The 56,424-nt window shown below is 60.5% G+C and carries 55 protein-coding genes and 1 tRNA gene (2 of these 56 cut by a window edge); 31 read left to right on the plus strand and 25 right to left on the minus strand.

Annotation, left to right across the window (positions count from 1 at the left end; all coding sequences use genetic code 11):
* The 5 genes from QA646_RS17990 to QA646_RS18010 form a co-directional block, all read left to right on the plus strand.
* On the plus strand, positions 1-480 hold the 3' end of the coding sequence (locus tag QA646_RS17990; RefSeq protein WP_283056731.1) for a CpaE family protein. 792 nt of this gene lie to the left of the window's left edge; 480 of the gene's 1,272 nt are visible here — the last part of the coding sequence; its start codon lies off the left edge, out of view; its stop codon occupies positions 478-480.
* Between the two features lie 182 nt (positions 481-662).
* Positions 663-2,144, plus strand: coding sequence for a CpaF family protein (locus tag QA646_RS17995; RefSeq protein ID WP_283056732.1), 1,482 nt, complete (start codon positions 663-665; stop codon positions 2,142-2,144).
* A gap of 10 nt (positions 2,145-2,154) precedes the next feature.
* Entirely contained in the window at positions 2,155-3,162 is a 1,008-nt protein-coding gene (locus QA646_RS18000) for a type II secretion system F family protein (RefSeq protein ID WP_283056733.1), read from the plus strand.
* A 20-nt stretch (positions 3,163-3,182) separates the two neighbouring features.
* Complete coding sequence (locus QA646_RS18005; protein ID WP_283056734.1) at positions 3,183-4,163, plus strand: type II secretion system F family protein; 981 nt, start codon at positions 3,183-3,185, stop codon at positions 4,161-4,163.
* Between the two features lie 123 nt (positions 4,164-4,286).
* Positions 4,287-4,931: a LysE family transporter gene (locus QA646_RS18010; RefSeq protein WP_283056735.1), complete on the plus strand. Its 645-nt coding sequence runs from the start codon at positions 4,287-4,289 to the stop codon at positions 4,929-4,931.
* Between the two features lie 4 nt (positions 4,932-4,935).
* Here the strand turns inward: QA646_RS18010 and QA646_RS18015 are convergent, their stop codons facing one another.
* On the minus strand, positions 4,936-5,763 hold the full coding sequence (locus tag QA646_RS18015) for a tetratricopeptide repeat protein (protein ID WP_283056736.1): 828 nt from the start codon (positions 5,761-5,763) through the stop codon (positions 4,936-4,938).
* A gap of 147 nt (positions 5,764-5,910) precedes the next feature.
* On the opposite strand from QA646_RS18015, the gene QA646_RS18020 reads away from it, so the two are divergent.
* The 4 genes from QA646_RS18020 (at position 5,911) to QA646_RS18035 (ending at position 9,077) form a co-directional block, all read left to right on the plus strand.
* A complete protein-coding gene (locus QA646_RS18020) occupies positions 5,911-7,302 on the plus strand; it encodes a M17 family metallopeptidase (RefSeq protein WP_283056737.1) in 1,392 nt (463 codons plus the stop codon).
* Between the two features lie 240 nt (positions 7,303-7,542).
* A complete protein-coding gene (locus QA646_RS18025; RefSeq protein WP_283056738.1) occupies positions 7,543-7,893 on the plus strand; it encodes a MarR family winged helix-turn-helix transcriptional regulator in 351 nt (116 codons plus the stop codon).
* A gap of 12 nt (positions 7,894-7,905) precedes the next feature.
* Positions 7,906-8,760: an NlpC/P60 family protein gene (locus tag QA646_RS18030; protein WP_283056739.1), complete on the plus strand. Its 855-nt coding sequence runs from the start codon at positions 7,906-7,908 to the stop codon at positions 8,758-8,760.
* A gap of 77 nt (positions 8,761-8,837) precedes the next feature.
* Positions 8,838-9,077 (plus strand): hypothetical protein, encoded by a 240-nt coding sequence (locus QA646_RS18035; RefSeq protein WP_283056740.1) that lies wholly within the window; start codon positions 8,838-8,840, stop codon positions 9,075-9,077.
* Between the two features lie 29 nt (positions 9,078-9,106).
* On the opposite strand, the gene QA646_RS18040 is transcribed toward QA646_RS18035, so the two are convergent.
* The 11 genes from QA646_RS18040 to QA646_RS18090 form a co-directional block, all read right to left on the minus strand.
* Positions 9,107-10,501, minus strand: coding sequence for an amidase (locus tag QA646_RS18040; protein WP_283056741.1), 1,395 nt, complete (start codon positions 10,499-10,501; stop codon positions 9,107-9,109).
* 22 nt (positions 10,502-10,523) lie between these two features.
* A complete protein-coding gene (locus tag QA646_RS18045) occupies positions 10,524-11,390 on the minus strand; it encodes an ABC transporter permease (RefSeq protein ID WP_283056742.1) in 867 nt (288 codons plus the stop codon).
* Positions 11,387-12,340 (minus strand): ABC transporter permease, encoded by a 954-nt coding sequence (locus tag QA646_RS18050; protein WP_283056743.1) that lies wholly within the window; start codon positions 12,338-12,340, stop codon positions 11,387-11,389. The genes QA646_RS18045 and QA646_RS18050 overlap by 4 nt, the downstream gene beginning before the upstream one ends.
* 90 nt (positions 12,341-12,430) lie before the next feature.
* The gene (locus QA646_RS18055; RefSeq protein WP_283056744.1) at positions 12,431-13,960 is read right to left on the minus strand and encodes an ABC transporter substrate-binding protein; all 1,530 of its coding nucleotides are present in this window, start codon (positions 13,958-13,960) and stop codon (positions 12,431-12,433) included.
* Between the two features lie 125 nt (positions 13,961-14,085).
* Positions 14,086-15,084, minus strand: coding sequence for a P1 family peptidase (locus QA646_RS18060; protein ID WP_283056745.1), 999 nt, complete (start codon positions 15,082-15,084; stop codon positions 14,086-14,088).
* Positions 15,085-15,398: 314 nt separating this feature from the next.
* Positions 15,399-15,593 (minus strand): hypothetical protein, encoded by a 195-nt coding sequence (locus tag QA646_RS18065; RefSeq protein WP_028754369.1) that lies wholly within the window; start codon positions 15,591-15,593, stop codon positions 15,399-15,401.
* A gap of 511 nt (positions 15,594-16,104) precedes the next feature.
* Positions 16,105-19,032 (minus strand): aminotransferase, encoded by a 2,928-nt coding sequence (locus tag QA646_RS18070; RefSeq protein WP_283056746.1) that lies wholly within the window; start codon positions 19,030-19,032, stop codon positions 16,105-16,107.
* Positions 19,033-19,185: 153 nt separating this feature from the next.
* Positions 19,186-19,746, minus strand: coding sequence for a hypothetical protein (locus QA646_RS18075; protein ID WP_283056747.1), 561 nt, complete (start codon positions 19,744-19,746; stop codon positions 19,186-19,188).
* A 267-nt stretch (positions 19,747-20,013) separates the two neighbouring features.
* Entirely contained in the window at positions 20,014-20,898 is an 885-nt protein-coding gene (gene purU, locus QA646_RS18080; RefSeq protein WP_283058909.1) for a formyltetrahydrofolate deformylase, read from the minus strand.
* A gap of 153 nt (positions 20,899-21,051) precedes the next feature.
* A complete protein-coding gene (locus tag QA646_RS18085; RefSeq protein ID WP_283056748.1) occupies positions 21,052-22,287 on the minus strand; it encodes a hypothetical protein in 1,236 nt (411 codons plus the stop codon).
* Between the two features lie 89 nt (positions 22,288-22,376).
* Positions 22,377-23,456 carry a glycoside hydrolase family 5 protein gene (locus tag QA646_RS18090; RefSeq protein WP_283056749.1) on the minus strand — a complete coding sequence of 360 codons (1,080 nt, stop codon included), beginning with the start codon at positions 23,454-23,456 and terminating at the stop codon, positions 22,377-22,379.
* A 211-nt stretch (positions 23,457-23,667) separates the two neighbouring features.
* Here QA646_RS18090 and QA646_RS18095 point away from each other — a divergent pair, with 211 nt between their 5' ends.
* On the plus strand, positions 23,668-25,347 hold the full coding sequence (locus QA646_RS18095; protein WP_283056750.1) for a GumC family protein: 1,680 nt from the start codon (positions 23,668-23,670) through the stop codon (positions 25,345-25,347).
* Between the two features lie 215 nt (positions 25,348-25,562).
* Positions 25,563-27,545, plus strand: coding sequence for a nucleoside-diphosphate sugar epimerase/dehydratase (locus tag QA646_RS18100; protein WP_283056751.1), 1,983 nt, complete (start codon positions 25,563-25,565; stop codon positions 27,543-27,545).
* An 81-nt stretch (positions 27,546-27,626) separates the two neighbouring features.
* Here the strand turns inward: QA646_RS18100 and QA646_RS18105 are convergent, their stop codons facing one another.
* Positions 27,627-28,466, minus strand: coding sequence for a glycosyltransferase family 25 protein (locus QA646_RS18105; protein ID WP_283056752.1), 840 nt, complete (start codon positions 28,464-28,466; stop codon positions 27,627-27,629).
* 286 nt (positions 28,467-28,752) lie between these two features.
* On the opposite strand from QA646_RS18105, the gene QA646_RS18110 reads away from it, so the two are divergent.
* The 6 genes from QA646_RS18110 to ugpC all read left to right on the plus strand — a co-directional run bounded on the left by QA646_RS18110 (position 28,753) and on the right by ugpC (position 34,669).
* Positions 28,753-29,085, plus strand: a complete 333-nt coding sequence (locus QA646_RS18110; protein WP_283056753.1) for a hypothetical protein — start codon at positions 28,753-28,755, stop codon at positions 29,083-29,085.
* Between the two features lie 190 nt (positions 29,086-29,275).
* Positions 29,276-30,433 (plus strand): Gfo/Idh/MocA family oxidoreductase, encoded by a 1,158-nt coding sequence (locus QA646_RS18115; RefSeq protein ID WP_283056754.1) that lies wholly within the window; start codon positions 29,276-29,278, stop codon positions 30,431-30,433.
* Between the two features lie 13 nt (positions 30,434-30,446).
* Positions 30,447-31,331: a sugar ABC transporter permease gene (locus QA646_RS18120; protein WP_283056755.1), complete on the plus strand. Its 885-nt coding sequence runs from the start codon at positions 30,447-30,449 to the stop codon at positions 31,329-31,331.
* On the plus strand, positions 31,328-32,185 hold the full coding sequence (locus QA646_RS18125; RefSeq protein WP_283056756.1) for a carbohydrate ABC transporter permease: 858 nt from the start codon (positions 31,328-31,330) through the stop codon (positions 32,183-32,185). The genes QA646_RS18120 and QA646_RS18125 overlap by 4 nt, the downstream gene beginning before the upstream one ends.
* 35 nt (positions 32,186-32,220) lie before the next feature.
* Positions 32,221-33,450: an ABC transporter substrate-binding protein gene (locus QA646_RS18130; protein WP_283056757.1), complete on the plus strand. Its 1,230-nt coding sequence runs from the start codon at positions 32,221-32,223 to the stop codon at positions 33,448-33,450.
* Between the two features lie 82 nt (positions 33,451-33,532).
* Entirely contained in the window at positions 33,533-34,669 is a 1,137-nt protein-coding gene (gene ugpC / locus QA646_RS18135) for a sn-glycerol-3-phosphate ABC transporter ATP-binding protein UgpC (protein ID WP_283056758.1), read from the plus strand.
* 204 nt (positions 34,670-34,873) lie between these two features.
* Here the strand turns inward: ugpC and QA646_RS18140 are convergent, their stop codons facing one another.
* The 3 genes from QA646_RS18140 to QA646_RS18150 are packed head-to-tail and all read right to left on the minus strand — an operon-like array spanning position 34,874 to position 37,951.
* On the minus strand, positions 34,874-35,977 hold the full coding sequence (locus QA646_RS18140; protein WP_283056759.1) for a D-TA family PLP-dependent enzyme: 1,104 nt from the start codon (positions 35,975-35,977) through the stop codon (positions 34,874-34,876).
* A 1-nt stretch (position 35,978) separates the two neighbouring features.
* The gene (locus tag QA646_RS18145) at positions 35,979-37,454 is read right to left on the minus strand and encodes a M81 family metallopeptidase (RefSeq protein WP_283056760.1); all 1,476 of its coding nucleotides are present in this window, start codon (positions 37,452-37,454) and stop codon (positions 35,979-35,981) included.
* A gap of 11 nt (positions 37,455-37,465) precedes the next feature.
* A complete protein-coding gene (locus QA646_RS18150) occupies positions 37,466-37,951 on the minus strand; it encodes a hypothetical protein (protein ID WP_283056761.1) in 486 nt (161 codons plus the stop codon).
* A 111-nt stretch (positions 37,952-38,062) separates the two neighbouring features.
* Between QA646_RS18150 and QA646_RS18155 the strand changes: the two genes are divergently transcribed.
* The 6 genes from QA646_RS18155 (at position 38,063) to QA646_RS18180 (ending at position 43,578) form a co-directional block, all read left to right on the plus strand.
* Positions 38,063-38,452, plus strand: a complete 390-nt coding sequence (locus QA646_RS18155; protein WP_283056762.1) for a RidA family protein — start codon at positions 38,063-38,065, stop codon at positions 38,450-38,452.
* 45 nt (positions 38,453-38,497) lie between these two features.
* Positions 38,498-39,361, plus strand: a complete 864-nt coding sequence (locus tag QA646_RS18160; protein ID WP_283056763.1) for a MurR/RpiR family transcriptional regulator — start codon at positions 38,498-38,500, stop codon at positions 39,359-39,361.
* Between the two features lie 29 nt (positions 39,362-39,390).
* Positions 39,391-40,167: an SDR family oxidoreductase gene (locus tag QA646_RS18165; RefSeq protein ID WP_283056764.1), complete on the plus strand. Its 777-nt coding sequence runs from the start codon at positions 39,391-39,393 to the stop codon at positions 40,165-40,167.
* Positions 40,168-40,194: 27 nt separating this feature from the next.
* Positions 40,195-42,114, plus strand: a complete 1,920-nt coding sequence (locus QA646_RS18170) for a beta-N-acetylhexosaminidase (protein WP_283056765.1) — start codon at positions 40,195-40,197, stop codon at positions 42,112-42,114.
* A gap of 147 nt (positions 42,115-42,261) precedes the next feature.
* Positions 42,262-42,573 (plus strand): hypothetical protein, encoded by a 312-nt coding sequence (locus tag QA646_RS18175; RefSeq protein WP_283056766.1) that lies wholly within the window; start codon positions 42,262-42,264, stop codon positions 42,571-42,573.
* A gap of 243 nt (positions 42,574-42,816) precedes the next feature.
* Positions 42,817-43,578, plus strand: coding sequence for a DUF5131 family protein (locus tag QA646_RS18180; protein WP_283056767.1), 762 nt, complete (start codon positions 42,817-42,819; stop codon positions 43,576-43,578).
* Here QA646_RS18180 and tcmP read toward each other — a convergent pair.
* From tcmP to QA646_RS18195, 3 genes are all read right to left on the minus strand, one after another.
* Positions 43,526-44,467: a three-Cys-motif partner protein TcmP gene (gene tcmP / locus QA646_RS18185; protein ID WP_283056768.1), complete on the minus strand. Its 942-nt coding sequence runs from the start codon at positions 44,465-44,467 to the stop codon at positions 43,526-43,528. The two genes, QA646_RS18180 and tcmP, sit on opposite strands and share 53 nt — an antisense overlap.
* A gap of 300 nt (positions 44,468-44,767) precedes the next feature.
* A tRNA-Leu gene (locus QA646_RS18190) sits at positions 44,768-44,852 on the minus strand.
* Positions 44,853-44,944: 92 nt separating this feature from the next.
* Positions 44,945-46,366 carry a phosphomannomutase gene (locus QA646_RS18195; protein ID WP_283058910.1) on the minus strand — a complete coding sequence of 474 codons (1,422 nt, stop codon included), beginning with the start codon at positions 46,364-46,366 and terminating at the stop codon, positions 44,945-44,947.
* 187 nt (positions 46,367-46,553) lie between these two features.
* On the opposite strand from QA646_RS18195, the gene QA646_RS18200 reads away from it, so the two are divergent.
* Positions 46,554-46,979 (plus strand): hypothetical protein, encoded by a 426-nt coding sequence (locus QA646_RS18200; protein WP_283056769.1) that lies wholly within the window; start codon positions 46,554-46,556, stop codon positions 46,977-46,979.
* Positions 46,980-47,138: 159 nt separating this feature from the next.
* A complete protein-coding gene (locus tag QA646_RS18205) occupies positions 47,139-47,276 on the plus strand; it encodes a hypothetical protein (RefSeq protein ID WP_283056770.1) in 138 nt (45 codons plus the stop codon).
* Between the two features lie 96 nt (positions 47,277-47,372).
* Here the strand turns inward: QA646_RS18205 and QA646_RS18210 are convergent, their stop codons facing one another.
* A complete protein-coding gene (locus QA646_RS18210) occupies positions 47,373-47,666 on the minus strand; it encodes a SelT/SelW/SelH family protein (protein WP_283056771.1) in 294 nt (97 codons plus the stop codon).
* Positions 47,667-47,787: 121 nt separating this feature from the next.
* Here QA646_RS18210 and QA646_RS18215 point away from each other — a divergent pair, with 121 nt between their 5' ends.
* Positions 47,788-48,516, plus strand: coding sequence for a type 1 glutamine amidotransferase (locus QA646_RS18215; RefSeq protein ID WP_283056772.1), 729 nt, complete (start codon positions 47,788-47,790; stop codon positions 48,514-48,516).
* Positions 48,517-48,601: 85 nt separating this feature from the next.
* Here QA646_RS18215 and QA646_RS18220 read toward each other — a convergent pair whose 3' ends face one another.
* Positions 48,602-49,387, minus strand: coding sequence for a DUF2066 domain-containing protein (locus QA646_RS18220; protein WP_283056773.1), 786 nt, complete (start codon positions 49,385-49,387; stop codon positions 48,602-48,604).
* A 143-nt stretch (positions 49,388-49,530) separates the two neighbouring features.
* Between QA646_RS18220 and QA646_RS18225 the strand changes: the two genes are divergently transcribed.
* A complete protein-coding gene (locus QA646_RS18225; protein WP_283056774.1) occupies positions 49,531-49,986 on the plus strand; it encodes a GFA family protein in 456 nt (151 codons plus the stop codon).
* A 22-nt stretch (positions 49,987-50,008) separates the two neighbouring features.
* On the opposite strand, the gene QA646_RS18230 is transcribed toward QA646_RS18225, so the two are convergent.
* Both QA646_RS18230 and lepA read right to left on the minus strand, forming a co-directional pair.
* Positions 50,009-50,239, minus strand: a complete 231-nt coding sequence (locus QA646_RS18230; RefSeq protein ID WP_283056775.1) for a type II toxin-antitoxin system CcdA family antitoxin — start codon at positions 50,237-50,239, stop codon at positions 50,009-50,011.
* A 59-nt stretch (positions 50,240-50,298) separates the two neighbouring features.
* Positions 50,299-52,122: a translation elongation factor 4 gene (lepA, locus tag QA646_RS18235; protein WP_283056776.1), complete on the minus strand. Its 1,824-nt coding sequence runs from the start codon at positions 52,120-52,122 to the stop codon at positions 50,299-50,301.
* Between the two features lie 162 nt (positions 52,123-52,284).
* Here lepA and QA646_RS18240 point away from each other — a divergent pair, with 162 nt between their 5' ends.
* Together QA646_RS18240 and QA646_RS18245 are read left to right on the plus strand one after the other, a co-directional pair.
* Entirely contained in the window at positions 52,285-52,854 is a 570-nt protein-coding gene (locus tag QA646_RS18240) for a helix-turn-helix transcriptional regulator (protein ID WP_283058911.1), read from the plus strand.
* A gap of 15 nt (positions 52,855-52,869) precedes the next feature.
* Positions 52,870-53,391, plus strand: coding sequence for a GNAT family N-acetyltransferase (locus QA646_RS18245; RefSeq protein WP_283056777.1), 522 nt, complete (start codon positions 52,870-52,872; stop codon positions 53,389-53,391).
* Positions 53,392-53,403: 12 nt separating this feature from the next.
* Here QA646_RS18245 and QA646_RS18250 read toward each other — a convergent pair whose 3' ends face one another.
* Positions 53,404-54,015: an HAD-IA family hydrolase gene (locus tag QA646_RS18250; RefSeq protein ID WP_283056778.1), complete on the minus strand. Its 612-nt coding sequence runs from the start codon at positions 54,013-54,015 to the stop codon at positions 53,404-53,406.
* Between the two features lie 152 nt (positions 54,016-54,167).
* On the opposite strand from QA646_RS18250, the gene QA646_RS18255 reads away from it, so the two are divergent.
* Both QA646_RS18255 and QA646_RS18260 read left to right on the plus strand, forming a co-directional pair.
* Complete coding sequence (locus tag QA646_RS18255; protein ID WP_283056779.1) at positions 54,168-55,193, plus strand: histone deacetylase family protein; 1,026 nt, start codon at positions 54,168-54,170, stop codon at positions 55,191-55,193.
* Positions 55,194-55,290: 97 nt separating this feature from the next.
* A complete protein-coding gene (locus QA646_RS18260; protein ID WP_283056780.1) occupies positions 55,291-56,205 on the plus strand; it encodes an EamA family transporter in 915 nt (304 codons plus the stop codon).
* 98 nt (positions 56,206-56,303) lie between these two features.
* Here the strand turns inward: QA646_RS18260 and QA646_RS18265 are convergent, their stop codons facing one another.
* Positions 56,304-56,424, minus strand: the end of a protein-coding gene (locus tag QA646_RS18265) for a CDP-diacylglycerol diphosphatase (protein WP_283056781.1). 647 nt of this gene lie beyond the right edge of the window; 121 of the gene's 768 nt are visible here — the last part of the coding sequence; its start codon lies off the right edge, out of view; its stop codon occupies positions 56,304-56,306.

Below are 56,424 nucleotides of genomic sequence, written 5' to 3' on the forward strand. Positions count from 1 at the left end.
GCCTTCCAGCCCGTGCTCGACGTCCTGCAGCGCAGCGCGCCGGTGAGCGTTCTCGACGTGCCGCATCTCTGGACGGAATGGACACGCTCCGTGCTTTCGGCTGTCGATGAAGTCGTGATTTGCGCGGTTCCCGACCTTGCCAATCTGCGCAACGCCAAGAACATGCTGGATGCGCTGCGCAAGCTTCGCCCCAACGACAAGGCGCCGCATCTCATCCTCAATCAGGTCGGCATGCCGAAGCGCCCGGAAATCGGTCCTTCGGAGTTCTGCGAGCCGCTGGAAGCCGATCCGATCGCCATCATTCCCTTCGATATCAATCTGTTCGGCAACGCCGCCAACAGCGGCCGGATGATTTCGGAGACCGACCCGAAATCACCGGTCGCCGAGACCTTCTCGCAGATATCGCACATCGTTACGGGGCGTGTTGCGCTGAAGAAGGCGAAGAAGGGCGGCCTGCTTGGCCTCCTGAAGCGAAAGTAATCGTTTGATGTCGCATGATCTCGTTCGAAGGCCGGTTCGTGTTTTTGAGATCATGCTCTTAGAGCGTTCCAGGAAAAGTGCGAAGCGGTTTTCCGTCCGGAATGTGTGAAAACAAAGGGATAGAGCGGGAAAGCGATTCCGTGGAACGCTGAACCGCTCTAGCGTAGAATTGGATCGACGGCATGTTTGGCAGACGCGGAAATGAAGGTCCTGCAAAGAGCGGCGGCGTAACGCCTCCGCCGTCGCCGCCTCGCGCGCCGTCCGCTGCCGCGCCTGCTGCATCGACCGTGCTGGTAGAGCCGGCGCGCGAGGGATCGCAGTCACGCCAGCATGTGGCGCCGCCGTCGATGCAGACGCCGACGCGCCGCCGGCCGGCGCGTACCGAAGAATATTACGATACCAAGTCGCAGGTCTTTTCCGCGCTGATCGATACGATCGACCTGTCGCAGCTTGCCAAGCTCGATGCCGAGGCTGCGCGCGAGGAAATCCGCGACATCGTCAATGACATCATCACCATCAAGAATTTCGCGATGTCGATTTCCGAGCAGGAAGAGCTGCTCGAGGATATCTGCAACGACGTGCTGGGTTACGGTCCGCTCGAACCGCTGCTCGCCCGCGACGATATCGCAGACATCATGGTCAACGGCGCCGGTCAGACCTTTATCGAAGTCGGCGGCAAGACGGTGGAATCGGAAATCCGCTTCCGCGACAATGCCCAGCTCCTGTCCATCTGCCAGCGCATCGTCAGCCAGGTCGGCCGCCGCGTCGATGAATCGAGCCCGATCTGCGACGCCCGCCTGCCGGACGGATCGCGCGTCAATGTCATCGCACCACCGCTGTCGATCGATGGCCCGGCGCTCACTATCCGCAAATTCAAGAAGGACAAGCTGACGCTCGACCAGCTCGTCCGCTTCGGCGCCATCACGCCGGAGGGCGCCACGCTGCTGCAGATCATCGGCCGCGTTCGTTGCAATGTCGTCATTTCCGGCGGTACCGGTTCGGGCAAGACGACGCTTTTGAACTGCCTTACCAACTACATCGATCGCGACGAGCGCGTCATCACCTGCGAAGACACGGCCGAACTGCAACTGCAGCAGCCGCATGTCGTCCGCCTTGAAACACGTCCCCCGAATATCGAAGGCGAGGGTGAGATCACGATGCGCGATCTTGTCAAGAACTGCCTGCGTATGCGTCCTGAGCGCATCATCGTCGGCGAAGTGCGCGGACCGGAGGTCTTCGACCTGTTGCAGGCGATGAACACCGGCCATGACGGTTCGATGGGAACGATCCATGCCAACACCCCGCGCGAGTGCCTGAGCCGTATGGAATCGATGATCGCCATGGGTGGTTTCAGCCTGCCGGCGAAGACGGTGCGCGAGATCATCTCGACCTCCGTCGACGTGGTCATCCAGGCTGCCCGCCTGCGCGACGGTTCGCGCCGCATCACCCAGATCACCGAGGTGATGGGCATGGAAGGCGATGTGATCATCACGCAGGACCTGATGCGCTACGAGATCGAAGGCGAAGATGCGGGCGGTCGCATTATCGGACGGCATGTGTCGACCGGCATTGGCAAGCCGAACTTCTGGGATCGCGCCCGCTATTACAACGAGGAAAAGCGCTTGGCCGCTGCCCTCGACGAAATGGAAAACAAGTCGAAATAGGACTTTCCCGATGTTCGGTGTCGATCCGGTGGTGCTTCTGATTATCGTGCTCGCAGCCGTTTCCGCGGCGGCTGTCTGTTACGGCATCCTCTATTCCCGGATCGAGGCGCAGAAGAAAACCGACGGTCGCGTCAACCGCATCAAATCGGCCGAGACCGACCGCGTGAAGGTCAAGGCCGCGCGCGACCGCGTGCAGGAAATGTCGAAGCGGCGCAAATCGGTGCAGGATTCGCTGAAGGATTTGGAAAAGCGCCAATTGGAAAACACCAAGAAGAAGCAGTCGCTGAAAGCACGCCTCGGGCAAGCCGGCCTCTCGGTGACGCCTGCGCGTTTCTATCTCTTCAGTGTCCTGTTCGGCGTTTTCGCCATGTTCATTCTCTTCCTGGTCGGCGCACCGCTCGCCGTCATCGCAGGCCTTCCCTTCGCCGCAGCCTTCGGCCTGCCGCGTTGGGTCATCGGTTTCCTTATCAAGCGCCGGCAGAACAAGTTCCTGGATGAATTCCCCAATGCGCTCGATCTCATCACCCGCTCGATCCGCTCGGGACTGCCGCTCAATGATGCCGTGCGGCTTGTAGCAAGCGAGGCGCGCGAGCCGGTGAGCTCCGAATTCCGCCGCGTCGTCGAAGCCCAACAGGTGGGCCTCAGCATGCCGGATGCCTGCGCGCGCATGAGGAACCATATGCCGTTGCAGGAGGTGAACTTTTTCTCGATCGTGATCGCCATCCAGGCGCAGGCCGGTGGCAACCTGTCCGAAGCGCTGGGCAACCTCGCGCGCGTGCTGCGAGAGCGCAAAAAGATGAAAGCGAAGGTCACCGCACTGTCGATGGAAGCAAAAGCCTCGGCGGTCATCATCGGCTCGCTGCCCTTCATCGTCGCGACGCTCGTCTATCTGACCTCGCCGCATTACATGATGATCCTTTTCACCGATCCGCGCGGTCATTTGATCCTGGGGGCCGCCGGCATCTGGATGTCTGTCGGCATCTACATCATGCGCAACATGGTCAATTTCGAGATTTAACCGGAAGGAGACGCCGAGCCATGTCCTCCGATTTCGCCACTAGATTGACTGACCCCGGCACGATTCTCGCTGTTTTCGTCGCGATTGCCGTCTTCGCCACCTTCTACACGATCGCCGTGCCCTTCATGGAGCGCGGCGATCTCAACAAGCGCATGAAGGCCGTTTCCACCGAGCGCGAACAAATCCGCGCCCGGGAACGCGCTCGCTTGAGCGCCGACGGCAGCAAGACCTCGCTGCGCAACCAGAACAACCACAGTGTCCGCCAGATCGTCGAGCGCTTCAATCTCCGCACGGCATTGGTCGATACCAATACGGTCAATCGGTTGCGGGCGGCTGGCCTGCGCTCGGAAAATGCGCTGAACATGTTCCTGGTGGCGCGTTTTCTGCTGCCGTTCCTGTTTCTGATGCTCGCCGCCATTTTCGTTTTCGTCCTTGGCTACTTCGCCGCCAAGCCGTTCGCGATCCGCCTTCTCGGTGTTATCGGCACTGCCTATCTCGGTTTTTATGCGCCGAATATCTATATTTCCAACCGCGTGACCAAACGGCAGAAATCCATCAAGCGTGCGTGGCCGGATGCGCTCGACCTGATGCTGATTTGCGTGGAATCCGGTATTTCCATCGAAGCCGGCATGCGCCGTGTCTCCGAGGAAATGGGGGAACAGTCGCCGCCCCTTGCCGAAGAAATGGTGTTGACCACGGCGGAACTCTCCTTCCTGCAGGATCGCCGCACCGCTTTCGACAATCTCGCCAGCCGCACGCAAATCGAAATCGTCAAATCGGTGACGCAGGCTCTGATCCAGGCCGAGCGCTATGGCACGCCCATTTCGCAGGCGCTGCGCGTGTTGGCGCAGGAAGGTCGCGACGAACGCATGAACGAAGCGGAAAAGAAGGCGGCCGCCCTGCCGCCGAAGCTGACCGTGCCGATGATCGTCTTCTTCCTGCCTGTCCTCATGGCCGTTATCCTTGGCCCGGCGGCTATCCAGGTGATGGATAAATTCTGATATCCATAACTTGCCGCCGGCGCGGGACGTGGCTAGTTTCCAATCCTGCGTCACGGGCAATGAGCGCATGGTTTCGGCGCGCGAGGAGGCGCCGAGCCGCGACGCCAGGTCGGGAGGATTTGCATGTCGTCCATAGCCATCTTTTTCAGCATCGTCGCAGCCGTTTTCATCGGGGCGGTCAGTCCTGGTCCGAGTTTCGTTCTCGTTTCCCGCATCGCCGTCTCCCGCTCGCGCAAGGCCGGCCTTGCCGCCGCCCTCGGCATGGGCGTGGGCAGCGTCATTTTTGCGACTTTGACCCTGTTTGGTTTGAGTGCACTGCTGATGCAAGTCGAATGGCTGTATCTTACCCTGAAGGTCGTCGGCGGCCTGTATCTGATCTATATCGGCATCCGCATTTGGCGGAGCGCCGCCCATGATCTCGCTCTCCACGCCTCGGCCACGCCGATCGGCGCCAGCGCCGGGCGCAATTTTTTATTCGCGCTGGGAACCCAACTCAGCAATCCGAAGACAGCAATTTTCTATGGCAGCATTTTTGCAGCGCTTCTTCCGGCCGAACCCGCTCCCGGGCTGATGCTCGCGGTGCCGCTGGCGGTTTTCGCCGTCGAGGTGGGCTGGTACACGATGGTAACGATCGCCTTTTCGTCGAACCGGCCACGCGCTCTCTATCTCAGCGCCAAACTCTGGATCGACAGGATCGCCGGCACTGTCATGGGGGCGCTCGGCGTTCGGCTGGTGGCGGAGGGCCTGCCACGGCATATCTGGCGCTGAAGGTTCAGTTGACCGCTTTCTTGACGCTGTCGCCGGCAGCGAGTTTCTGCCAGGAATTCCGCTGTGCCAGCATGGAGCGCAGATAGGCGACATTGGCATTGGCCTGCTGCGGTGTCAGTTCCTGGCGGGCGATCTGCTCGGCTTCGGCGAAGCGGCCCTGCAGCCCGACCACGAGAGCGAGATTCTGGCGGACACGGCTCTCTGCCGTCGGCTGGCTGACGGCGGAGCGAAGATAGGTCTCGGCGGATTTCAGATCGCCGGTCAGTACATAGGACATGCCGAGATTGGAAAGGATCGACGGCTCGTTCGGCTGCAGCACGAGGGCATCGCGGTATTTGCCGCGTGCTTCGGTCGAGCGGCCGAGCTGATCGAGGATTGCGCCTTCGGCCGAAACCAACCGCCAGTCCGGCCGGTCCGGCGTTTGCGCGCGATCGATGGTTGCGAGTGCGTCCTGGAGCTGCCCGGCGGCGGCCTGGGCCTTGCCGTAGGCAGCCAGCACGCCACGATCATCGGGATGCGCGATCGCTACCTGCTGCATGACCGCAAGCGCCTGATCGTTGCGGCCGCTCATGCGCAGCGCATTGGCATAGTTGATGCCGGTATCGCGGTCTTTCGGATTGGCGTCGTAGGCTTTGCCAAAGGTAAGGGTCGCCTGCGCGAGATCCGAGCCGTTCATCTCGTCGACCGGCTTCGACATCGTCGGGATCGAGCCCGTCGTCATCTTGTCTTTTCCGGTCGTCGAGCAGCCGGCGAGTGCGAGCGCCACGAGCGCCGCAGAAGCACCGTGGAGCAGGAAGGTCTTGAATGTCGACGTGGTTGACGAAGTGGCCATGGCCCTATCCCGGAATACCTGAGTCCTGCGCCTGGCCTCAAATCGGAACAGGGAAAGGTTTGACGCAATGTTCGCTCCAGCAATAATCTGTTAACCCTAACAGAGAGTTAATCCGCGATTCCCGGAAATCATCGCCAAAGGATAATTATGGCCCCCTATCAGTTCATCGAGCGTGCAAGCCCCTTCAATTCGAAGGGCGGCGCGACGCTGCCGATCTTTGCCGTCACTCCGGCACATATCGAGACCGGCACCATCGATCCCATCGCGCTCGATTGGGCACGCAAGGCCGGCTATAAGGCCGATAGCGGCTCGCTGCTGCTCATTCCGACCGAAGAAGGCCATCTCGGCGGCGCCTTGTTCGGTCTTGGCTCCAACCCTTCGGAACAGCCCTTCCTGACCGGCAGGTTGGCGCGCAGCCTCCCGGCGGGCGATTGGCATATCGAGACGGCGCCGCTCACGGCAAACCGGCTTTCGCTCGGCTTCGGCCTGGGCAGCTACCGGTTCGAGCGCTACAAATCAGAAAAGGCAAACCCGCCGACGCTGATGATCCCACGCGATGCCGATGCGACCGACATCAAACGCCAGCTCGCCGGCGTCTTCCTCGCCCGCGATCTCATCAATACTCCGACAAACGACATGGGACCGGAACAGCTCGAAGCAGCCTTCCGGGCACTTGCCGAGCACTATAAGGCGGAGATGTCCGTCATCATCGGCGACGACCTCCTGAAGGAGAATTTCCCGCTGGTTCACACGGTCGGCCGTGCCAGCGCCGATGCGCCACGCCTGCTGGAATTGCGCTGGGGCAAGAAGGGTCATCGCCGCATTACGCTGGTCGGCAAGGGCGTCTGTTTCGACACCGGCGGCCTCGACATCAAGCCGGCATCCTCCATGCTGTTGATGAAAAAGGACATGGGCGGTGCCGCCAACGTCATGGGCCTGGCGCTGATGATCATGGATGCCAAGCTGAAGGTCGATCTGCGCGTCATCATTCCGGTCGTCGAAAACTCGATTTCGTCCAATGCTTTCCGTCCGGGCGACATCTACAAGAGCCGCAAGGGTCTGACCGTGCAGATCGACAATACCGACGCCGAAGGCAGGTTGATTCTCGCCGATGCGCTGTCCTATGCCGACGAAGAGGCGCCCGATCTGCTGATCGATATGGCGACGCTGACCGGTGCTGCCCGTGTCGCGCTCGGCCCGGACCTACCGCCCTTCTTCACCGACGATAACGATCTCGCCCGCGATCTCACCGAAGCGAGCCTGGAGACGGACGACCCGCTCTGGCGCATGCCGCTCTATATGGGTTACGACAAGGATATCCGTGCCAAATTCGCGGATATCACCAATGCCCCCGCCGGCGGCATGGCGGGTTCGATCACCGCTGCCTTGTTCCTCAAGCGTTTCGTGACGAAGACGCCGAGCTGGGCGCATTTCGATATCTTCGGCTGGGCACAGAGCGAACGCCCGCATTCGCCGGGCGGCGGCGAGGCGCAGGCGATCCGGGCGCTGTATCATCATATTCGGCAGAGCGTGCGGTAAATTTTTGCCCTCGCCCCATCGGGAAGAGGGCGGCGCGGTAGCGCCGGGTGAGGGGGCGTTGCACCGTATATTATTGTTTTATTTGCCGTTCTTCATTTCTCGTTTTCCCGGGAATGCCCCCGCAACCCGAGCTTCGCTCGACCTTCTCCCCGCTGGGGAGAAGGTGATCCAAATACCCTTGAAACCGCCATGATCTTGGCCGAGACTGAAACGGTAGCGTAACGATCTCCGAGGTTGCCTTTGCCGCTTGAACTCTCTGCCTCGCAGGCTCTCGGCCTCTGGCAAGGCGTGGCGCTCGAGCAGGTGCGTCGCGAGGGTCATGACCTGACGCTTCGGCAGATGGCGATCCTCCTGCAGATCTATCTCGTGCCGCCACCGCATACGGTGCGGGGGCTTGCCGCAACGCTTGGCGTGACCAAGCCGGTCATCACCCGTGCCCTGGATACAATGGGTGAGATGGGGTTGGTCGACCGCGTCCGCGACGAGCGTGATCGCCGCAACGTCATCATCAAGCGCACTGTCACAGGCGCTCTGTATCTGGAAAAGCTCGGTGACCTCGTCATCGAGCAGGGCCGCAAACTATCAGTCTAGGGGACCATGCTCATGATGCTCGACCGCCGTCTCAACGCCTTTCGACCCGATCTTGCCGATGCCTCTCTTCGGGGCAAAGTCGAGGCTGGCCGTTTTGTCGAGGGCACCAGGGCACAGGTCGTCGCTCCTGTCGCAGCCCTTCGTCAGCAGCCGGATCCGGCGCGCGGCATCGATACCGAGCTTTTGTTTGGCGAAGAGGTCGATGTCTTCGAACGGAAGGATGGCTGGTGTTGGGTGAAAGCGGTGTCGGACGGCTATGTCGGCTACCTTCCCGAAAGGGCCATCCGAGGAGAGCAGGCGGCGCCCACCCATATCGTCGTGACGCAGAGGACTTTTCTCTATCCCGAGCCGGAGCTCCGCAAGCCCCACACAGATGTCCTTTCCATGGGCAGCCGCGTGCGCGTCACCAGCACGGCCGAGGTGCGGGGGAATCACTATGTCGTCCTGGAAGGCGGCACGGCCATTTTCGCAAAGCATGTGCGGCCGATCGGCTACAACGATGGCGGCGATTATGTCGATATCGCCTTGCGATTCCTGGAAACCCCCTATCTCTGGGGTGGTCGGTCCGGCCTCGGAATCGATTGCTCCGGACTCGTGCAGCTCGCATTGCTGATGACCGGCCGCGCCGCGCCGCGCGATACAGATATGCAGTCGGCCGGCCTCGGCGAACCGATCAGCCGCGAGGAGTTGCGCCGCGGCGATTTCGTCTTCTGGAAGGGCCATGTCGCCATTATGGAAGACGAGAAGACCATCGTGCATGCCAATGGCCATACCATGACCACGGCACGCGAAGATTTCGCCGCCGCCGTCGAGCGCATCGGCTGGCTTTACGAGCAACCGACAGGCTACCGCCGCCTGCCGGGTTGAGAGTCGGCCGGAACCAGCCTGAATCTAAATCGTTATTTCCTTGATTGAACACGGTCTTGTTCGAGAGGAGAAGCATCATGCCGATTACGGCTATGGAACAGGCAATCAGGGATATCCTCGGCGATAGCCATCTACGGCGCAGTCGCAAAATCGATCGGCTGCGTGAGCTGCAGAGCGAAGCCCGCGGCATTCAGCGTGCCGGCAGCGAAAGCATGATGAGCGCCGATGACGGCCTGCAGGACGACTTGCGCGTCATCGAGAAAGCGCTGCGGCAACTTGGCGGAGATATCGAAGAGAAAGGTGCGGCTACGCTGTAGCGGCCACCTTCTTTCCGAAGGAGAAGGTGTTAGCAAGTAGGCGGCTTCGGCCAGCTCGTCACGCCGCCGGTCCAGGTCTCGAAGGCCTTCGAGAGTTTCAGCACCAGCATATCGCCAAAGCGCGGGCCGATGATCTGCAGGCCGATCGGCATGCCGGAGCGGGAGAAGCCGCAATTGATCGACGAGGCCGGCTGCTCCGACATGTTCCAGGGAACGGTGAAGGCTATGTGCTCGAAGGGCAGGGCCGGGTCGTTGGTGGGCGAGGCCCATTCAGCCGGATAGGAGACGATCGGGTTGGTCGGCGATAGCACCGCATCGACTTCGGTAAACAGCCTTCCGCAGCTCTTGCGCATCTCGATGGTCTGGTTGAAGCCGCGTACCGCATCGACGCCGCTGATATCGGCGCCGCCTTTCGCCCATGCGTGGATATAGGGCAGGATGCTGTTGCGGCGTTCCTCGCTCAATCCCATGATATCGCCCCAGAAACGCGCCCGCCAGAAGACATCCAGCCCATCCAGCATCTGCCGGGTCAGCACCGGGGCGACGTCGATGACGACGGCGCCGGCTTCTTCGAAGCGCTTGGCGGCCGATATTACTGCATCGCGCACCTCGGCGTCGACGGGCAGGCCACAGCCGGCGTCGAGCATCAGGCCGATCTTCATGCCGCTGATGTCGATATCGAGATCCATCCAGTCAGTCGCGTTCGGCGGCAGGCTGGTCCCGTCGCGCCAATCGGGCCGAGACAACGTGGCCATGGAAAAGGCGGCATCCTCGACCGTGCGGGTCATCGGCCCGGCGCAGCGGCCGACATAATAGGGGTCGACGGGGATGCGGCCATGGCTCGGCTTGAAGCCGAAGATGCCGGTCCAGCCTGCGGGCAGGCGCACCGAGCCCCCGATATCCGTGCCGATGTGCAGCGGTCCATAGCCGGCAGCCGCCGCCGCAGAAGCACCGGCGCTGGAGCCGCCGGGATTCTGCGTCGGATTCCAGGGATTGCGGCTAAGTTTGTGGAAGCTGGAAAGGCCGGAGGAGAGCATGCCGTAGTCCGGGCAGGTGGTCTTGGCGAAGATCACCGCGCCATCCTCGCGTAAGCGGGCGGCGATCGGCGCATCCTCGGCAGCGGGAACGAGTTCGACGGCGGCCGTGCCGAGCGGTACCGGCTGTCCCTTGGTGGCGATCAGTTCCTTGAGCGTGACCGGAATTCCGTCCAGCGGCCCAAGCGGCGCCCCCTTTGCCCAGCGTTCGGTGGAGGCGGCCGCCTGCCTGCGCGCATCCTCGGGATCATAAGCATAGAGGGCAGATATCGCTGGCTCCCAAGCCTCGATATGCTCTTCCACCGCCTGCCAGTATTCGCTGGGAGACAGGCTCTTATCTGCGAATCTGCGCCTGAGTTCGCGGATGGAAAGATCGGTAGCTTCGGTCATGGTCTATACTCTTTGTGTTCAATCAGCGCACCGCCTCGCGGGGATCGAGGAGATCGCGCAGCCCGTCGCCGAGCAGGTTGAAGCCGAGGACGGAGAGCGCAATGGCAAGGCCCGGCAGCAGAGCCAGCCACGGCGCGACCTGGAAATAGGTCTGTGCCTCGGCAAGCATCCGTCCCCAGGTCGGCGCCGGCGGCGGTACGCTAAGGCCCAGGAAGGCAAGCCCGGCCTCGGTCAGGATCGCTAAGCCAAGCTGGATCGTCGCCTGGACGATGATGCCGCCCATGATGTTCGGCAGGACATGGCGCAGCGTTATGGTAAGCTGCGTATTGCCAATGGCGCGCGCCGCCAGCACATAGTCCCTGCTCCAGGCTTGCAGCGCCGAAGCGAGCGCGACGCGGGCAAACACGGGCACCATGAAAACCGCAATGGCGATAATGGCGGTTTCACGCCCGGTTCCGAGAAATGCGCCGAGGATCATGGCCGAGAGGATTGGCGGCAGTGCGAAGATCACATCGCAGGCCCGCATGACGAGCGCTTCGAGCAGGCCGCGTTCTGCGGCGGCAGAAACGCCGATGGTCGTCCCCAGCGTCCCACCGATCGCGACGGCCGAAACGGAGATCGACAGCGAATTCCAGCAGCCGGCCATCAACATCGACAGGACATCGTGGCCAAGCTGATCGGTGCCGAGAAGGCCGAAGCCGAAAGGCGGCTGCAGCTTGTGGGTGATCTGCATCTTCGCCGGCGGAACAGGCGTCCAAAACAGGGAGATGATAGCGACGCAGACGAGGGCGACTATGATCAGCGTGCCGACGATGAGGTTCGCACGTTGCCGCGCCCGAAAACGGGAGCGACGAGGCGGGACGGGCGCGATGGTTTCGACGATGTTCATCGTGTCCCTCCGGCGCGTAGTCGGGGATCGATGGCGAGATAGGAAAGATCCACCAGGAAGTTCACGACGATGACGAGCCCGGCAAAGAACAGCACGACATCCTGAAGCACGATGACATCACGCTGGTTGAGCGCCTGATAGGCGAGGCGGCCAAGGCCGGGCAGGGTGAAGACGTTTTCGATCAGCACAGCACCGGCGACCAGAAAGGTGAACTGCAGCCCGAGGATGGTGAGCACCGGCATCAGTGCATTCGGCACCACATGTCCCCAGAGCACTCCGCTACGCGACAGGCCCTTGGCAGTCGCCGTGCGGGCAAAATCCTCATGCAGTGTGTCGAGCACAGCCGAGCGGGTAACCCGGGTCAGCACCGCCGCCTGGGGCAGCGCCAGCGAGATAGCCGGCAGCACCAGCGATTTCAAGGCAGGCCAGACTCCGTTCCCCCAGCCCGGAAAGCCGCCAGCCGGCATCCAGCCGAGCGAGGTGGCAAACAGCAGGATCAGCAGCAGGCCGACCCAAAAGCCCGGCACGGCAATGCCCATCTGCGAAAACAGCGTGGCGACGATATCGAAGAAGCCGCCGCGTCTTGCGGCCGCCGCGACGCCAAGCGGCACGGCGATGAGCATGGAAAGGATGATGGCGAGGATGGCAAGCGGCAATGTTACGGCCAGCCGCTCGACGATGAGGCCGTCGACCGGCACGCCGTAAGTATAGGATTTCCCGAGATCGCCCGTCACTGCGCCGGCAAGCCATCGGCCGTAGCGAATGAACAAAGGTTGGTCGAGGCCCATATCATGCTGCAGCGCCGCAAGCGTCTCGGGGGAGGCCGAGGTGCCGAGCGTGATGGCGGCGGGATCGCCCGGCAGCAGGGCCATCACGGTGAAGACCAGCAACGAAACGGCGATCAGGGTCAGGATAAGACCTACGATCCGGCGGGTAAGGAGTACGATCATTGCATGTCCACCGCCGGATCAGGTCCGGCATCGAAACATTTCACGGTGGGCGAAGGGGCCGCCCTGCCGTGTGTGCGGAACTGAAAGAGATCAGTCTTCCCAGGAGACGTTGGTCAAGACATTCGAGGGGATCGGCTCGTTCTCCCAGAGCCCCTTCAACTTCTTGTCCCAGACCCCGAGTTTCGGCATGACGAAGAGGAAGAGCGCGGGGGCATCCTCGGCCAGGATCGCCTGCGCCTCGCCATAGAGCTTGTTCTGTGCCGCCGGATCGGCGGTTAGCTGAATCTTCTTCATCAACTCGTTGAAGACCGGGTTCTTATAATTGAAATAATAGGGTTCGCGCGAATAGATGTCGATGTCCAGCGGCTCTGCATGAGCGACGATGGTCATGTCGTAATCGCGGCCGGTGAAGACGTCCTGCACCCATTTTGCCGGAAATTCCGTCGGCTCGATGTTCATGGTGACGCCGATATCGGCAAACATCGCCTGCATCACCTGGGCGCTTCTAGGGGCATATGCCATCTGCGGCGTCTTGATGGTGAAGGTGAAGCCGTTAGGATAGCCCGCCTCGGCAAGCAGCGCCTTGGCCTTGGCTTGGTTGTAAGGCAGCGTTCCCGTCAGGTCTTGATATCCTGGGTCGTTCGGCGTGTAGTGACTGCCGATCGCCGTGCCGAAACCGGACCAGGCGCCGTCGATGATCGTCTTGCGATCGAGCGCCATCATCAGGGCCTGGCGCACGCGCTTGTCGTCGAAGGGTTTGCGTGTGTTGTTCATGCCGGCGACCACCTTGAGCTCGGTATTGCCGATCTTAGTCATCAGCCGCGCATTGCCGTCGAAAGAGCTCATCAGCTCGGGTGCCGCGAATTCCGGAAAGGCATCGAGATCGCCGGCCTTCAGCGCCGCTGCTTCCGCCTGCGGATCGGAGATGAAGCGGAAAGTCACCTTGTCGAGCTTCACGTCGACGGACTTGTTCCAGTAGTCTGGATTCTTCACAAGCTCTACATGGTCGCCTTTGGCCCAGGCCGAGAATTTGAATGGCCCGGTGCCGACAGGCGTCGTCTTGTCGTCTGCGGCAGATTTCGGACCGACCATGACCGAAGACGGCCAGCCGAGCCAATAGAGCAGGCTGCCGGTCGGAGAGGAGAGATGCAGCACCAGCGTTTCGGGGTCTGGCGTGTCGATCGAGGCGATGGTGGCGAAGAACCGCTTCTGCGGATTGACGGATTTGCCGTCGCGAGCGCGGTCGAGCGCGAATTTCGCGGCCGTCGCATCGAAGGGCTCCCCGTCATGGAATTTAACGCCGGTCTGCAGCTTGAATGTATAGGTGAGGCCGTCGGGCGAAATATCCCAGCTTTTCGCGAGCTGCGGCACGATCTTGCCGCTCTCGTCGATGGCGACCAGCCCCTCGAAGATGTTCTGCCAGGTCACCTGGCCGATCGCGACGGGCGCGGCGATCGTCGGGTCGAGGCCGGTGGGCTCTACGCTCATGCCGATATTCAGTGTCGTCTTGGCCGCTTCGGCCGGCGCCATGCCCAGCATCAGCAGCCCGGCCGACATTGCGGTGCCATAGGCCAGACAGCGAGCAAAATCGCTGAGCCTCGGACGTAAAATTTTGGTCATCTCAGTTCCCTTGCTGCGGCTCGTGACACCGGTTTCCCTCCGGCATAAGGCCAATTTTCAAAATACTATCATCTTGTCGGGTCGAAATAGATCAGTGCCCAGGTCCTGCATGGGCACATCTCCGGCTAGGCCTCGCAATCCGGAAAGCGGTCCCGCCAGGCCGGCAGCGCGCCTTCGACGGGCAGCGCCGTCGCCTCATAGACGCCCCGGGCAATGGCGCGCGCCATGACGATGGCGGCGAGATGGCAGAGTTCCATGAAGCTTTGCAGGTCGTCTCTCTGGTGTTTGCCCGTCGACGCGGCAAAAACCGTGTCGCCGTCGAGCGGCAGATGCGTGGGCAAGAGTGCGCGGGCAAATCCGTCATGGCCGCAGATCGACAACCGGTGCGCTTCCGCCTTGGTCAACGCCGCATCGGTGACGATGGCGCCGATCGTTGTTGCCGTCACATTCGCGCCCTTCAGCCGGAGGTGCGAGTCGATGGTTTCGGGCATGCCGAGGCCGCCGAATTCGTCGCCGATCTCGAAGGGTGCGGCCCAGAAATGCGGTCCTTCGCCAATGGTCGCCGAACCCAACGCATTGACGGCGACGATGGCCGCGATCCTGTGTCCCTGGCTGCTGGTGGCGCTGGCCGAGCCGAGGCCGCCCTTGACGGTCGCTGTCGTCGCACCCGTGCCGGCGCCGACGGTGCCGAGTGGAAAGGTGCCCTTGCCTGCGGCCTTGAAGGCGGCGTAACCCATGTCGCGATAGGGCGAATGCAGACCCCAATCCTTGTTGCCGCCGTTGATGAGATCGAAAAGGATCGCCTGCGGCACCAGCGGCACGCGCGCGGTGCCGACCTGCAGGCCGCGGCCGATATCGCGCAAGCCCGCCTGCACGCCACCCGCCGCATCGAGCCCGAAGGCCGAGCCCCCCGATAAAACCAGCCCGTCGACCACATTGACCGTCATCGCGGGATCGAGCAAGGCCGTGTCGCGTCCGCCCGGTGCGCCGCCGAGCACGGAGCAGGAGGCGACCGCCGGCTCATCGAAGATGATGGCGGTGACGCCGGAGCCAAGCGCAAGATCGGTGCAATGACCGACAGAGACGCCTTCGATATCGGCCATAAGATTGAGGAGATCAGCCAATGAAAAATCCTTCGCTTTTCGAAGCGCGAGGTCGTCATGGCGATAGGATCGCAAAGAGGGGAAAAAGACAAGATGGGGTTGCGGCGATTGGCTGTGTCAGAGGCCGACCCTCGTGCTTCGAGGTTGCGCCCCTTCGACAAGCTCAGGGCGCTCCGCACTTCAGCATGAGGGCGGGAGTGCGGCGAATCGATGAAAAGCCTATGCGCCGGCTTGGTGCGAGAGACCAGCCCTCATGGCGAGGAGGCCTATAAGGCCGTCCCGAACCACGAGGGCGGGTGATGTGATGATGTAAGGAAAACAACCAAACCGATCCATCAAACGTGGATCGGCTTGGCCTGTTGGCGGGTGAGGAGATCGCGGATGGCGAGCTTGACCTCGTCCGCGCTTCTGAAACGCTGCTCGTCCAGATCGTGGACGTGGTACTTCACTGCGATGAACTTCAGCCGGTCTTCATCCGGGATAACGATGCCGACGGGAACGCCAGCATATTCGATGACTTGTTTCTTCATAAAAAATACTCCCTCCGCGCCCAAGCGGCGCAGACATGGCGAATTGACTGTTTGAATCCGATAAGGGGACGAACGTCACATTCGACAGCACGGGCGGGAGAGTACGCCCGAGCGGTCATGGCCAAGCACGGACCGCCCAAGGATCGAAGCGATGACTATAGAATTCAGCATGTCACTTCCTTAGTTGGCGTTGTACTTGTGTGGGCTCCGACGACGGAACCCGTGAGCTGGCATGTTATTATCTACAAACTTAGTAGAGAATAACAATTTCATCTCCAGAAACATATTCCGAAAGATGTCAAAATGTCGGCGATCAGGAAAATAAAATTCCGTATTAGGCTAAGTTGCGAGAAAGACCACATCAACTTCTCGCGACCTCCCGTCCCGGAAGCGGCATTGCCGATCACCGTTCCACAAATAGGAATTGGAATGAGATTCGACAATGCCCCGAGAGGATTAAAATCGGTTCATCACGAAATCTTCTCAAGGATGAACGCCCGAGAAAATGGGCCTAAAAGCCGTCTTCCAACGCCTTTTCCAGGGCTTTGACGAAGAAATCTGCGCTTCTTGCGGAAAGACAAAGCGGCGGCTTTATCTTCAACACATTCAGGTGATCGCCGGTCGGCTGCATGATGACGCCGAGCTCCAGCAGCCGTTCGCAGATAGCGGCCGTTTCCTCCGTGGCGGGCGTCAGCGTCTCGTGGTCGCGAACGAATTCGACGCCGAGATAGAGACCCATGCCGTGCACGGCACCGATCAGCCGGAAATGGTCCATCAGCGAGATCAGCCCCGCCTTCAGGTGGTCGCCGATGATTCGGGCATTCTCCTGCAGGCCTTCGTCCTTCATGATGTCCAGCACGGTCAGGCCGATGACCGAACTCACCGGACTGCCGCCGGCCGACGAGAAGAAATAGCCCTCTTTCTCCAGGGATTCGGCAATCTCCCGCCTGGTGATGACGGCGCCGAGCGGATGGCCGTTGCCCATGCCCTTGGCGACGGTGATGATCTCGGGCACGACGTCCTGGCTCTCGAAGCCCCAGAAATGATGGCCGAGCCGCCCGTAACCCACCTGTACCTCGTCGGCAATGCAGAGGCCGCCCCGTTTCCGGACGGCGGCGTAGACATCGGCAAGATAGCCACGCGGCAGGGCGATGCCGCCGGCATTGCCATAGACTGCTTCTGCAATGAAACCCGCGACACCCTCGCCTTTCTCATCCATAGTCTCCAGCAGGGTCGTAACGCCGGCCACGTAGTCCGCAGCCGAATCCGGACCGCGGAAGGGGCCGCGATAGGTGTTGGGCGAAACGAGCGGATGCACCCAGTCCGGTCGCGTCGTCAACGCTTGCGGATTGTCGGCAATGGAGGTGGAGACGGCATCGCTCGCCACTGTCCAGCCGTGATAGGCCTCCAGCAGGCACAGCATGTTTTTCTTTCCCGTATGCGCCCAGGCAAGCCGGATGGCGAGATCATTAGCCTCGGAACCGCTGTTGACGAAGAAGACGCTATCGAGACCGTCCGGCGCCAAGGCCGCCAAACGCTCCGAAAATTCGGCAACGGCGGCATAATGGAAGCGGGAGTTGGTGTTGAGCCGTGACCATTGCTGCTCGATAGCCGCCGTCAGCCGTGGATGCGCGTGGCCGAGCATGGTCACGTTGTTGACCATATCGAGATAGGCGCGGCCTTCCGTGTCGAACACGAATTCATGCCAGCCGCGCTCGATCTGCGGCGGAACGTCGTAGTAATGCTTTTGCGGCTTGGCAAAATGCGCTTCGCGCTGGGTCAGAAGTGCGGCGCTGTCCAGCCGAGGCGCTTCGCAGGCCTGATTGAGAAGCAGGACGGGCGAGGGGCAGATGGCCGACCAGCCATCGGCCTGATGAGCGGTGGCAAAAAGCGGCGGCACCAGCCCAGGGACGCGGCAGAGCTGCACGCGCAGTCCGCCGACGGCCGAGCCTTCGCTGCCGATCGTGCCGATGATCGCCCCTTGCTCCGCCCCGGCGCCCTCTTCCAGCGCGCACTCGACGCCATCGAGATGCAGGCTGACGGCTTCGCCCACCAGAACGAGATGCTGGCCGTGCCATTGGATGCGCCCGGCAAAAGGGGCCGTGACCGTCGCGCCGGCGGGCAGGCAGATATCGCTATGCAACGCGAAATTCTGCGGCGGCGTCATGCTGAGAAGATCGGCATGCGACAGACGGAATTCGCCGTAGCGGGTCGCAGCCGAGCCGGAGGCGATCGCCGCCTTGGCGAGCAGCCGCCAGTCCATGTCGGGCTTCAGCCAGTTGCCGTCGACGAAATGCGGGCTGATCGCCGAGAGATCGACGGCGGCAATATGATCCGAAGCGATATCCGGTAGCAAGGCAGACCAGCCTTCGGTGGCGAGCGGAGCGATATCGATGCCTGCGGCCCGCAGGATCGCCGCTTCCATCACCTCCGGCTGCGCGCCGGTGGCAACGTCGAAAATCTCGCGCTCGAGTTCCAGATTGCCGCGCACATAATCATTGTCGGGGTCGATGGCGAGCTGCTGCTCGCCGCTGGCCGCAAGGATCACGGCGCGGGCGACGATCAGCGGCCACAGCGCCTTCAATTCGGCTTCCCTGAGCGGATAGATCGCGTGATAGGCCTTGATGGCAGGGAGAATGTAGAAAGGGTCGCCTTCGGCATGATGGAGCAGCGAGGCGCAGGTGACGGCGAGATCCCCCACCAGCCAGCCCTGGATGATGTCGCCGAAATCGATCACCCCATCCGGGATAGGTTGCCCATGCGCATCCGGTTGGCTGACGACATTGTCGCCGGTGACGTCGTGATGCACGGGCTGCACGCGAAGCGCGCTCGCAAGCGGTTGGATGCGCTTGACGGCCGCAACCATTGCCTTGGCGATGCGGTCGCGCGCTTCGTGATCGGTGATGGCCGACAGCAGCTGCACGGCAACCGGTCCCGCCCGACGCAGGTCCCATTGCAGGCTGCGATGGAGACCGGGATGTTCGAAATCCGCGAGATCACGGGCGAGCCGTCCCGAAAGGGCACCCAGCGCCGAGACGGAGGCAACGGGCAGATGCTTGCGCCGCGTCAACGACTGACCGGGGAGATAGCTGAGCAGCCGGACGAGATAATCCTGCTCGCGAATGGTGACGACGAGAATGTCGCGGCCGCTCAGCGAGGGCACGATATTGGGCACGCGCGGCGCATCGGGCTTGGCATGCAGATGGCGGATGGCGGCGTTCTGCGCCTCCAGTTCGACCGTGTCGTATTCCGTCCGGCAGATCTTCAGAACATAGCTGTTGTCACCCGCGTCGATGCGGTAGTTGCGGTCCTGCTGGCTGCCGAGTTCGGTGATCGCTCCGGCCAGGCCATAATGCGTCTGCAAGATCTCCGCCGCTGCCTCCGGCGTGGTCTCCGGTCTTGGCAGTTGCATACGATTGACAAGCGCGGCGTCGGTCATGGCACCCCCGGATGGTTCATCTGCGTCGACACTAAACCATTCCGCCCAAAAGAAAATCACCGAAAACGAATAGAGTGATCTAACGTTAAGACGGAAGATAGGCTCCCGATTACGCCTGCCTAGAGGCTCCAGCTTTTGAATCTGGAGCGGAACTCACTCAACCTCGATTGAATAGCTGCAGCCGGCAAGCGTCTTGCCGGGATGGTTGATATCGGTCGAGACGTCGAGGGCGATTCGCGTATGCAGCACCGTGTCGGAATTCTCCAACTGCTCCTTCTTGGAGAAGATCTCCCTTTCGGCAAGGAATTTGTCGAACCTGTCGACCGCGGCGGTGACATCCAGTTGCTTGGCAATAGGATGCGGATCGGCCTCATCGAGTAGGGCCAGGGGGCCGGAGGAGGCGAAGGCAATCCTGTCGGTTTGTCGCCCGAAAACGGTGATCGGCTTCGCCAGCTTGAATTCCCGTAGTAGGAGGCTATTCGAAGGTTGCTCGGTAATCCCGAACCGTCTCATCGCCTCATTGCTCTCCGGTCCGGTCAGCCACATGGCAAAGCCATTGTAGCTTGGCACGTCGTATGTCGTGCATTCGATCAGCTTGGCGAGATCGATCTTCGTAGGGTCTTCTTCCGAGGTCATCGCGGCAGTCGACACCTGTGTGCTCACAAGGATAGCAAGGGCCGAAAGCGACAGGATTCTATCCAGATATGATCGCATTTTCCTCCTCCGCAACCTCCAAGCGACTCTATATCGGCCGCATTAAATCGCAATTTGGCGGGAAAAGGAAATAGTGCCCTTCGGATCAATCGCGCGTTTTCGAATGCGTGTCACTGGCCGTTTGAAACGGCGCATCCGAATACCCGCTTGCAAGTGGAATGACCTGCAAGCGGATAAGAGGCTCTATGTTCAAAAGACCGAGGCGGCCTGTGCGCCTTCAACGAACGCGCGGCGCTCCAAGCGTTTTCGCCGGGCGCCGCGGGCGTTTCACCCCATGCGTTCCGAGGCATAGCTCCCCGGGCTTGCCGGGAAGACGATGGTGCGGTTGCCGTTGAGGAAGGTGCGGTAGTGGATATGGGCATGGATGGCCCGCGCCAGCACCTGGCTTTCGACATCGCGGCCGATCGAGACATAGTCTTCCGCCGATTGCGCATGCGTGATGCGGGCCGTGTCCTGCTCGATGATCGGACCTTCGTCGAGATCGCCGGTGACGTAATGGGCCGTCGCGCCGATCAGCTTGACGCCGCGCTCATAGGCCTGCTTGTAGGGATTGGCGCCCTTGAAGCTCGGCAGGAAGGAATGGTGGATGTTGATGATCTTGCCCGACATCTTCTTGCACAGCGCATCCGACAGCACCTGCATGTAGCGGGCCAGCACGATCAGCTCCGTGCCGGTCTGCTCGACGAGATCCAAAAGCTGGGCTTCGGCCTGCGGCTTGTTGTCCTTCGTCACCTTGATGTGGTGGAAGGGGATGTCGTGATTGACGACCACCTTCTGGTAATCGAAATGGTTGGAGACGACGCCGACGATGTCGATCGGCAGCGCGCCGATCTTCCAGCGATAGAGCAGGTCGTTGAGGCAATGGCCGAAGCGCGACACCATCAACAGCACCTTCATGCGCTTCTGCGCGTCATAGATCTCGGCATCCATCTCGAATTTTTCGGCGACCGGCTTGAAGCCTTCGACCAGCTTCTGCTGGTTGACGCCTTCCTCGGAGATGAAGGAGACGCGCATGAAGAACTTGCCGGTATCGAGATCGTCGAACTGGCTGGAATCGACGATGTTGCAGCCTTGGTCGGCCAGATAATTCGCTATCGCCGCAACGATCCCACGCGTCGATTTGCAGGATACCCGTAGAACATAGCTCTTCATGTCTCTTCCCTCGTAAGGCGGCTCATCGTTTGCCGCTCGCTTATAGCAATCGAAAGGCACGGGAAAGCCTCCCGCCCATTCCTCGAGACAGAGCTTAAGATAGGTGGCGGAAAAAGCCGTTCCCATTGCGCCTTCCGACAGCGCATCCCCGCCTCAGCCGCTGGTCGCCAGCACAAGCTTTTGCGGCCGCTTCGCCTGTGTGCCCTCGTTGAATTTCAGGAAACCGACGAGAAGCCAGACAAGCCCTGCCGTCTTCATGGAGAAAATGGCCGTGGAGCCGATCATCAGGTTAAGGAACAGGAAAAGGGAAAGCGCGTGGCCGAGGCGCCGCTGATTGACCGTCTCGCCGCCCGGATAGAGTGAAGCGTAAAGCCAGAACAGGATCAGCCCGAAGATGGTGGCGCCGTAGATGATGTACACATAGCCACTGTCGTAGAATATGCCGACCTGATCGAGCTGCAGGCCGATCGTGCTCTGCAGGTCCATGCCGAGGAAGGCCTTTACCGTTCCATTGATGCGCCCGACGAAATTATCACCGGTCACGGTCGGTTTCAGGGCATGGATGACGAAGCCGACCACGATGATTCCAGGCATCGTCAGTAGGTCGAGCATCTTGGGAAACCAGGGATAGATGAAATAGCCGGCGACGCAGATGAGGCTGAAGATCAGCATCGTGCGCGTATCGTTCGTCAGCAGGATCAGCACGACGGTCGAGAAGAACAGCAGCCTGTCAAGCAATCGCAGCCGGTTGGAAAAGCTGATCAAATACAGCACCATCACGCCGCAGAAGTTCGCAAGCGAGACCTGTTCCAGGAAAATGGAGGATGACCGGTGGTCTATCAGGCCGAAGGAAAACCGGCCTTCAAAGCCCAATGCACCTCGAAACAGGCCGAGATCGCTGTAGGTGGCCGGCGGTACGCCGCGCGTATTCTGAAAATATTCGGCCGGATGAAAAAGCGCGACATACTCCTTCACGGACACGATCTCGCAGATGAGCACCGCAAGCACAGCAAGGCAGGAAATCTTGAACGTCAGCTTCAGAGTACGCTCGTTGCAGAACCTCCCCATGATGGAGAATGCGAAAATGATCATCACGTTGCGAAGATGGTCGACATAAGCCTGCTTGTTGATGGCCATGACGAAAACCGTCAGCAAGATCGTCAACAGGAGATAGAGGAGCGGTGCCATGTCCTCCTCGTAAATCCCTTTCTTCAGAATATAGGCAAAGCTCGTCACTTGAAGGAGCACTTCGCTGATGACGACCGAGCTTGGCGTCAAGGGCGTAATGTTGTGATTGATGAAGGCGAGAATGCAATTATACAGAACCGCGAGCAGCGAAACGATGAGAATTACGAAGTTTATGGGCTGCTTTTCGCCTGAACTTTGCATGAAACATCCGAAATCGTGGCGTCTTTTCCGCCCGCAGGCACCATATCAGCCGGATGATTCGGGGCAAAGGCTCGAGCGCCTGCCGCCCGCTATTTCGTAGGCTTGACCACTGCACATGACGGTGCCAGCGAAACCTTCCTGCTCAACCCGTCCGTCAATACCTTCATCTGTGGCTTGTCACGGCCATTGTGCGGCTGGACGTTGAGGGGTTCTTCCGGGGGCCACCAATCTCCGGCGGCCCAGTAGCTCCAACCCAGCCAAACGTCGCTGTTGGTGTTCATGACGTCAAGCACCTGCTTGAGACCGTCGAGGCAGCCGTCACTAGCGGCGATGCCGAATTCGCCCAGGAAGCCGCGCTTGCCATTCTTGCGCAGCCAGTCCGTGACATCGCTCAAGCCCCTCTTGGCGCTGTCTGTGCCGTCGCAGACGGGATGTGTGCCGGAACTGTCGGCATCGAGATATTGGTGAAACTCGAATGCGTAGAAATCGAGAGGGTCCTTGACGCCGAGCATGACCGTGCCGTTCGCGCCGCCGCCGAGCACATCGGCGGCCCAGCTATGCGCACCGGTCCAGTTCGTACCCGGCACGAGGATGAGGTTGCGGGCGCCGACCGTACGGATGCTGCGGATGGCGGTATTGGCCGCCTCCAGCCAATCGGGAGCCTTGATATCGTGCGGCTCGTTCATCAGGCCGAAGAACACGCCCTTTTGATTGTCGAACTCGACGGCGAGGCGCGCCCAGAAATCACCGAAGGCGAGATCGGTCGCCGGCGCTTGGGTGAGCTGGTCCTTGTCATAATAGCCGAAATTATGCGGATCAAGGACGACGGCCATGCCGTGCTTCTGGATGAGGTCGACGGCATCCTTGAGCCGCTGCAGCTCCATGCCGTCGAGGGGCTGGCCGAGCACCGGCTGCAGCCGCTCCCAGCGGAAGGGCAGGCGAACGACATTCATGCCCTTGTTGGCAAAATAGCGCACCGTATCTTCCGACGGATAGGTGTAGTTGGTGCCGGGCACGCCGCTGCGATCGCCGTATTCGGCCCCGGAAAGATTGATGCCCCGGTAGCAGAGCTGCGATGCGGCAAAACTGGCATCGGTCTCGGCGGCCGAGACAAGCAGAACCGCTACAGCGAGCGATTGTCGCAGCAGCCTCTTTGCCAGTCCCGTCATTGCAAGCTCCTGTTCTTCCTCGTCGCTGGTATGCGCGTTTCATATGAACTTCCCGGTTGAATATTGATGAAGAGGTGGGCTTGGCCGGCTCTCGTCGGCGTCTTGCCATGGGACTTCCTGGGAACGTCCTTAATGGTCCGTTAGCCAAACGTTTCTAAACTCCGGGCATCCGCTGCGCAGGATCTGTAGGCGGAGCCCATGAAAGTCTGAGATGAGCTCATTGGAACGAAGCAAGCGATCGAGCCAACTTCCTGGTTGGCACAGCACCGAGCCGTCCGAAGGACGGCGCGAAGGCTTGCGCTCGCGCAGCCCTGTGCTGCGGCCGCGGGACTTTGTCCATGAGGTTGAACCCGCTGCCGCCGAAAAGCCGGTTGCTCCGGTGGAACAGGCAATCGTTACTCACGATCAAACATCTCGCGAATTCGAGCGCAAATCGGAAGCCGCCCCGCCGCCCATCGTGGAGCCGGTCGTCGTCGCGGCTCCTTCGGTCGCCGAGCCTGCCGTAATTGCTGCGCCGCAAACGGTTTCCCCTGAGCGAACGCCTGATGCCAATACGCCGCTTCTCGACCTGCGCTCGGCTGTTCGATCGATCTGGGCGAAAAAGCTGCTGGTTCTTGTGCTCGCTGGGGCCGGAGCGGTGCTCGGCGCTGGTATCATCCCGCTGTTGCCGCAGAAATTCACGGCTGAAACCAGCCTCTATTTCGATCCCCGCCAGGTGGGAGGCGCCGATTCCCCGCAGGCCGCGCCCATTGCGCCGGAGCTGATCTCGACGATGATCGACAGCCAGACCCAGATCCTTTCCTCCGGCAAGGTGCTGGGCCGGGTCGTCGATGCGTTGAAACTCGATCAGGATCCGCAATTCGACGGCGGCGCCACCGGCGATGCGGCAAAATACGTGGCGGCGGCAGCGCTGGCGAAAGCAGTGCAGATCGCCCGCGAGGCCAGCACCTATGTCGTGTCGCTGAAGGTGACGACGCGCGATCCGCAAAAATCGGCCAAAATCGCCAACCAGCTCGTCACCTCCTTCATGGAGGAGGAAAACAAGGCGGCGGCGAACAGCTATCGCACCAGTAGTACAGCGCTGGACGGCCGGCTCGAAGATTTGCGTCAGCAGGTGCTTGCCGCCGAAAAGGCGGTCGAGGTTTACCGGGCCGACAACGATATGGTCGCCGTCGAAGGCAATCTGATCTCCGATAAGCGCCTGACCGCACTGAACGACATGCTGGTGACTGCGCAGCAACGGACGATCGAGGCTAAGGCGCACGCTGAAGCGGCCAACAAGCTGAGTTTCGAGGATGTCGTTGCCAACGGCTCTTCGGCCAATGCGACGACAACGTCGACATCGCTCAGCAGTCTTCGCCAGCAATATGCAACGCTCGCCGCCAATGTCGGCAGCCTGCAAAGCCAGCTCGGCGCCCGCCATCCGCGCCTGCTCGCCGCCAAATCCTCGCTTGAAAGCCTGGCAGCGGAAATTCGCAGCGAGCTGCAGCGGCAGACGACCTCTGCCCGCGCCGATTACGAGCAGGCGCAGAAGGCCGAGCAAGATATCGCCAAGGAACTGGCGGTGCAGAAGGCATCGCAGGTCAATACATCGGGCAAGCTGGTCGGGCTCAACGAACTGCAACGCAAGGCCGCCGCCGCGCGTGAGGTTTACGAGGCATTGCTAAAGCGTTCCGGCCAGACGAGCGACGCGCAGGACCTGTCGCAGAACGATGTCCGTGTCATCTCCGAGGCCGAGCCGCCGCTGACGGCGGATGGGCCGAGCCGAAAGGTGATGATGGTGGCCGGATTGATTGCCGGTGCCCTGTTCGGCATGAGCCTTGGTGCTGCCTTTGCCATCCTAGCCGGCCTGTTTCGGCATCCGGTTGTCCGCGGCTATCTCGGTAAGTGATCTCCGTCTCCACCGCCGCTGCAAGTGGCTCTTTCAAGATCGGGGATGCAATTGCGCGTTCGCTGTTCTAAAAGTGAAATGATGCAGAGAGTGATTGCATTTTGCTAATGAAGGCATAAAGACAATCAGGCTGTGCCGTGCAATACATGGTGGGACAATTTATGCGAGAGAAGCGGTCTGCCGTTCCGTTGACCGGCGCCAGGGAAAACTGACCAATGGTGCCCGCGGATAAGCTCGTCCTGCCATTCCTGGCGCTGCCGCGCTCGACGAAACGCGCGCTGGCGCTGGTTGTCGATGCCAGCCTGTGCGTGCTGACCGTCTGGTTCGCCTATTGCCTCCGCTTGGATGACTGGGTCATTCTGGAGGGTGTGGAGTGGCTGCCGGCGATCGTTTCGCTGCTCGTCGCCATTCCGATCTTCATCGTCCTTGGCCTTTATCGCGCCATCTTCCGCTACGCGGGCATGTCGGCCTTCATGACTGTCGTCAAGGCGGTGTCGATCTATGCGCTCGCCTTCATGACCATCTTTACCGCGATCAGTGTGCCCGGAGTGCCCCGAACGGTCGGCATCCTGCAGCCGCTGCTGCTGTTGATCGCCATCGGCCTCTCGCGCATGTGGACGCGCTACTGGCTTGGCAATGCCTATCAGCGGCTGTTGAACCGCAATCAGCTCGCCAAGGTGCTGATCTACGGCGCCGGTTCTTCCGGCCGGCAGCTCGCCGGCGCGCTCGCCAACAGCGCCGAATTGAATGTCGTCGGCTATCTCGACGATGACAAGCATCTGCAAGGTAGCATCATGGGCGGCCTGCCCATCTATGATCCCGCCGACCTGCCTGCCTTGAGCGTCTCAAGCGAGATCAGCGACGTGCTGCTTGCGCTGCCGAACGCGACGCGTCAGCGCCGCAACGAAATTCTCGAAAGCATGCGCAAGGCGCGCGTCACCGTGCGAACCATGCCAGATCTGACGGCGCTCGCCCAAGGGCGCGTCGCGGTCTCCGACCTGCGCGAACTCGATATTGAAGACCTGCTCGGCCGCAACGTGATCGCGCCCGATCGCGCGCTGATCGAGAAGAATATCCGTGGCAAGGTGGTTATGGTCACCGGCGCCGGCGGCTCGATCGGCAGCGAACTCTGCCGTCAGATCCTGAAGAATGGCCCATCCTGCTTGCTGCTGGTCGAGCAGAATGAATTCGGGCTCTACGCTATTCACGGCGAGCTGGAGAAATCCGCGGTGACGGCTGGCGACGGCGATATCCGGATCATTCCATTCCTGGCGTCCATCCGCGACGGTCGGCGGCTGAGGCAGATCATGGAGGCTTGGCGGCCGAAAACCGTCTACCACGCTGCCGCCTACAAGCATGTGCCGCTCGTTGAATACAATCCCGTCGAAGGCATTCGCAACAATGTGCTGGGAACGCTGACGACGGCCGAAGTGGCGCGCGATTGCGGCGTCGAGGATTTCGTTCTGATCAGCACCGACAAGGCCGTGCGTCCGACCAACATCATGGGAGCCAGCAAGCGGTTGGCGGAGATGGTGCTGCAGGCCATGGACGCGGATCGTAAGCCCGGTGCCGGCGGCACGAATTTCGCGATGGTGCGTTTCGGCAACGTGCTGGGGTCATCGGGTTCGGTCGTGCCGCTCTTTCGCCAGCAGATCCGCGACGGCGGCCCGATCACGCTGACGCATCCCGACATTACCCGCTATTTCATGACGATCCCCGAAGCGTCGCAGCTCGTCATCCAGGCCGGCGCCATGTCCGGCGGCGGCGACGTCTTCCTGCTCGATATGGGCGAACCGGTGCGCATCGCCGATCTAGCCCGCCGCATGGTGGAATTGTCCGGCCTGACGGTCAGGGATGAGGATGAGCCGGAGGGCGATATCGAGCTGGAGATCACCGGCTTGAGACCGGGTGAAAAACTCTACGAAGAGCTGCTGATCGGCGACAATCCGCAGGCGACGACCCACCCGCGCATCATGCGGGCCAAGGAAGATTTCTTGCCCTGGCCGGAGCTGTCAAAGCGGCTCGCGGCGCTTGAGGCAGCGCTGGATGAAAACGACATCCCGCAGGCAAGAACGCTGCTGCAGAAACTGGTCTCCGGCTATGCGCCCAGCGGCGAGGTGGTAGACCTCGTTTTCCGTGAGCGCGAGGTGGATCTAACCATCGCTCAACCGGATTTCGGCAGCGTCGCCGGGCTTTAGCCTTGGAAAGCATAGGGTTGCGGCTGGGAACCGCGGCGAAAGATGCAGCGGCTTTGCAATTCCGCCAAAAGCCGAACCGCCTTAGCGTTCGGCACCCCCGATCATCGATTGAGGCTTGGCCTTCACAGTGTAGATCCAGCGGCGAAGCTGATCGCAGGCGCGGAACCAGTGCGCTGTTGCACGCAGTAGAAAATGCCGTTTCACGGCGCGATAGTGCACGCGCTTGCCAATCGTCGTATCGGCACGGAATGGGCTGAAATCCGCTAGATTTTCAAGGGTGGCGAAAGTTTCGACCCCGGTCGACCAGCCGCGCTCGAGTGCCACATCGTAAGGAAGAAGCATCGGCCTCAGCGCGACCAGCAGCTTCTTTGCAGCCTGCCGGTTGACGATGTAGCACGCAGCCGATCCTTGCGGCCCATGCAGGCAGCGGCCGACAATGTCGCATTCGGCGGTTTCGGATATCGGCTTGAAGCCGACCAGACGATGATTGACGAGCTTCACCAGGCGCGCACCGCAGACGCTGTCCATCGCAGCGAGCGCACGCGGAATCAATCTATGGTTGAGTTCGACATCATCCTCCATGATGATGGCCATCTTGTCGCCGCTTGCAACAAATTGCTGCAAGGCAAGCAGATGGCTGCGATAGCAACCATATTCGCCGGCCAGCAATTTACGCCCATTGTGATAGATGAATTGCCGCGGCTGGAAATCGATGCGGTCGCGTTCCGGAATCTTGCTGCCATCGATAGCGGGAATTCGCGTGACACTCAGCCCGTATTGGGCTGCCTGTCCACGCAGTCTTTCCCAGCGTTCGGGCGAACGATCGAGATTGATGACATATATACGAACCTGCGGTGCCAGACTGTCGGCGCTGGCAACTTCCGCACATGCGATGATCCGATTGCTCCGCTCGAGAATCACCTTTACTCCCACGAATAGAAAACCCGAAGACGATAAACTAGAGCGGCCCCCGCTTTCCTATATAACAGGCTTCTCATTTTTCGCAAACTTAGATTGCACGCTTATAGTGTATGCTCAAGTAAAAGCGTTTTCGTTAGCGTAACTTGCCGTGAACGAATGTCCGGTTGCAGACGTGTCCGGCTCATTTTCAGGTGCCATCTGTTGGCGCTCTGGGCGGGCATCCTTATATTTGGGAGAAGGGGCGCCGTGTTGGTGCGCCTGTGAGGCGGAAGGATCCTAGAAATCCATGTGGACCAGACCGAAAATCGTCGTTGCCGCGTTGCTTCTTGCCAGCCTGGTGCCTATGCCGAGCTTTGCCGACAATCCGCTGCTCCCCAAGCCCTATGTCCGCCCGGTCTATCCCTATAAGGACCTTCCGGGAGTGACCGAACCGAAGATGGCGGCCGACGAAAAATTTGAGTGCCGCACGACCACGGTGCGGATACGCGGTTTCCACGAGGGCATCTTCTACCATAACCTGCCGCGCCTTGGTTATATCTGCGAACAAAACGGCGTCATCTCCGAGGGCACAAGCAAGCCGAACTATCAGTATTGGCAATATAACAGCCCGAACAGATAGGCTCGGCCATCCCTGGAAAATGATCGGCAAGAGATCGCTCGGAACGCGGTTGCGCTTCGAAGCGGCGTGTTCCTATGTCGATCTGAAAATGAATTTCATAAATTCGAGTATTTTCCCGAAGCGCGTTGACGGATGCGAAAATTTCGCTCAAGCTGACGAAAATAAATTACGCAGCGGGAACCATACCAGTATGCGAGTGGGGATCATTGGACTCGGATTCCGTCTGGGATATCTGGGCTACGTTTTCAAAGCGATCGATGAGAGCTTCGAGATCGCGGGCTATGTGGATCCTGAGCCGGCTGGCCTGCAGGGGCTCACCGAAAAAGGCATTTCCGCCGGCAAGGCCTACGCTTCCCCTAAGGACCTGATATCAGGTGAAAAGCTCGACCTGCTGATGATCGGCTCGCCGAACCACATGCATCTCGATCATATTCGCCTCGGGCTTGAGGCCGGCCTGAAGATCTTCTGCGAAAAACCGATCGTTTCCACGATCGAACAGAGCATCGAACTTGCTCATCTGATGGCGAAATACGGTCACGAACGGCTGATGGTCGGCCTCGTTCTGCGCTATTCGCCGCTTTACCGCGACCTGCGAGCGGTTCAGGCGGCCGGAACGCTCGGTCAGATCGTCTCCATCGAGGCGGCCGAACATATCCAGCCTTATCACGGCGCTTTCTTCATGCGCGACTGGCGGCGTTATGAGCGCTATGCCGGCAGTTTCATGCTGGAAAAATGCTGCCACGACCTTGATCTCTATAATGGCGTCGTGGGTTCCCGACCGGAGCGGGTCGCAAGCTTCGGCGGCCGCAAGAGTTTCGTGCCCGCCAACGACCCAGCGCGTGAGGGGATCAACGACCTCGAAATGTTCCATCGCAAACCGAGCGGATGGATGGGTTCCAACCGTGTCTTCGACAGCGACGGCGATATCATCGACTACCAGGTGGCGATCATTGAATATGCCAACGGTGTCGGCATGAATTTTCACACCAATCTCAACGTGCCGGACCAATTTCGTCGCTTCGCGGTCATGGGCTCGCGCGGCATGGCCGAGGGTGATTTCATCCGCGGCTATCTCGACGTGCACGAGATGCTGACCGGCAAGAAGGTCATCGAAAACAAATATGCCGCAACCGAACTATCGCAGCACTATGGCGCCGACGAGCAGATGGCGGCCGATCTCATCGCCCATGTGAAGAGGGGCGCTGCCCTGCCGGTGTCGACACTCAATGCCTTGGAGGCTGGAATTCTCGCCTTGTCGATGGATGAGGCCCGCATGAAAAGGACCGTCGTCGATCTCAGGCCCATTTGGGATAGGTTCGACGAAGCACTCCAGTCTCGAGCCGCGTAGGGAGGGGCGCAAGATGGGTGTTCAACGCAGCACAGTCATCTTCGCCTGGATCCTGCTTCTTCCGGCCGTTCTCTACGTCGTCATTATCGTCGCCTATCCGCTGGTCGACACCGTCATTCTGTCTTTCACGGACGCCTCGCTGAAGAAGCTGACGAACTGGGTCGGCCTCGAAAATTATGCGAAGATTTTCAACGAGACATTTGCCTCGGTGATCGTCCGCACCTTCATCTGGACGTTCTTTTCCGTGTCGATCAAGATGATCATCGGCACCTTCGGGGCGCTGATGCTGAATTCGGCGGTTCCCGGCCGCTCGCTTTTTCGCGTGCTGACCATGCCGCCCTGGATCGTGCCGATGGCGATCGGCATCTTCATGTGGGGCTGGATGTATAACGGCCAGTTCGGCATGATTTCCGGCCTGCTGCAGCGCTTTGGTCTCGTCAATGGCCCGGTGGCCTTCTTGGCCTATGGCAGCACCGCCTTCTGGGCGACGATCGTAACGGACGTCTGGATCGGCGTGCCGATGGTGACGCTCTACATGCTGGCCGCGATGCAGTCGATTCCGCAGGATTTGTATGAGGCCGCCTGGACGGATGGTGCCGGACGGTCCTACCGCTTTCGCCGCATCACGCTGCCGCTCCTGGTGCCTTCCCTGGTCACCATGTCGATGCTGTCGCTGATTTCGACGTTCAACTCCTTCGACATCATCTGGATCCTGACCCGCGGCGGTCCGAACGGGGAAACGACGACGATGATCATCGACACCTATAAGACGGCGATCGGGTCCTACAAATATGGCGAAGGTGCCGCCCGCGCGGTGTTGATCTGCATCTTCCTGTCGCTCTTCTGCCTTGCCTATTTCCGCCTCACCAGCCGCTTTGCCACGGGGGACAAGCGATGAGCCATCCGTCGATGATCAATCGCTATCGGTGGTATGAGCTGGTCGGCATCTATGCCGGGATCCTGGTGTTCCTCACCTTCGTTCTGGCGCCCTTCATCGAGGGGTTCCTTGTCTCGCTTAAGCCTCTCAGTCAGCTTTTTTCCTCGCCCTACCGCTTCATTCCCGAAAATGGGTCGTTCGAAGCCTACCGGACGATGTGGACCAGCGTGCCGGGCTTTGGCTGGTATATCTTCAACTCGTTCCTGATTTCCGGCTCGATCACCATTATCGTTCTGATATTGGTGGTGCCCGCCGCCTATGCTTTCGCCCGTTTCGAGTTCAAGGGCTCCGGATTGCTGCTCGGCGCCTTTCTTGCCGTCAAGATGTTCTCCGGCGCGGTCCTGCTGATCCCGCTCTTCCGGCTCATGCGCTCCTTCGGCGTGCTTAATACCTATTTCGCCATGATCGTGCCGGGCGTGGCCTTCATCATCCCGACCGGAATCTGGCTGCTGCACACCTATATGAGGCGCATCCCGCGGGAGCTTGACGAGGCCGCCTATGTCGACGGCGCAAGCCAGCTCTATACGCTACGCCGCGTCATCCTGCCGATCGCGATGCCGGGTATCGTCGTGGTGGCGATTTCCTCCTTCATCGAAGCCTATGCGCAGCAGTTCATCTATGCGCTGACCTTCAATTCGAAGACCGAATACATGCCGCTGCCGGTTGGGTTGTTCGCTTATTTCGGCCGGCAAGAGGTTGTCTGGAACGAACTCATGGCTGCAAGCTTCGTCGGCATAGCGCCGGCGCTGGTCGTGATTTTCTTCCTGCAACGCTATCTCGTCAGCGGTCTGACCGCCGGCGCGGTGAAGCAATAAATCATTCAAAATCACCAGAGAACGGGAGCTTAAACGTGACAATCCATTTCAAAACAGGACTGTTAGCCTTTGCTTTGCTCGGCTCCACCGCGCTTGGCGCCGTGAATGCCCAAGCCGCCGACAAGGAAATTAGCTGGATCTATTGCGGCGACAGCATCGATCCGATCCATGTGAAATACATCAAGCAATGGGAAGACAAGAATCCGGGCTGGGCGGTCAAGCCGGAAGTCGTCGGCTGGGAACAGTGCCAGGACAAGGCGACGACGCTCGCTGCCGCCGGCACGCCGGTCGCCATGGCCTATGTCGGTTCGCGCACGCTCAAGCAGTTCGCCGAGAACGATCTCATCGTCCCCATCCCGATGACGGATGAGGAGAAGAAGAGCTACTATCCGAATATCGTCGATACCGTCACCTCCAACGGCCAGCAATGGGGTGTGCCGATCGCCTTCTCGACCAAGGCGCTCTATTGGAACAAGGACCTCTTCAAGAAGGCGGGTCTCGATCCGGAAAAGCCGCCGACAACCTGGGCCGAGGAAATCGCCGATGCCAAGGCCATCAAGGAAAAGACCGGTATTCCCGGCTATGGCTTGTCGGCCAAGACGTTCGACAACACCATGCACCAGTTCCTGCACTGGGTTTACACGAACAACGGCAAGGTGATCGACGGCGACAAGATCGTCCTCGATAGCCCGGAAGTGCTGGCCGCCCTTCAAGCCTATAAAGACATCACGCCTTATTCGGTCGAGGGACCGACTGCTTACGAACAGAACGAAGTGCGCGCCATCTTCCTGGATGGCAAGGTCGGCATGATCCAGGCGGGCTCGGGCGCTGCCTATCGCCTGAAGGAAACGAAGATCAACTGGGGCGTCGCGCCGCTGCCGCTCGGCCCTTCGGCCAAGGGTCCGGGCACGCTGCTCATCACCGATAGTCTTGCAGTTTTCAAGGGCACCGGCGTCGAGGACAAAGCCATCGAATTTGCCAAGTTCATCACCTCTCCGGGTCCCCAGGGTGAATACGAACTGCAGGGCGGCGCCGGTCTCACGCCTCTTCGTCCGTCTCCGATGGTCGACGAGTTCGAGAAGAAGGACCCCTTCTGGAAGCCGTTCATCGACGGCATCAGCTACGGTGGTCCCGAGCCGTTGTTCAAGGACTACAAGGGCTTCCAGAACGTCATGATCGAAATGGTCCAGTCGGTGGTGACGGGCAAGGCCGAGCCGGCGGACGCCCTGAAGAAGGCGGCTGGCGATCTTGAGCAGTATAAATAAGCCTGCAAATCGCCGGGCCGCGCGCAGCGCGCGGCCCTTTGAGCCCCGCCCGCCTTATGGCGGCGCCGCGCGGAGACAGAGTTTGGGAAAGCTGCATCTTAATCAGGTCAAGAAATTCTACGGCCACTTTGAAGTCATCAAAGGTGTCGAGCTTGATGTGACGGACGGCGAGTTCGTCGTTTTCGTCGGTCCCTCCGGTTGCGGCAAGTCGACCCTGCTTCGGATGATCGCCGGCCTGGACGGCGTCACCAGCGGCGACATCATCATCGATGGCGTGCGCGTCAACGACCTGCCGCCGGTCAAGCGCGGCATTGCCATGGTGTTCCAGTCCTACGCCCTTTATCCGCATATGACGGTGTTCGAGAACATCGCCTTTCCCCTGCGCGTCGAGAAGATGGCGGAAGACAAGCTCAAGGCCAGGGTGGAGCACGCCGCCCGCATATTGCATCTCGATCAGCGCCTGCAGCAAAAGCCGGGCATGCTGTCGGGCGGCCAGCGCCAGCGCGTCGCCATTGGCCGGGCGATCGTCCGCGAGCCGAAGATCTTTTTGTTCGACGAGCCGCTGTCGAACCTCGACGCCGCCCTGCGTGCCGACATGCGCATCGAGCTTGCCAAGCTGCACCGTCAATTGCAGGCAACGATGATCTATGTGACCCACGATCAGGTCGAAGCCATGACCATGGCCGACCGGATCGTTGTCCTCAACGCCGGCGAGATCGCGCAGACCGGCGAGCCGCTGGAACTCTATCATAAGCCGGCAAATAAATTCGTCGCCAGCTTCATCGGCAATCCCAAAATGAATTTCCTCCCCGTGACCTGCAAGGGCGTCACCGAGGCGGGCGTCGAGGTGGAGTACAAGAGGCAAACGGCGCTGCTGCCGGTGACGCCGCGCGACGGTGTGGTCGGTAAGGAGCTGACGCTCGGCGTCCGGCCGGAGCATGTGCAGCTCGGTGGCGGCGATTTATCCCTGACGGTCATGCCGACCGTAATCGAGCGGCTGGGTGCGCAGACGGTCGCCTATGCGGCGCAGGAACGCTACAGCGGCGAAAACTTTTGCGCCACGCTGCCGGGGAGCATCGCCATCCGTACGGATATGCCGCTGGTCACCGGCATCCGCCTAGCCGATTGCCATCTATTCGATGAGAACGGCATAGCTTTCGAGCGCAAGGTCGAGTTGACGGATATCGACATGGAGCTGCTGGGCACGCCGTCTTCGTGAAAGCCCTTTAGGGCCGCCTCGTCCTTCGAGGCCCCGCCACGTCCGCTGGCGCTCCCGTGTCAGAGCTCCTCAGGATGAGGCGGAGCGTCCACCGCGCATCGACGCGCTTGTTTAGCCGAGGCGCAGAAGGTGAGCCCTCATGGTGAGGTGGCGCGCAGCGCCCTCGAACCACGAGGGCGGGTGTTTGGCACGATCGGCGGCGCCCTACCAGACCAACCCGCGTGCCGCGACATCCTCGACGCGGGTCACGATGCCGCCGCGGTGAAACACCATGCGGTCGTACAGGTTGGAGACGACGCAGGTATGGTTGGGGATGATGCGGATCTTCTCGCCAATCACCGGGCGAGACCCGCTGCATTTCGAAAGATCGATCACCCCATGCTCTTCCGAGAGATTCGTGATGACCGCTTGCGGGTAGCCGACCACGGCGCCGTAGTCCGAAAAGCCCAGGAGATCGGAGGTCAGCGCCTTGGAACCGGCGTCGATGACAGCGCGGTTCGGCGTCGGGCGCGAGACGATGGTGGCGAGGATATGCATGGCGCAATCCTCCTCGTCGCAATGACCTGCGCGCACCATCGAGCGATCATTGTAGATGTAGGTGCCGGCACGGTGCTCCGTGGCCGCCGTCACCAGATGCGCCTCATAGAGGCTTGGCGTGCCGCCGCTGCTGACGATGGGGCATTCGATGCCGTCGCGCTTCAGGAGCGAGATCGTCTCGGCCAGAAAGGCCTGTATGGCCGCAGCACTGTTCGGCTTCGGATAGGTCATTAGGCCGCCAAAGATTAGGCCGGGCTTGCCGGCGATGTGTCTGGCCAGAACCGCAGCCTCTTCAGGCGACTGCACGCCGCAGCGTCCGCCGCCGGTATCGCATTCCACAAGTACCGCTAGTGGCTTCCACGTCGCGAAATGCGCGGACAGTCCGTCGACCATAACCATGCTGTCGGCGACGACTTTCAGCCCGGCGATACGATCGTTCAGCGTGGAGAGGCGGACGAGCTTTTCAGGCCCGATGATGTTGAAGGTGACAAGGATATCCTCGAAGCCGGCGTCGGCGAACACTTCGGCCTCGGTGATCTTCTGGCAGTTAACCCCCTTTGCGCCCGCCTTCACCTGGGCGCTCGCAAGCGCAGGAATCTTATGGGTCTTGATATGCGGCCGAAAGTTCAGCCCATGCGCGTCCATATAGGACTGCACGCGAGCGATATTCGCCGCCATGCGATCCTCGTCGATGATCGGCCGCGGCGTCGAGAGATCGTCAATGCGATCGCCTGGCCTGGGGCTGATCTCGGAGGCGATGTGATGCGCCATATCAGGCAGCTCCTTCTTTTGCCGCATGCGGGTCGGCAACCATCGGCCAGATATCCCTGGGCGCGCGGCGATAGGGCGTGCGCGCCGGATTGTTCGGATAGGGCGTTCCGGCCGAGCAGTAAAGGATTTCCGACGCGATCTTGGAGAAGGAGGCGTAGAAGTGGTTGGTCGACTTGATCACCAGGATTTTCTTGCGCGCGGGATCAATGCCCATCACCGAGAAAAGGCTGGGATCGAAGCTTTGGGCGCGCGTCGAATTGAGAATGATGTCGATACCGTTAAGCTCGATATGCGCCGCATCGCCGAAGGGCGCCAGGCTTTCGCCGAAACGCATTTCGGCATTGGCAACGAGCCGCACGACCTTGACGATGCCGTCGATCGGATTGCCGGTGCCAGGCGCCGATTTCGCGCCGAAGCGCAGCGGAATTTCCGCGCCTTCGCCGGCCGCCATACAGATTTGCACTGCCATCGGATCCCAGATCGTGCCGATTGCCGTGTCGCGGGCGCCCCGGGCCAGCAATTCTTCCAGGATGACAGTCGCATCGCCCGCCGTGCCGCCGCCGGGATTGTCCCAGACATCGGCAATGACGACCGGACCTGAATGTGCGGCCATGGCTTCGGCCACCGCCTGCTTTTCATCGATCTGCGGCATCATTAAGGTGCCGCGCTTGGAAAAGAGCTCCAAGCCCAGGTCGCGAGCGAGGGCCTCCCCCTTAGCCGGCTTATCATTGCTGACGACAAGCAGCTTCGTGCCCATTTCCGGCACGTCGCCGGCCATGAAGCCGTGGATCACCGAAATGGACAGGATATCGGCATCATCTTTCTCGATCGTTATGATCTTGTCGACGAAGGAGCGCATAGGCTCGCGCGAGGTCGGGTAGACGTCGATCATCCGGCAATCGAAGACCGACATGACCGGTTTGACGCGGCCCTCCAACGTATCGACGGCGATGCGCCAGAGGTCTTCGGCGCGATCGACGAAATCCGTATGCGGGAACTCTTTGAAGTAGACGAAGAAATTTGTCGCTGCGAGCCGCTTTTTCGTCAAATGGCTGTGCGGATCGAGTTCGGCGCAGACAAGAATGTCCGGCCCAACGATCTCACGGACCCGAGTGAGAAAATCGCCTTCTGGGTCCTCGTAGCCGGCGGCAACCATCGCGCCGTGCAAGCCGAGCACGACGGCGTCGACCGGCATGGCGGCGCGAAGCTGGTCGAGAATTTCGTCACGCAGTCCTTCATAAGCCGTCCGGTTCACCAAGCCGGCCGGGTCGGCCCAGGCGGCCGTGCCCTCGATCAGCTCCCAGCCTTTTTCCGCAGCCACTTGCCGGCCGACCGTGATCGGCGCCGAACAGAGCGTCGGCGTCTCCGGATGTTCGCCTGGCGGCGCATAGAGGGAAGCCTCGAAGGCGCGCCGATCGACGCAGATCGGGGAGAATGTGTTCGTCTCGGTCGCGAGCACCGCGGTGAAAATGCGCAACGCCGTCGCCTCTATTCCATGGGGTTCGGCAGGTAACCGGTAAAGCCGGAAATCTTCCAGCGGCCTTCATGCAGTCGGCAATAATAAAGTGTCTGCCATTTCAGCACATCAATCCCGCCGTCTTTCTTCTTCAGGCTGCCGTCGAATTTCTTGCGCACCAGCGCCATCCCGCCTTCGATCTCGATGTCTTCCAGCGTGGTCGTCGTAAAGATTGCGGTGCGCGGGTCCTCTGCAAAGGATTGCCCGGCGAAATCGCGCGCTTGCCGCAACCATTCGTCGCGGTAGGCGCTGAGCGTCGGGAAGGCGAGGCGCCATTTGTCGGGACTGACTTCGCGGCGGCCATCGATTCCGATAAAGCCGTCTTCGACGAAATCGTCCGCAACCAGCGACCAGTCGGCTGCGAGAAAGGCGTCGATGTCGCGCGGCACCAGCATCTCCCAGATCGCGTGCCGGGCAGTGTCGTCGGCGGAGAATGGATTTTTAAAAGGATCGCGCATTGTCTCCGCCAATATTGAAATTCTTTTCATAAACTGCGATTTTCACTGGTCAAATTCTGCTTTCTATGGTCATTTGTCAACGCGTTAAGAAAATAATTTGCAGGATTGAAAATGACTATCAAGCGTTATGGCGCTGTCCAGACGGGCGCGGGCGGCAAGCCGCTGCCCTTTGCGCGTGCTGTCGAAGCCAATGGCTGGCTCCATGTTTCCGGCCAGGTCGCCATGGAAGACGGCGAGATCATCGACGGCGGTATTGTCGCGCAGACGCATAAGGCGATCGGCAATCTCATCGATATTCTCCATGAGGCCGGCTACGGCGTCGAGCATGTCGTCCGCGTCGGCGTCTGGCTTGATGATTCCCGCGATTTCTGGAGCTTCAACAAGATCTATCAGGACTACTTCGGCGCGCATCCGCCGGCACGCGCCTGCGTGCAGTCGTCGATGATGGTGGATTGCAAGGTGGAGATCGATTGCATCGCGTATAAGACGCCTGAGGCTTAGATGCTCTAAGGCGCGGCAGGATCTTCGGGGTTAAGGGGGAAGTCCGTGGATATTTTCACGACCATGCAGGAGGAGAGGGGGCGGCTGTCGCAGTCGGAGAACCGCATTGTCGACATTGTCCTCAACGACTTCGAATTCGCGGTCAATGCCTCGATCATCGAGCTTGCCGGCAAGGCCGATGTTTCGCCGCCGACCGTGACCCGCTTCTGCCGCCGTCTCGGCTGCGAGAGCTTCTCCGATTTCAAGGTGCAGCTTGCCCGCACCGCCTATGTCGGCATGCGCTATATCAAGCCGGAGCCGAAGAGCATCGAGCCGGCGGATGTTGCCCAGGACATCATCACCAAGGCGCAGAATGCGCTCTTTCTGCTGCATAAAGGCCTGGATATACCAGCGATCGAGCAGGCGTCGAACAAGCTTGCCGGCGCGGAGATGATCTACGCCTTCGGCTCCGGCGGCAATTCCTCGATGATCGCCAGCGAGCTGCAGAACAGGCTTTTCCGCCTCGGCCTGCGCGTCACCGCCAGTTCCGATCACAGCATGCAGTTGATGATGGCCGCTGCCGCCAAGCCGGCGGATGTGCTGATCGGCTCGTCGCTGTCAGGCCGCAATGCCGAGCTGGTGCGGGCCTTCATGCTGGCCCGCGAGGCCAAGGTGCCGACCATCGCGTTGACACAGAGCCACAGTCCGGTGGCGCTTGCCGCCGACATCACCGTGCCGGTCGATTTGCCTGAGGGCAACAATATCTATCGCCCGACATCGACGCGCATCGCCTATCTCGCGGTGGTGGATATCCTTGCAAGCCTCGTCGCCTACCGCATCCGGCCGCAAGCGACGGTGACGCTGCGCCGCATCAAGCAGCAGCTCGTGACCCATCGCGACGGGGACGACCGCCAGCTTCTTGGGGACTAAACAACTAGGATTTATCAGGGGGCAGAGGCATGACTCGATCCGTCGCCATCGTCACCGGAGCTGCCGGCGATATCGGCCGCGCCATAGCCCGGAGGCTCGCGGATGATCACGATACGGTGCTGCTCGTCGATATCGACGCCGCGGCCGTCCGAAAGGCTGCGGAAGAACTGGGGCCGGCGGAACGCTTCGCCGCCCTGAAAACCGACGTTACCAGTGAGGTCGATACCGCTGAGATGGCAAGGGTCGCGGCGGGATTGGGCGTGGTCAAGACCTTGGTCAACAATGCGGGTGCGGCCCGCGCCGTCAGCCTGCACGACACGACACCGGCTATTTGGCGCGCCGACAATGCCCTCAATCTCGAAGCCGCTTTCCTGTGTTTCCGCGCCGTCGAGGATATGCTGAAGACATCGAACGGATCGTTGATCAACATTGCCTCGGTCAACGGCATGGCCGTCTTCGGCCACCCCGCCTATAGCGCCGCCAAGGCCGGGCTCTTGCATTTCACCCGGCTTGTCGCAGTCGAATACGGCAAGTTCGGCATCCGCGCCAATGCGGTCGCGCCGGGCACGGTGCGCACGCAGGCCTGGGAGGCGCGCGCGAACGCCAACCCCAACGTCTTCGAAGAAGCCCGTCGCTGGTATCCGCTGCAGCGCGTCGTCGATCCCGCCGATGTCGCCAATGCCGTCGCCTTTCTTGCCGGCCCGCTGGCCGCCGCCATCACCGGCGTCTGCCTGCCGGTCGATTGCGGCCTGACAGCGGGACAGGCCGAGCTCGCCCACACATTTTCACAGTCCGATCATTATTGAACGCTCGTCGTTAAGGAGAGAATAGATATGCAGCCGGCTTCCTATCATCTCGAAAACACCTGGTCTCCCGAGGGCGGACCGAATGGCCGCCTGACGTTTACGCTGGTCAATCTGTCGGATGCGCCGCTGACCGATTTCCGGCTGGTCTATACCTCCTTGACGCGCGTCATCGATCCCAAGGCCTGCGACAACGCCGTCTTCCTGCGCCGCAACGCCAATTTTCATGAATTTGCCCCGCCTGCCGGTCTCTCCCTTGCCACGGGCGAAAGCTGGAGCTTCAGCGTCAGCGGTCTGAACCGCACGGCAAAACATTGTACCGATGGCGCCAAGTCCGCCTATCTGACGCTGTCGGACGGCAGCCACGTTCCGGTATCCGTTACTGACCTGTTGCTAGAAGGTCGCCTCAGCGCGCCGCCGCCGGTGCTGCTGCCGGAAGGCAAGCTCGATCTGCCCTTCGCCATCCAGCCCTGGCCGGCGGCAATCGATGCCAAGCCGGGCGAGGGCTTTCCCGTCGCGCTCTATCCCGTCAAGGGAACCGATGCCGAAAGCCTGAAGGCCGTTGCGACGGCGCTGGCGCTCTTCCAGCGCCTCTTTTCGGCCAATCATGCGCCGTTCAGCCTCATTACCGCGCCGCAGGGGAGACGCCTGCGCTTCGTCGAGCGGCCGGCTCTCGCCAAGGAAGCCTATGAGCTGACTTTCTCGGCCGACGAGATCACGCTTGCCTATGCCGCCGACGCCGGCCGCCTTTATGGCTTGACGACCTTGGCGCAGCTTCTGGACGGCGCGCGGCGCGAGCCCGGCAAATTCCGCTTTCCGATCGCCGGCACGATCTCCGACCAGCCGCGCTACGGCTGGCGCGGTTGCCATCTCGATGTCTCCCGGCAATTCCATCCCAAGGAGAACGTGAAGCGGCTGATCGATATCCTCGCCTGGCTGAAGCTCAACATCTTCCATTGGCATTTGACCGACGACGAGGCTTGGCGGCTGGAGATCAAGGCCTATCCGCAACTCACCTCGACCGGCGTGCTGCGCGGCCCGGACGAGCCATTGCTGCCGCAGCTCGGCAATGGCGCCTATCCGGTCGACGGCTTCTATTCGCATGATGATGTCAGGGAGATCGTCGCCCATGCCCTGGCGCTCGGCGTCGAGGTCGTGCCCGAAATCGATATTCCCGGCCACAGCACCGCCGCCCTCGTCGCCCTGCCGGATCTGGCGGACGGCCAGGAGGCGCCGGAGAGCTATCATTCCGTCCAGGGCTATCCCAACAATGCCCTCAACCCGGCGGTCGAGCCGACCTATGATTTCCTCGGGAAAGTGTTCGACGAAATGGTCGAGCTGTTCCCGTCCGAATATATCCATATCGGCGGCGACGAAGTGGCCGATGGCTCCTGGCTTGCCTCGCCGCTCGCCCGCAAGCTGATGGAGCGCGAAGGCATATCCGGCACCTTCGCGCTGCAATCCTACTTCCTGAAGCGGGTGAAGACGATGCTGACGGCGCGCGGCCGCAAGCTTGCCGGCTGGAACGAAGTCGCCCATGGCGGCGGCGTCGGCACGGAGGGCACGTTGCTGATGGCCTGGGAGAAGCCGGAGGTCGGCATCGAGCTTGCGCGCGAAGGCTACGATGTGGTGATGACGCCCGGACAGGCCTATTACCTCGATATGGTGCAGGCGGAAGCCTGGCAGGAGCCGGGTGCGAGCTGGGCCGGCACGGTACCGCCGGCGCATACTTACGCCTATGAGGCGGAAGGGGAATTCCCTGAGGAACTAAAGGATCGGATGAAGGGCGTGCAGGCCTGCATCTGGCTCGAAAATTTCCTCTCCCGCGCCTATTTCAACCGCCTCGTCTTCCCCAGACTGCCGGCCATCGCCGAAGCTGCCTGGACGCCGAAGGCAGGCAAGAATTGGGAACGGTTCGCCGCGATCGTGCGGCTCAGTCCGGCTCTATAGGCGGGGATGTCCAGGGTCGTGATTGCCGCAGCCGTGATTGGCTGCATTGCCGGCAACGCATGGCAATGTCACGAAAGCGATAGAGTAGATGCAGAATAATGGGTTTCCTTTCGATAGCGACGTCTGTCACATAGAAGAGGAATCCCCATGAAAAAGATCATTCTGCTCACGGCATTGACGCTGTCCGCCTCAAGCGCAATGGCAATGTCCCGCTATGACTCCCACAACATGACCTGCTCGGCTCTTCACGACAAGATTGCCGAAGAAGGCGAAATCGTCCTGCGATACCCCTCGCACGGCGTCAACAATCTGATGATGTATGATCGATACGTGTCAAACTCCGCCGCCTGCGTAAACCGCGGCGTCATGTCGAGTGCGACAGTACCGACGTCGGACAATCCAAGCTGCAAGGTCCAGCGCTGTGTCTCGACGACCGGCAAGGGGCATAATCGTAAGTGAATGCGGTGCGAGCCGAGCTATGCGTTGTCGGATTTAAACTGAGACATTGCAGAGAAGGAATCTCGGATGCCTTGTTCCTTGCTGCCAGTGTCAGCACGACCCTTTGCTGACCTAAGGGGGCTATGCTTATAAGCTTTTTTGACGATGGATTCGGAGCCGGGTGATCAAGATCCACCCCGGACTCAACTTATCCTTAATCGATTCTCAATTATCAACTACAGTGGTAGTTAGGAGAATCATCCTATGGCAGAAACATCGATTGAGTGGACAGATACAACATGGAATCCCGTGGCCGGCTGCACAATTCTTACGGCTGGCTGCACAAATTGCTATGCAATGAGAATGGCGGCGCGCCTAGAGGCGATGGGACAGGAAAAGTACTCTGGGCTAACGCGAAAGAGCGGCGGCCGTGCAAAATGGACCGGTAAGGTTACACTTGATTGGAAAGCACTCGCTGTTCCAGCGACGTGGTCAAAACCTCGCCTCGTTTTCGTCAACTCGATGTCAGACCTCTTCCATACTGACGTGCCGCGTGAGTTCATAGCGGCCGTTTGGGATGTCATGGAAGCCACCCCGCGACACACGTATCAGATATTGACAAAGCGACCAGACAGGATGCGCGACATTCTGAGCGCGTCGGAGTTTAGAGTTCTTCCGAATGTTTGGCTCGGTGCGAGTGTCGAAGATAATCGCGTAATCGGTCGCATTGACGACCTTCGGCACGTGCCCGCCGCAGTGCGCTTCATATCGTTTGAACCGCTAATAGGCTCAGTGGCCGGGGCGAATCTCTCTGACATTCACTGGGCTATCGTTGGCGGCGAGTCCGGGCCACAATCGCGCTTTATGGATCCTCTTTGGGTCGATGAGATCGAAGCGATGTCCAGGCGCTTTGGTGCGGCCTTCTTCTTTAAACAGTGGGGTGGTCGCAACAAGAAGGCCGCGGGGCGAGAGCTCAACGGCCGGACTTACGACGAGATGCCGATTTCGGCCCAAAGTTCTTATTGACGTAGCTGACAAACTTCTCCGCGAGTTCCGTGGCTTTTCGACGTCGATTTGCCACTGCGAGAAACAGCGAGAACGTGTGGCCACTGTGAGGTGTAATTATCGGCAGCGGGTCGGAGACGAAGGCAAATTCCTCCGTCATCAAACCCTTGAACCATTGATCAATTTGGGCCTTCGATATTGTTCTCTTCGCTGACGGTTCTTTTTTCTCCAACGGTATCGTGTCAGCGAACATGTCAGATTGCTTTGACGGCTCTTCGGGGGTGATCGCATACAATTCCCGCCACCGCGGGCTAAGGACGCGATCCAACGTAGTCGCCTTATTCCCTACTCCTCCGAAATCGTGCGCCAGTTGGCGCGTGACGGCCTGAACGTTAAAGAAATACCAGACGTCCAGGCATTCCGTAGCTGCCAAGGCCCGCAACGTGGACCAATCGACCTGCATCGAGAACGGGTCCAAGAAGACAACTCCCCTAGAAAAGCTTTTAGCTTTCCTCGTCCAAGGCTCTTTGCTGATCAGCTTTAGAAGCTCGCTGTTTGCATCACCCTGAAGGACTTCAATTTCCACACTGGGGAAATCGTTTTTCACTTCTGCCAATTGCTTGGCGCGTATCGGATCTTTTTCGATGAAAACGAAATGCTTGAAAGGCGGATCGATCTTAAGCGCCCTGCGCGCAGAGCCGTCGAGTGTTTCGATGACAGTCTCTAATGGCGCGCCCTCAAGCAAGCCACCTATTTCCCTCTCAGCTTCGCGATCGCCTGAACCGGCGTAAGCATCGATATACCAAATATCCATTCTTCTCGGCGTTAGCGCATTTGAGTAACACTGCAGGTAGTATTCCACTGCGTCGAGTTTGACTTCGGACCAAGGCCCGCCGTACTTGTGCGCCATTTTCGTCAGTCCAACCATTATTAAAGATGGTTGTACCATAATCTGAGTCGCGCATAAGTCGAAGATATTTTAACCAGCTATCAAGCCACAAAAAACAGCAAACCGCATTGCGCCCGCCGAGCTTGGAGCATGCCGACTGGCCGCCGCCACAGGTAAAGACAGTCGCAAGTCCCCACATATGGATCGAATTTTGCGTCAACGAATGGCGGAGAATGCGCTAAACGGAAGATACAAAAAACCCCGGAAAACCGGGGCTTCTGAGGTTATCCTGCACACGTGCGATAACAAAATACGGAAACTTGGTGCCCAGAAGAGGACTCGAACCTCCACGCCTCGCGGCACAGGTACCTGAAACCTGCGCGTCTACCAATTCCGCCATCTGGGCGACGGACACGCATGTAAGGGGGTGGCTCTCCGGTGTCAACAGGGTTTTTGAAGTTTTCGTGGCAATCTGAAAAAAAGCGGTTGATGCCCGGGTTAACCCCGGGCTGCCGCCCAGGCGCGGATGAGGCCAAGTCCCTGTTCCAGCAAGGCCTTTGCTTCGTTTTCATCTGATGCTTCGACATAGCAGCGCATCTCCGGCGCATTGCCGGAGGGGCGGAAATGGACGATTCGGCCATCGGTCAGCGTCACCCGCAGCCCGTCGATGTCGCTCTTTGACGCCACGCCAGCGACCGGCGCCAGGAAGGCGGCGAGATTGGTGTCGGAGGCGCGCAGATGGGCCATCAGCGCCGCACTGGTTTCGACCGGAAAATTCTCCAGCCGGTCGGCGGCGGCAAAGGGCAGGCGGTAGTTGGCGGCAACGGCCGACAGCGGCTGTTTTGCGCGCGCAGCGGCGTAAAGCGTCGCGAGGATGGGCAGGAAGCTGTCGCGCGTCGGAAGCGCGCGTACCGGCTCGCCTTCGATGATGAAGCGGCTTGCCGTCAGCGTGCCGCCATTGGCCTCGAAGCCCATGACATTGGCCTTGCCGGCCGCCAAGGCCTCGTCCATGCCGGCGATGACGTAGGGAGAGCCGACGCGGGTGCGGGTGACGGCGTAGGAGCCGGCAGCTTCGATGCCGGAATTGGAGGTGACCGGCGTCACCACCACTTCCGCGCCGAGGAAATTTGCGGCGATGAGGCCGAGCAGGTCGCCGCGCAGCGGCTCGCCGGTTTCATCGGAGACAAGCGGCCGGTCGCCGTCGCCATCGGCGGAGACGATCGCATCCAGCCCATGTTCCGGCGCCCAGCCCTTCAGCAGGCTGATGGTGTCGGCGGAGACGGCTTCGGTGTCGACGGGAATGAAGCTTTCGGAGCGGCCGAGCGGCACGACGCGCGCGCCGTAATGCGCGAGCACCACGCCGAGCAGATCGCGCGCTACCGTGCTGTGCTGATAGACGCCGATGGTGAGGCCGCTAAGGCTGTCGGCGGGCAGCAGGGCGATATTGCGTTCGAAAAACAGCGCTTCGGCCTCTGCGGCCCGGTTCTCGCCGACGCCCGGCGTCTCGTCCAGATCGGCGTCACCGATGTCCGCGGCTTCCGCGCTGATCGCCACTTCGTCCTGCTTGTCGATCTCGCCGTCCGGCCGGTAGAATTTGATGCCGTTGCGGTCGGCTGGAATATGCGAGCCGGTGATCATCAGCGAGGCAGCCTTCAGCTCCAGCCCGTAAAGTGCCAGCGCCGGGGTCGGCAGCGTGCCGCAATCGACGGGCGTCAGGCCGGCGCGTTTCAGCGCGCCGATGCAGGTGGCGGAGATCGCCGGGCTGGAGTCGCGAAAATCGCGGCCAACCAGGATGAGATCGCCGGGTTGCGCATGGCCGCTCTTCAACAAGTGGCGGGCATAGGCCATGGCGTAGAGGGCGGACGCGCGTCCCATGAGGTCTACGGACAAGCCGCGAAGGCCACTGGTTCCAAATTTCAAGCTGCTCACGTGCAATCTCCTCGGAATGTTGCGCCTCTTATGGAACAAGCGGGGAAAAGGATCAACCGATCGATCGCCGCCGATATCTGCCCTCGCGACCCTGGTTTTGCTTGGGGTGAAGGCCCAAATATAGAGGGAGCCGCGGGAAAAGGTGCTGGGTCGCCACGACCTGCAACGGGAGTCCGTCATGATTGTATTCGGCAAGATCGCATTCGGCTGCGCCGTCAGCCTCGTTTTGCTGTCGCCGCCATATCTCGCGAATGCCGCCTCGAACAGCCCGAAGCTCGGCCTCCCGCCTCCCGTGGTCGGGCCTACGGTTTGCGATTATCGCGGCTGTTTCGGCTTCGGCTCGCAGCAATGGTATCGCCGGCCCGGCGAGCCCATTCCCTATACGCCGCGGAGCCTTGATAACAGGAATCGCTTTGATAATCCTCGTGTCTATATTCAGCCGCGCAACGATGCCCCGCCGGCAACCGATTATCAGGCGCCGGTCAACAATCGCACCCGCCATCAGATATGGTGCTCCGAACATTATCGGACCTACAATCCCGGCACCAATCTCTACAGCACTCTCCACCACGGGTTCCAGACCTGCCGCTCTCCCTATTATTGAACCGAAGAGCCGTTGGCGCGGGTTTCAGCGCAGAGCACATCCGTTCTCTTTGTCTTATATGGGAAAGCTAAAATAAATCGCTTGATTTTCTTGCAACTTAAGCAGTCCCTATAATGTCGCCGCTTCCATCGGGTCGCGAGCGAAGCAAGGGAGCCCAAAATGGCAAAGGGTCAATTGAGAAGTCATCGCGAAGCACGAAAACCCAAGAAGGGCAAGATCGTCGCTGTAAAGCAGCAGCCGGGTTCTATCGTCAGGCAAGCTACCAGCACGATTAGCCTCGGCAGGAAAGACAAGTGACAAAGCGAAGACGCGCCGACAGGCCGCGCCTTCTCGATATGTCAGCCACTGCAATGTCGGCCGGCGCGCCAAGAGGTGCGCCGGAGAGCGCTGCGGTCAGCTCTCCAGCGATCCGCGATCCAAATGGCCGAGATCGCGTTCGGGATCGATGATATCGCGCACCCGCCGCTTCAGCTCCTTCGGGCCGGGAAAGCCGCCGTCGCGCTTGCGCTCCCATAGCAGTTCACCGTCGATACGGATTTCGAAGTTGCCGCCGGTGCCGGGGATCAGCGCCACTTCGCCCACGCTGTCGCTGAAGGTTTGCAGCAGCTCCTGCGCCATCCAGCCGGCGCGCAGCAGCCAATTGCATTGCGTACAATAGAGAATGGTGATCCGCGGCTTATCGGTCATCGTCGATTTCCTTGTTGCTTTCTGACGTTTAGGCTCAACTTAAATCGGCTGCAAGCCGGGCCTTGCGTCGTCGTTCCGCTCATGCTCATCTTCGCCCGAATTATTTTCGGGGTTCATGAGAATGCGGGTCGCAATCGTCGAAAACATGAAGAACACGCCACTCGGCGCCCTCGGCATCGCGCTGGAAGAGGCGGGAGCGGAGATCGAATGGTTCCGCCCGTGGGACGGCGAGGGGCTTCCGAAGAATGTAAAGACTTGTGATGCGCTGGTCGTGCTCGGCGGCGAACAGAATGCCCGCGATGATGAGACCCATCCCTATCTGCCGGAACTCGCAAGGCTCATGCGGCGGTTCGAAGAGGCCGATAAGGCCGTGCTCGGCATCTGCCTCGGCAGCCAGCTTCTGGCCCGCGCCTATGAGGCAGAAAACCTGATCGGCACAGCCCATGAATTCGGCTGGAAAACAGTCGGTGTCACTGAGGAAGGCAAGGCCGATCCGCTTCTGTCCGAATTGGGCGACGATTTCACCATCTTCCAATGGCATTCCGACACGTTTTCGCTGCCGGCCGGCGCCATCCGCCTCGCCACCAACGCGGTAACCGGCAACCAGGCCTTCCGCATTGGCCGCGCCGCCTATGGCACGCAGTTCCATTTCGAGGCCAACGCCGCCGTGGTTGAAGGCTGGCGCATGGACTTTAAGGCATCGATCGAACGCAACGAGCCCGGCTGGCTGGAGCGCTATGCCGAGATCGCCGCACAGCATGCGCCGGCGGCTGAAATCGCCGGGCTGGCGATCGCCCGGGCCTGGGTAAGGACGATGAGTGCTGAGGTGAAGCTGCAGGCGGCGTCTTAGAGCAATTCCAGAAAAAGTGCGTAGCGGTTTTCCGTCCGGAATTGCGTGAAACAAAAAGATAGAGCCGTTCAATCGACTAGCGCGTCTATTGCGGCTCTCCATTGCCGGATGCGATCTGTGCCGCCCCGGCTATAGCGTTGCGAAACGCGTCATCGAAGCTGACGCCGCGGATTCGCCAGTGATGGATTTTTCCATTTTCCGTCATCGACCAATCGGCGACCCAGCCGAGATCCTTGTCGCTCCAAACGAGCGAACCCGCCAAGGCGACATCGCCGCCGATGGTCTTGGCCAAGGCATCGAGTTCTTGCTGTGTCGTCCCCGCCAAAGCGGTTGCAGTGAGGCCTCGACTGACCAGCATTGCCTTGTTGGGCACAATGATTGCCATGGCAAACGGTCTAGCGGCCGCTTCGAAAGCGTCGATCATATAAGGGCTTTTGTCACTGTCGCGGCTCAGCACGAAACCGCGTCGCGCATCGCGCACGACCAAGAAAATCGCGAGTTTCGGGCGTGGTGACAGCCACGGCTTGCGCCCGGGCATGTAGATGCAGGTGAGGTCCTGCGGCCGGTCGTGGGTGCCTTGCTCGTCATGAATCGGGATACCTTCCAGGCGATCGTGATAGCTGTAGGTCGCGACGAAGGAGCCGGCACGCGGCAGCATCGCTTGAAAGGCATTCTCCGACGTCACACGCTGATCGCCGCTAACCCTGACAAGCACGCGACCGAGACAATTCTTGAAACCGAGTTCGCGATTAACGGCGCCGGTGCCGGTCACAATTGCCTGCGCGCGGTAGAGGCTGTGATCATCGGCGTGAGCGACGGCTGTCATGCCGATAAGTGCGAAAGCGATGGCCATCGATCGTGATTTCAACATCGAGAGATCTCCGAACGCCGCCATGGTGTCGTGAAAACAAGCGGCAGGCAATGTCAGATTATGACGGTCGAGCGTCGTTGACGATGGCTTTGACAACGGCGTCAAGGCCGCTAGATTTCATGGAAACGGGAGGAGGCGAGATCATGACCCAGCCAGAATTACCCTGGGAAGGCGGGTGCCGTTGCGGGGAGGTGCGACTGAAGATCAGCGCCAAACCGCTATTGACCATGGCTTGCCATTGCACCGGCTGCCAGCGCATGTCCTCCAGCGCCTATTCGCTGAGCGTCGCAATCCCGAGCGAAGGCTTCGAAGTCACGCAAGGCGAGCCCGTCATCGGCGGGATGCACGACGAAAACCTGAAGCACTATTTCTGCCCCTATTGCATGAGCTGGATGTTCACCCGCCTGGAAGGGTTCGACTGGTTCGTGAACCTGCGCCCGACCATGCTTGACGACCCCAGTTGGTTCACGCCTTTCGCCGAGACCTGGACGAGAGAAAAATTGCCGTGGGTGACGACCCCTGCGGTTCACAGCTATGCCGCGTTGCCGGAGATGAACGAGTATGAGGGGCTGATCAAGGAGTATGCGGAGCAGGCATAAATTCTAGCTGCGAAGCGTACCGTCAGAACTGCCGATATTTTCCGAACGGCAGGCCGTGCTTTTCAACATAGGCGTTGGCTTGTTCGATGGCTTCAGCGTTTTCCTGCAGCCATAGGCGCTCACGCTCGGTCTTGATGGCGCGCGCTATGCCGTCTTCAGCAGCGCGCGCGATATTGATTTTCAGTTCGCGGGCATCCGAAAGCAGTTTCTCGTCCAGAGACAAAATGGCGGCTTTGCGCGTCGTTTGGGCCATGAGGCGTTCCTCAAATTATGCCCAATCTATATACGTGTGATCTGCCATTCAGGAGAGCTTTACTCATCCCCCATCTTCAGCGCCGCAATAAACGCCTCCTGCGGGATTTCGACCTTGCCGAACTGCCGCATGCGCTTCTTGCCTTCCTTCTGCTTGTCGAGCAGCTTGCGCTTGCGGGTGGCGTCGCCGCCGTAGCACTTGGCGGTCACGTCCTTGCGCAGTGCCTTCACCGTCTCGCGGGCGATGATGCGCCCGCCGATGGCGGCCTGGATCGGGATCTGGAACATATGCTGCGGGATCAGGTCCTTCAGCTTCTCGCACATGACGCGGCCGCGCTTTTCGGCGGCGGAGCGGTGTACCAGCATGGAGAGCGCGTCCACCGGCTCGGCATTGACGAGGATCGACATCTTGACGAGATCGCTCTCGCGATAGTCGGTCAGGCTGTAGTCGAAGGAGGCATAGCCCTTGGAGATCGACTTCAGGCGGTCGTAGAAGTCGAACACCACTTCGTTGAGCGGCAGATCGTAGGTAATCATCGCGCGGTTGCCAACATAGGTCAGCTCGGTCTGAATACCACGGCGGTCCTGGCAGAGCTTGAGGATCGAGCCGAGATAATCGTCCGGCGTTAGGATCGTCGCCTTGATCCACGGCTCGCGGAATTCGGAAATCTTGACGACGTCCGGCATGTCGGCCGGGTTGTGCAGCTCGATCTCAGCGCCGTCGGTCATGGTGAGCTGATAGACGACGGAGGGCGCCGTCGCGATCAGGTCGAGATTGAACTCGCGTTCCAGGCGTTCCTGGATGATTTCCAGATGCAGCAGGCCGAGGAAGCCGCAGCGGAAGCCGAAACCGAGAGCCGCCGAGGATTCCATTTCGAAGGAGAAGCTGGCGTCGTTGAGGCGCAGCTTGCCCATGGCCGAGCGCAGGTCCTCGAAATCGGCGGCATCGACCGGGAAGAGGCCGCAGAACACCACCGGCTGCGCCGGTTTGAAGCCCGGCAGCGGCTCGGCGGTCGGACGCTTGTCCTCGGTGATGGTATCGCCGACGCGGGTGTCGGCCACTTCCTTGATCGAGGCGGTGATGAAGCCGATCTCGCCGGGGCCGAGGCTGTCGACGGCGACCATCTTCGGCGTCAGCACGCCGACACGCTCGATCTGGTACTTCGCGTCCGTACCCATCATGCGGATGGTCTGGCCCTTGGTCAGCGTGCCGTCGATGATGCGCACGAGAACCATCACGCCGAGATAGGTGTCGTACCAGCTATCGACCAGCAGCGCCTTCAACGGTGCCTTTTCGCCGCCCGCGCTCCTCGGCGCCGGTAGCTTATGCACGATGGCTTCGAGAACGTCAGGAATGCCGAGGCCGGTCTTGGCTGAGATCAGCACGGCGTCGGAGGCATCGATGCCGATCACTTCTTCGATCTGTTCCTTGATGCGGTCCGGTTCGGCCGCTGGCAGGTCGATCTTGTTGAGGACCGTGACGAGCTCGTGATTGTTGTCGATCGCCTGATAGACGTTGGCGAGCGTCTGCGCTTCCACGCCCTGCGATGCATCCACCACCAGCAGCGAGCCTTCGCAGGCTGACAGCGAGCGCGAGACTTCATAGGCGAAATCGACGTGTCCGGGCGTGTCGATCAGGTTGAGAATGTAGGTCTCGCCGTTCTTGGCCTTGTAGTGCAAGCGCACGGTCTGGGCCTTGATGGTGATTCCGCGCTCGCGCTCGATCTCCATGTTGTCCAATACCTGCTCCGACATCTCGCGTTCGGCAAGGCCGCCCGTCGTCTGGATCAGGCGGTCGGCCAGCGTCGATTTGCCGTGGTCGATATGGGCCACGATCGAGAAGTTGCGGATATGCGAAAGCGGAGTGGTGGAATTGGTGCTCATGCGCGAGCATATAGCAGCGCCGCCCCGCGCCGCAAAGCGGAAAAGCAGGGTTTTGTTAGGGATATCCTATGCCTCGGGCATTTGCGGTTGCTGCTGCATCACCCGGCTTGATTCCATCATTCGATCGTGTATTTCTCCTATAGTAGAATTTTGGTGAAGATGATGGATCAGGATCTCGAAAGCGCCATTGGCGCGCGCATCAAAGAGTTGCGGATTGCCCGCGGCCTGACGTTGGATGAGCTGGCGACTGCCTCTGCCGTCAGCCGCGCGATGATCTCGCGCATCGAGCGGGCGGAAGCGAGCCCGACGGCTTCGTTGCTCGCCCGGCTCTGCGCCGCGCTCGGCCTGTCGCTTTCGGCCTTCTTCGCCGAGGAGGAAAAGGATGTATCGCCGCTCGCCCGCCATAACGATCAGCCGGTCTGGCGCGATCCGGAAACCGGCTATGTCCGCCGGGCGGTCTCGCCGGCCGGCACGCAATCGCCCGTCGATCTCGTCGAGGTCAGCTTTCCCGCCGGCGCCCGCGTCAGCTTTCCGCCCAACGCCGCGAGCCGCGGGATGAACCAGCATGTCTGGCTGTTCGAAGGCGAGATGGAAATGACGGTCGGCGAGATCGTGCATCGCCTCTTACCCGGCGACTGCCTGTTCATGGGCATCGGTGACGGTCACGTCTTTTACAATCCGGGCGACAAGCCGGCGCGTTACTGCGTCGTCCTCGATCGTCCCCGGTCATAATCGAAGGATATTTTCATGCCTGATATTCATCTTCTTTCCGCCTCCGAAGCCCGCGCCGTCTCCGCTGATCTCTGCGAGGTCCTTGCCGATTGCGTCAATGGCGGCGCGTCCGTCGGTTTCATGCAGCCCTATGGTCCTGATGACGCCGCTTCCTATTGGCAAAGCGTGGCCGACAGCGTCGAGTCGGGTGCGACTTTGCTCCTGGTGGCTTTCATCGAGGGCAAGATCGTCGGCACTGTCCAGGTCGGCGCCGCGCAGATGCCGAACCAGCCGCATCGCGGCGACCTGAAGAAATTGCTGGTGCATCGCCGCGCCCGCGGCAAGGGCCTCGCCCGGCTGCTGATGGAAGCGGCCGAGCGCGAGGCGGCAAGGTTTGGCAAGACCTTGCTGGTGCTCGACACGGCGACCGGCAGCGATGCGGAAGCCATCTACCCGCGCCTCGGCTGGCAGCGCGTCGGTGTCATCCCCGACTACGCCATGTGGCCCGAGGGCGGGCTTTGCGACACGACCATTTTTTACAAGCGGATTGCGGCTTGAGCGCGATCGATATCATCGCTGTGAAAACACCGCGAGGGCGTCTTCCAGCCGCGAGCCCGGTGCCCAATGCATGGCCTTCCAGCCGAATTGCCGCGCGGCCTCAATGTTGGCTGGGTAGTCGTCGATGAAGGCGATCTCGCCCGGTGCGACGCCGACGCGCTCGGTCGCCAGCCGGAAGAATTCGGGTGCGGGCTTCTGGTAGCCCAGCATGGCGGAATAGAAGATGCCGTCGAAATAGGCGGATAGGTCGAGCTTTTCCATCAGATAGGCGGCGCGGCGATGCTCCTGGTTGGTTGCCAGATACATCGGGATGCTCTTTGCCCTGAGCGCGGCGAGATCGGCGAGCAGGGTCCGGTTGAGGCCGGAATCGTTCTCGAACCAGTAGTCGATCAGCGTTGCGGCGCTGAGCCCCGGTGCGATCTTCTGCAGAACGCTGGCGAGCCGGGGTTCGAGATCGTCGCGGCCGGTCACGACATCGTTCCAATGGTCTTTCCGGAAGAATTCTTCCTGAAGCACATCGCGTCTGAGACCGAGATCGCGTTCCAGATAGGTGCAGTAATGCAGGCCATCGCCAGGCCGGCCATGCACCAGCACGCCGTCGACATCCACCATCAGAACTTTCATGCGGCGCGAATCTCCCAGTTCACTGACGGGCCTGCGGAAGGTGGCGTTGTTTCTCCCGGCGATCAAGAGCGCAGGCGGTTCTTTCTTACGTCCCTCAACCCGTGTAAGCCTCTGCATCAGCGAAGAAACTTAGCCGGCGACAGGAGTTTGCCATGCGCGTCATCTATTCGGAAGATCACAAGCTGAGGGATGCCAAAACCGAACTGCATGATGGCCAGCTCGTGACGCCTTTCGAGGCGCCGTTTCGTGCCGAATGGATTCTGGCGGCGGTGAAGGAGGCGGGCTTCACCGATGTTGTCGCACCGGAAGCGCATGGGCTGGAAACGGCGCGCAAGGTGCATGATCCGGCCTATCTCGATTTCCTGCGGACAGTCTGGGAGCGCTGGGTCGCGGCCGGTTACAAGGGTGAGGCGATCGCCAATTCCTTTCCCGTCCGGCGCACCAGCCAGCGCGTGCCGGAAAACATCGTCGGCATGATCGGCCACTATACCAACGCCGCCGATACCTCGATCACCAAGGGCTCCTATGAAGCGGCCGTTGCATCGATGCGCTGCGCATTGACGGGAGCCGATTGGCTCAATGCCGGCAATCGCTTTGCCTTCGCCCTCTGTCGCCCGCCCGGCCATCATGCCGGCTTCGATCTCTTCGGCGGCTATTGCTTCATCAACAATGCCGCCGTCGCCGCGCAGCGGCTGCGCGACCGCGGCGCGAAGAAAGTGGCGGTGCTCGATGTCGATTTCCATCATGGCAACGGCACGCAGGACATCTTCTATCGGCGCGGCGATGTCTTCACCGCGTCGCTGCATGGCGATCCCATCCATGCCTTCCCCTATTTCCTCGGCCATGCCGACGAGGAGGGCGAAGGTGAAGGCCTGGCGGCGAACCGCAACTATCCGATGCCGCGCGGCACGCCTTGGGAACAATGGTCGGCAGCGCTTGCCGATGCTCTCGGCCGCATCAAGAATTTCGACGCAGAGGCGATCGTGCTTTCGCTCGGCGTGGACACGTTCGAGCGCGACCCGATCTCCTTCTTCAAGCTGACCTCGGAGGATTTCATCCGCATGGGCAAGCTCATCGCCGGCGCGGGCCTACCGGTTTTGACCTGTATGGAAGGTGGTTACGGTGTGCCGGAAATCGGCCTGAACGTCGCCAATGTGCTGAAGGGCCTTGAAGCATGAGGAGGTCTTCCATCAAAGCACCTGATCGCAGGATGAAAAGTTTGAATTTGCCAGCACGCGGCCAGACCTCTAAGAGACCCGCGTAACGGGAGAGGTCATGGATCAGACGCTTATCGAAAGTGGCACGGATGGCGGCGCGGCGCTGATGCCGCATCCGGATGTTGCGCCATCCTCTGGCGGCATCGCGGCCGGGGTGCTCATGTGCGTGATGTCCATGTGCAGCATCCAGTTCGGCTCGGCCTTGTCGTCTCCAATCATCAACGCCTACGGACCGGTCGGTGCGACGTGGCTGCGGCTCGTCTTCGCGTCCGCCGCATTGGCGATCATCGTCCGTCCGAAGATCATGAGCTATAGCCGCTCGCAATGGATCAGCGTGCTGGCACTCGGCTCCGTCTCGGCGTTGATGACGGCTTCCTTCTTTTCGGCGATTGCGCGCATTCCGTTGGGTCTTGCCGTCGCTATCGATTTTCTCGGGCCTCTGCTTGTCGCGACTCTCGGCTTCGGGCTGAGCCGTCAGCTTCTTTGGCCCGTCTTCGCCGGTATTGGCGTTCTGCTATTGGCCTATGACGGCGAAGAATGGGTGGGCAATCTGCCGGGAATCCTCTTTGCCTGCGGCGCAGGGGTGGGCTGGGCCTGCTACATCCTGTTGACGAAGAAGGTCGGCAACGCCTTCAAGGGTCTTGAAGGGCTTTCCATGTCGCTGCTGGTTGCGGCGATCGTTTCGACACCTTTCGGCTTTGCCTCCGCCGTCCCACATCTGACGGCTTCCGGCCTCCTTGAAATAGGCGGCCTGGCACTGCTCGTTCCGCTTCTTCCCTATGTGCTGGAAATGGTGGCGCTGCGCCGCATGCCCACCTCGTCCTTCGGCATTCTCATGAGCCTCGAGCCCGCCATCGCCGCCGTTGCCGGCTTCGTCATCCTGTCGCAACCGATGACGCCGTCGCAGATGTTCGGTACGGCGCTCGTCGTCGCCGCGAGCATCGGGGCAACGGTTTTTGCCACGAAAGGCTGATTGGCGGCGAGTGCGAGGTTTTGTCGTCGGATCGCTAGATTTCGAGTTTGCGGGGCGCGTGCGCGACACCCCGCAAACTCGAAACCCAACATGATCCCTCATCCACGCTGCTGTGCGGGATCATCCGATGCGCACTTAGGATCAATCATATCCTCCGCGGATCCGCGGGATTTGTTTGCTCCCATTATTCTCGCCAGAATATAGAAGCCATGCTGCCCG

The sequence above is a fragment of the Rhizobium sp. CB3090 genome (assembly GCF_029714285.1).
Lineage (GTDB): Bacteria > Pseudomonadota > Alphaproteobacteria > Rhizobiales > Rhizobiaceae > Rhizobium.

Excerpts from the sequence above, each read along its gene's own strand:
- QA646_RS18170 (WP_283056765.1), top strand. The coding sequence starts at position 40,195 with ATGCAGCCGGCTTCCTATCATCTCGAAAACACCTGGTCTCCCGAGGGC.
- QA646_RS18055 (WP_283056744.1), bottom strand. The coding sequence starts at position 13,960 with ATGACCAAAATTTTACGTCCGAGGCTCAGCGATTTTGCTCGCTGTCTG.
- QA646_RS18090 (WP_283056749.1), bottom strand. The coding sequence starts at position 23,456 with ATGACGGGACTGGCAAAGAGGCTGCTGCGACAATCGCTCGCTGTAGCG.
- QA646_RS18175 (WP_283056766.1), top strand. The coding sequence starts at position 42,262 with ATGAAAAAGATCATTCTGCTCACGGCATTGACGCTGTCCGCCTCAAGC.
- QA646_RS18070 (WP_283056746.1), bottom strand. The coding sequence starts at position 19,032 with ATGACCGACGCCGCGCTTGTCAATCGTATGCAACTGCCAAGACCGGAG.
- QA646_RS18155 (WP_283056762.1), top strand. The coding sequence starts at position 38,063 with ATGACTATCAAGCGTTATGGCGCTGTCCAGACGGGCGCGGGCGGCAAG.
- QA646_RS18030 (WP_283056739.1), top strand. The coding sequence starts at position 7,906 with ATGATGCTCGACCGCCGTCTCAACGCCTTTCGACCCGATCTTGCCGAT.
- QA646_RS18120 (WP_283056755.1), top strand. The coding sequence starts at position 30,447 with ATGGGTGTTCAACGCAGCACAGTCATCTTCGCCTGGATCCTGCTTCTT.
- QA646_RS18215 (WP_283056772.1), top strand. The coding sequence starts at position 47,788 with ATGCGGGTCGCAATCGTCGAAAACATGAAGAACACGCCACTCGGCGCC.
- QA646_RS18020 (WP_283056737.1), top strand. The coding sequence starts at position 5,911 with ATGGCCCCCTATCAGTTCATCGAGCGTGCAAGCCCCTTCAATTCGAAG.
- QA646_RS18075 (WP_283056747.1), bottom strand. The coding sequence starts at position 19,746 with ATGCGATCATATCTGGATAGAATCCTGTCGCTTTCGGCCCTTGCTATC.
- QA646_RS18115 (WP_283056754.1), top strand. The coding sequence starts at position 29,276 with ATGCGAGTGGGGATCATTGGACTCGGATTCCGTCTGGGATATCTGGGC.
- purU (WP_283058909.1), bottom strand. The coding sequence starts at position 20,898 with ATGAAGAGCTATGTTCTACGGGTATCCTGCAAATCGACGCGTGGGATC.
- QA646_RS18125 (WP_283056756.1), top strand. The coding sequence starts at position 31,328 with ATGAGCCATCCGTCGATGATCAATCGCTATCGGTGGTATGAGCTGGTC.
- QA646_RS18150 (WP_283056761.1), bottom strand. The coding sequence starts at position 37,951 with ATGCGCGATCCTTTTAAAAATCCATTCTCCGCCGACGACACTGCCCGG.
- QA646_RS18180 (WP_283056767.1), top strand. The coding sequence starts at position 42,817 with ATGGCAGAAACATCGATTGAGTGGACAGATACAACATGGAATCCCGTG.
- QA646_RS18045 (WP_283056742.1), bottom strand. The coding sequence starts at position 11,390 with ATGAACATCGTCGAAACCATCGCGCCCGTCCCGCCTCGTCGCTCCCGT.
- QA646_RS18110 (WP_283056753.1), top strand. The coding sequence starts at position 28,753 with ATGTGGACCAGACCGAAAATCGTCGTTGCCGCGTTGCTTCTTGCCAGC.
- QA646_RS18260 (WP_283056780.1), top strand. The coding sequence starts at position 55,291 with ATGGATCAGACGCTTATCGAAAGTGGCACGGATGGCGGCGCGGCGCTG.
- QA646_RS18010 (WP_283056735.1), top strand. The coding sequence starts at position 4,287 with ATGTCGTCCATAGCCATCTTTTTCAGCATCGTCGCAGCCGTTTTCATC.
- QA646_RS18140 (WP_283056759.1), bottom strand. The coding sequence starts at position 35,977 with ATGGCGCATCACATCGCCTCCGAGATCAGCCCCAGGCCAGGCGATCGC.
- QA646_RS18245 (WP_283056777.1), top strand. The coding sequence starts at position 52,870 with ATGCCTGATATTCATCTTCTTTCCGCCTCCGAAGCCCGCGCCGTCTCC.
- QA646_RS18205 (WP_283056770.1), top strand. The coding sequence starts at position 47,139 with ATGGCAAAGGGTCAATTGAGAAGTCATCGCGAAGCACGAAAACCCAAG.
- QA646_RS18085 (WP_283056748.1), bottom strand. The coding sequence starts at position 22,287 with ATGCAAAGTTCAGGCGAAAAGCAGCCCATAAACTTCGTAATTCTCATC.
- QA646_RS18040 (WP_283056741.1), bottom strand. The coding sequence starts at position 10,501 with ATGACCGAAGCTACCGATCTTTCCATCCGCGAACTCAGGCGCAGATTC.
- QA646_RS18200 (WP_283056769.1), top strand. The coding sequence starts at position 46,554 with ATGATTGTATTCGGCAAGATCGCATTCGGCTGCGCCGTCAGCCTCGTT.
- QA646_RS18005 (WP_283056734.1), top strand. The coding sequence starts at position 3,183 with ATGTCCTCCGATTTCGCCACTAGATTGACTGACCCCGGCACGATTCTC.
- tcmP (WP_283056768.1), bottom strand. The coding sequence starts at position 44,467 with ATGGCGCACAAGTACGGCGGGCCTTGGTCCGAAGTCAAACTCGACGCA.
- QA646_RS18015 (WP_283056736.1), bottom strand. The coding sequence starts at position 5,763 with ATGGCCACTTCGTCAACCACGTCGACATTCAAGACCTTCCTGCTCCAC.
- QA646_RS17995 (WP_283056732.1), top strand. The coding sequence starts at position 663 with ATGTTTGGCAGACGCGGAAATGAAGGTCCTGCAAAGAGCGGCGGCGTA.
- QA646_RS18065 (WP_028754369.1), bottom strand. The coding sequence starts at position 15,593 with ATGAAGAAACAAGTCATCGAATATGCTGGCGTTCCCGTCGGCATCGTT.
- QA646_RS18250 (WP_283056778.1), bottom strand. The coding sequence starts at position 54,015 with ATGAAAGTTCTGATGGTGGATGTCGACGGCGTGCTGGTGCATGGCCGG.
- QA646_RS18225 (WP_283056774.1), top strand. The coding sequence starts at position 49,531 with ATGACCCAGCCAGAATTACCCTGGGAAGGCGGGTGCCGTTGCGGGGAG.
- QA646_RS18230 (WP_283056775.1), bottom strand. The coding sequence starts at position 50,239 with ATGGCCCAAACGACGCGCAAAGCCGCCATTTTGTCTCTGGACGAGAAA.
- QA646_RS18240 (WP_283058911.1), top strand. The coding sequence starts at position 52,285 with ATGGATCAGGATCTCGAAAGCGCCATTGGCGCGCGCATCAAAGAGTTG.
- QA646_RS18095 (WP_283056750.1), top strand. The coding sequence starts at position 23,668 with ATGAGCTCATTGGAACGAAGCAAGCGATCGAGCCAACTTCCTGGTTGG.
- QA646_RS18035 (WP_283056740.1), top strand. The coding sequence starts at position 8,838 with ATGCCGATTACGGCTATGGAACAGGCAATCAGGGATATCCTCGGCGAT.
- lepA (WP_283056776.1), bottom strand. The coding sequence starts at position 52,122 with ATGAGCACCAATTCCACCACTCCGCTTTCGCATATCCGCAACTTCTCG.
- QA646_RS18000 (WP_283056733.1), top strand. The coding sequence starts at position 2,155 with ATGTTCGGTGTCGATCCGGTGGTGCTTCTGATTATCGTGCTCGCAGCC.
- QA646_RS18255 (WP_283056779.1), top strand. The coding sequence starts at position 54,168 with ATGCGCGTCATCTATTCGGAAGATCACAAGCTGAGGGATGCCAAAACC.
- QA646_RS18165 (WP_283056764.1), top strand. The coding sequence starts at position 39,391 with ATGACTCGATCCGTCGCCATCGTCACCGGAGCTGCCGGCGATATCGGC.
- QA646_RS18220 (WP_283056773.1), bottom strand. The coding sequence starts at position 49,387 with ATGTTGAAATCACGATCGATGGCCATCGCTTTCGCACTTATCGGCATG.
- QA646_RS18210 (WP_283056771.1), bottom strand. The coding sequence starts at position 47,666 with ATGACCGATAAGCCGCGGATCACCATTCTCTATTGTACGCAATGCAAT.
- QA646_RS18050 (WP_283056743.1), bottom strand. The coding sequence starts at position 12,340 with ATGATCGTACTCCTTACCCGCCGGATCGTAGGTCTTATCCTGACCCTG.
- QA646_RS18100 (WP_283056751.1), top strand. The coding sequence starts at position 25,563 with ATGGTGCCCGCGGATAAGCTCGTCCTGCCATTCCTGGCGCTGCCGCGC.